This window comes from Xanthomonas sp. NCPPB 3442, assembly GCF_056725145.1.
Map to the genome: position 1 here is coordinate 2,233,277 of NZ_CM161514.1, position 57,671 is coordinate 2,290,947.

Here is a 57,671-nt window from a genome sequence, read left to right on the forward strand (position 1 = left end):
GCATGCGCAGGCCACGCTGGATGCCGACCGCAAGGCGTTCGTCGCCTTCATGCAGCACCTGAAGAAGGTGGACCCGCAGCACACCGTGATCATGATCCAGCCGGAGAACGAGGCGGGCACCTACGGCAGCGTGCGCGACTTCTCGCCGATGGCGCAGAAGCTGTTCGACGGCGCAGTGCCGGACGAGTTGATCAAGCGCATGAACAAGCAGCCGGGCACCTGGGCGCAGGTGTTCGGTGCCGATGCCGACGAAATCTTCCACGCATGGTCGATCGGCCGTTACATCGACCAGGTAGCCGAAGCGGGCAAGGCCGAGTATCCGTTGCCGATGTACGTCAATGCCGCGCTGCGCGGCCCGTTCAATCCAGGCCAGCCCGGCCAGTACGCCAGCGGTGGCCCCACCGACAACGTGCTGGATGTCTGGAAGGCGGCCGGCGCGCATATCGACCTGCTGGCGCCGGACATCTACATGCCCGAATACCGCATGTACACCACGGTGCTGGAACGTTACGCACGCCCGGACAATGCGTTGTTCGTGGCCGAAACCGGCAACCGCCCGGAATACGCGCGCTATCTGTACCCCACGCTGGGCCATGACGGCATCGGCTGGTCGGCCTTCGGCATCGACTACACCCGCTATTCCAACTATCCGCTCGGTGCCAAGCACGTCAACGAAGAGACGCTGGCGCCGTTCGCGCTCGGGTTTCAGGCGGTCAGCATGGGCATGCGACCGTTCGCCAAGGCCGCTTCCGAAGGCAAGCTGCATGGCACTGCCGAAGAACCCGGCCAGGCCGTGCAGGAGCTCAAGCTCAACGACCGTTGGAGCGCCACCATCACCTATGGCGTGCCGCAATTCTGGTTCAAGGGTGACCCGCCGGGTAACCCCGAACCGATCGGCGCCGCGTTGATCGCCGAGCTGAGCCCGGACGAATTCCTGGTCACCGGTTACCACGCGCGCGTGACCCTGCATCCGGCCAGCGACGCCACCGCCAACATGATCTACGACCGTGTCGAGGAAGGTGTGTACGAAGGCAACGATTGGAAATTCCAGCGCAACTGGAATGGCGACCAGACCGATTACGGCGTCAACTTTTCCAGCGTGCCGCAGCTGCTCAAGATCAAGCTGGCAACCTACAAATAAGCGCGCCTGCCACAACGCCGCGATGCCGCGACGGCATCGCCTCGCCTTACCCATGCGCTGCCGCCCCCGCGGCACCGTTTCGTCATTCAAAGGGAGTGATCATGCAAACCACCATCCGTTCCGCCGGCGCCGTGCCTGCCAACCGACGTACGCCACTGGCCCAGTGCCTGGCCTTGTCGCTGGCCCTGTTGGCCAACGCCGCGCATGCGCAGGAAGTACGCAAGGCCGCCGATGGCGTCACCGTGGTGCCGAGCGCCAAGGGCGCCGCGCCGGTGCGCCTGCAAGTGGTCGACAGCGGCATCATCCGCGTCAGCGCAGATCCGGACGGCGACTTCGCGCGCAGCCCCAGCCTGATGCGCGTGCCGGTGCAGGGCGACACCGCGTTCCAGATGGCCGAGCAGGGCGACAGCGTGCAGCTGAAGACCGGCAAGGTCACTGCCAGCATCTCCACCGTCGATGGCCATGTCAGCTTTGCCGATGCCAACGGCAAGCCGGTGCTGTCGGAAGTGGCCGGCGGGCGCAGCTTTGCGCCGTTGAAGGCCGAGGGCAAGCAGTACCTGAGCGTGCGCCAGCGCTTCCAGTCGCCCGCTGACGAAGCGCTGTACGGCTTCGGCCAGCATCAGCAGGGCTGGATGAACCAGAAGGGGCGCAACGTCGAGTTGCAGCAGAACAACATCGACATGGCGGTGCCGTACCTGGTGTCCAGCCGCAACTACGGCCTGCTGTGGGACAACAACTCGATCACCCGCCTGGGCGACCCGCGCGGCCTGCAGCCGCTGCCGAAGACGCTGAAGTTGTACGACGCCAAGGGCAAGGCCGGCGCGCTGACCGCGCGCTATGCGATCAACGGCAAGCAAATCCTCGAACGTCGCGAGAGCGAGGTGAACTACCAATACCTCAGCGATCTGCCCAAGTACCCGAAGAAGGCGATCACCAAGGACAAGAACAGCCGCATGCAAGTGACCTGGGAGGGCGAGATCGAAGCGCTCACCGGTGGCGAACACACCTTCTCGCTGTATTCGAGCGAATACGCCAAGTTATATGTGGACGGCAAGCTGGTGATCGATCGCTGGCGCCAGAACTGGAACCCGTGGAACCACGAATTCAAGCTCGATCTCGAGCCGGGCCAGCGCCACACCGTCAAGATCGAATGGGACCTGATCGACCCCAGCTACATCGCGCTGCTGCATCGCGACCCGCTGCCGGCCGCCGAAGCGAAGGATCTGTCGTTGTGGTCCGAAGCCGGCCAGATGATCGACTACTACTTCGTCTCCGCCGATTCGTACGACCAGGCAGTGGCCGGCTACCGCGAACTCACCGGCAAGTCGACGATGCTGCCCAAATGGGCCTACGGCTTCTGGCAGAGCCGTGAGCGCTACAAGAGCCAGGACGAGCTGGTGGGCGCGGTGGCCGAATACCGCAAGCGCAAACTGTCGTTGGACAACATCGTGCTCGACTGGTCGTACTGGCCGGAAGACGCCTGGGGCTCGCACGATTTCGACAAGCAGCACTTCCCGGACCCGGACGGCATGGTCAAGGCCGTGCACGACATGCATGCGCAGATCATGATTTCGATCTGGCCCAAGTTCTATCCCACCACCGCCAACTACAAGGAGCTGGACGCCGCCGGTTTCATGTTCAGGCGCAACGTGGAAGTGGGCGAACTGGACTGGATCGGCAAGGGCTACAAGAACTCGTTCTACGACCCGTATTCGGAAAAGGCGCAGGCGATCTATTGGCGCCAGATCAACGAAAAGCTCAACAGCAAGGGCTTCGATGCCTGGTGGATGGACGCCGACGAGCCGGACGTGCATTCCAACCTGGACATCGCCGAGCGCAAGGCCCGCACCACGCCCAACGCGCTGGGCTCGTCCACCGAATACTTCAACTCCTACCCGTTGCCACACACGCATGGCGTGTACGTGGGCGACCGTGCGGCCGACGACAAGCGCGTGTTCATCCTCTCGCGCAAGGGCTATGCCGGCACCCAGCGCAATGCGGTGGCAGTGTGGAGCGGCGACATCGTGTCGCGCTGGGACGACATGCGCGACCAGATCTCCGGTGGCGTGAACATGGCCCTGTCGGGCCTGCCCAACTGGACCTTCGACATCGGCGGCTTTGCGGTGGAGAAGCGTTATGAAGACCAGGATCCGGCCCACCTGCCGGAATGGCGCGAGCTCAACACGCGCTGGTTCCAGTTCGGTGCGTTCGTGCCGATCTTCCGGTCGCACGGCCAGTTCCCGTACCGCGAAATCTGGAACATCGCACCGGAAGGTACGCCGTTCTACGAGAGCATGGCCTACTACAACCGTTTGCGTTATGCGTTGCTGCCGTACATCTACAGCCTGGCCGGCGACACCTACCAGCGCGATGGCGTGATCATGCGCGGCATGATGATGGACTTCCCGAGCGACCCCAAGGTGCGCGACATCAACGACCAGTACCTGTTCGGGCCGGCGTTCCTGGTCGCACCGGTAACCCGCTTCGGCGCCACCTCGCGGCAGGTGTATCTGCCGGCCGGCAGCAGCTGGCTGGATTTCGCTACCGGCAAGCGTTACGAGGGTGGCCAGAGCATCGAAGCTGCCGCACCGATCGAGCGCATGCCGTTGTTCGTGCGTGCCGGTTCCATCGTGCCCACCGGCCCGGTGCAGGAATACGTCGACCAGGTGCCGGATGCACCGCTCACCGTGGTGGTCTACACCGGCGCCGATGGCCAGTTCTCGCTGTATGAAGACGATGGCAAAGGCTACGGTTACGAGAAGGGCGAGTTCAGCCGCATCCCGCTGGTCTGGAATCAGGCCAAGGGCGAGTTGAGCATCGGCAAGCGCGAAGGCAGCTGGACCGGCATGCAGGCCAAACGCACCATCAACGTGCGCTTCGTCGACGGCCCGCGCGAGGATGCCGGCGCGCTCGCGCCCAAGACCGACGCCAGCATTCAGTACGACGGCAAGCCGGTCAGCGTGTTGCAGCGCAAGATTGCGTCGGGCAAAGCGCGTCGTCGATGATCGCAGGCTGTCTTCAGTCGATGAGCACCCAGATGCCGGAACGCCGCAAGGCAGGCGCGCGCGGTTCCGGTCAGTCAGCACGGCGGTTGCCGTGCTGAGCCGTCGTGAGCTGTGCAAGGCAACCGGGGCCGCCATTGCGGTCCTTGGCGCCGTGCCGGCGGCTGCACAGGCCGCGCAGGCTTCGAAAAAAACCGCGCTCCCGCCCGTCGCGGCAGCGCAGGCCCTGCAGCTGTGGTATCGCGAGCCGGCCAATCAATGGGTGGAAGCCTTGCCGGTCGGCAACGGGCGATTGGGCGCGATGGTGTGGGGCGGTATCGCCCACGAGCGCCTGCAGCTCAATGAAGACACGCTGTATGCAGGCGGGCCCTACGATTCCACCAGCCCTGACGCACTGGCCGCGTTGCCGCAGGTGCGTGCGCTGATCTTCGCCGGGCGCTACGCAGAGGCCGAACAACTGGCCGATGCCAAACTGCTCTCGCGCCCGCTCAAGCAGATGCCGTACCAACCGTTGGGCGATCTGCTGCTGGATTTCGATCGCGCCGACGGCATCAGCGACTATCGCCGTCAGCTCGATCTGGACACGGCGGTGGCCACCACCACGTTCCGCTCCGGCGGCGCGGTGCATCGGCGCGAGGTGTTCGTCTCTGCGCAGGCGCAATGCATCGTGGTGCGGCTGTCGTGCGACCGCCCCGGCGGTATTTCGGTGCGTGTGGGCATCGATAGCCCGCAAACCGGCGAGGTCACCGCCGAGCAGGGCGGTTTGCTGTTCAGTGGTCGCAACGGCAGCTTTGCCGGCATCGAGGGCAAGCTGCGATTTGCATTGCGGGTGCTGCCGCAGGTGCGCGGCGGCAAACTCAGCCAAGTGCGCGACCGTCTACGCATCGACGCGGCCGACGAAGTGGTGTTGCTACTCAGCGCCGCGACCAGTTACCAACGTTTCGATGCGGTCGATGGCGATCCGCTCGCATCGACCGCCGCATGCCTGCGCAAGGCTGCCAAGCTGGATTTTCCCGCGTTGTTGCGCGCGCACCTGGCCGATCATCAACGCCTGTTCCGGCGCGTGGCGATCGACCTCGGCAGCAGCGCGGCCACGCAGCTGCCTACCGACGAACGCGTGCAGCGGTTCGCCGAAGGCAATGATCCGGCACTGGCTGCGCTGTATCACCAATACGGACGTTACCTGCTGATCTGCAGCTCGCGGCCCGGCACCCAGCCAGCCAACCTGCAGGGCATCTGGAACGACCTGATGCAGCCGCCGTGGGAAAGCAAGTACACCATCAACATCAACACCGAGATGAACTACTGGCCCAGCGAGGCCAACGCATTGCACGAATGCGTTGAGCCGCTGGAAGCCATGCTGTTCGATCTGGCCCAGACCGGCGCGCGCACCGCCAGGGCGATCTACGACGCGCCGGGTTGGGTGGTCCACAACAATACCGATCTGTGGCGCCAGGCCGGCCCGATCGACGGCGCGCAATGGAGCCTGTGGCCGCTGGGCGGCGTATGGCTGCTGCAGCAACTGTGGGACCGCTGGGATTACGGCCGCGACCGCGCGTACCTGAGCAAGGTCTACCCGTTATTCAAGGGCGCCGCCGAATTCTTCGTTGCCACGTTGATGCGCGATCCGCAGACCGGTGCGATGGTGACCAATCCGTCGATGTCGCCGGAAAACCAGCATCCCTTCGGTGCGGCCGTGTGCGCCGGTCCCAGCATGGACGCGCAGCTGCTGCGCGATTTGTTCGCGCAATGCATCGCCATGAGCAAGTTGCTCGGCATCGATGCGGAATTGGCCCAGCAATTGGCCGCCTTGCGCGAGCAGTTGCCGCCCAACCGCATCGGCAAGGCAGGGCAGTTGCAGGAATGGCAGCAGGACTGGGACATGCAGGCGCCGGAGATCCACCACCGCCACGTCTCGCATCTGTACGCCCTGCATCCTTCCAGTCAGATCAATCTGCGCGATACCCCGGACCTGGCTGCGGCCGCACGCCGCTCGCTGGAAATTCGCGGCGACAACGCCACCGGCTGGGGTATCGGCTGGCGGCTGAACCTGTGGGCGCGGCTGGCCGACGGTGAGCATGCCTACCGCATCCTGCAACTGCTGATCTCGCCCGAACGCACCTATCCGAACCTGTTCGACGCGCATCCGCCGTTCCAGATCGATGGCAACTTCGGCGGCACCGCCGGCATCACCGAGATGCTGCTGCAAAGCTGGGGCGGGAGCGTGTTCCTGCTGCCGGCCTTGCCCAAGGCCTGGCCGCGCGGCAGCGTGCGCGGTCTGCGCGTGCGTGGCGGCGCCAGCGTGGATCTGGAATGGGAGGGCGGCCGCTTGCAGCAGGCACGCTTGCACAGCGATCGTGGCGGGCGCTATCAACTGTCCTACGCAGGGCAGACCCTGGACCTGGAACTGGGCGCAGGCCGCACCCAGCAGGTGGGACTCAACAACAACCGATTGGTGACGCAATGAGCTTGTATGTAGGACTGGATGTGGGCACGCAGAGCGTCAAGCTGGTGGCCTACGATCCGCAGGATCGCGCCGTGGTCGCCATCATCGCCGCGCCCATGGAGCTGATCAGCCGCGACGACGGCACCCGCGAACAACAGGCGCAGTGGTGGATCGACGGCATCGTGCATTGCTTTGCGCAGCTCGATGGCGAACAGCGTGCACGCGTGCGCGGCATTTCCGTCTCCGGCCAGCAGCATGGCTTCGTGCCGGTGGCCGCCGACGGCAGCGTCACCGCGCCGGTCAAGCTTTGGTGCGATACCAGCACTGCGCTGGAATGCGATGAAATCATGGACGCCGTCGGCGGCGCCGCAGGCAGCGTGGCCGCAGCAGGCAACCCCATCATGGCCGGCTATACCGCCTCCAAATTGCCGTGGACGCGCAAGCATCGCCCCGAGGCGTATGCCGCGATGACCACGGTGATGCTGCCGCACGACTACATCAACTTCTGGCTCACCGGCGAGCGCTTTGCCGAAGTGGGCGATGCCTCCGGTACCGGCTGGCTGGACGTGCGTACGCGGCAGTGGTCCGAGCGCATGCTGAGCGCAGTGGATGCCCAACGCGACCTGCGCGATGCGTTGCCGCCGCTGGTGGACACGGGCGCGGTCTACGCGTTGTCCGATGCCGCCGCCCAGGCATTGAATCTGCCCGCTGGCGTACGCGTCACCACCGGCGGCGGCGACAACATGATGGCCGCCATCGGCACCGGCAACGTGGTGCCCGGACGTCTGACCATGAGCCTGGGCACCTCCGGCACCTTGTTCGCCTATGCCGATCACCCGGTAGTGGACGATGAGGCGCGCTGGGCCGCGTTCTGCTCCTCCAGTGGCGGCTGGCTGCCCTTGATCTGCACGATGAACTGCACCGTCGCCACCGAGGCGGTGATGCGCATGTTCTCCATCACCCGCGACCAGACCGAAGCGATGATCGCCGACACCGCGCCGGGCGCCGACGGTCTGGTGTTGCTGCCGTTCTTCAACGGTGAGCGCACCCCGGATCTGCCGGCCGCGCGCGGCTGCCTGTTCGGAATGGATCTGCACAACACCACCGCCGCGCATTTCTATCGCGCCGCGATGGAAGGTGCGACCTACAGCCTGCGCAACGGCTTCGATGCCTTCGTTGCTGCGGGGTTGCAGTTCGATACCATCCTGCTCACCGGCGGCGGCAGCAAGAGCGCGCAGTGGCGGCAGATGGTGGCCGACATCTTCAACCTGCAGGTCGTCGTGCCGACCCAGCCCGAAGGCGCTGCGTTCGGTGCCGCGCTACAGGCATTGTGGGCCTGCGAGCGCGCCGATGGCGGCGATGCCGCGTTGGCCGACGTGGTGCTGGAGCACCTGCAGGTGGACGATGGGCTTGCCGCACAGCCCAACCCGCAGCGCGTGGCCCAGTATCAGCAGCACTACCAGACCTTCCTCAAGCACCTGCATGTCGTCAGTCCGCTCTATGCCGGTTGATCGATAGTTTTCTACAACTCCCCCAGCAGCAAGGACTTCACACCCCATGAGCAACACCGTGTACATCGGCGCGAAAGAATATTTCCCCGGCATCGGCAAGATCGGTTTCGAAGGCCGCGATTCGGACAACCCGCTCGCGTTCAAGGTCTACGACGCCAACAAAACCATCGGCGACAAGACCATGGCCGAGCATCTGCGCTTTGCCGTGGCCTACTGGCACAGCTTCTGCGGCAATGGCGCCGATCCGTTCGGCCCGGGCACGCGGGCGTATCCGTGGGATGCGGGCACTACCGCGCTGAACCGTGCCGAGGCCAAGGCCGATGCGGCGTTCGAGTTCTTCACCAAGCTCGGCGTGCCGTACTACTGCTTCCACGATATCGACCTGGCACCGGATGCCGACGACATCGGCGAGTACGAAAAGAATCTCAAGCACATGGTGGGCATCGCCAAGCAGCGCCAGGCCGACACCGGCATCAAGCTGTTGTGGGGCACGGCCAACCTGTTCTCGCATCCGCGCTACATGAATGGCGCCTCGACCAACCCGGACTTCAATGTCGTGGCGCGTGCGGCGGTGCAGGTCAAGGCCGCGATCGATGCGACCGTTGAACTCGGTGGCGAGAACTACGTGTTCTGGGGCGGCCGCGAAGGCTATGCCTGCCTGCACAACACGCAGATGAAGCGCGAGCAGGACAACATGGCGCGCTTCCTCACCCTGGCGCGCGACTACGGCCGCGCGATCGGCTTCAAGGGCAATTTCCTGATCGAGCCCAAGCCCATGGAGCCGATGAAGCACCAGTACGATTTCGATAGCGCCACGGTGATCGGCTTCCTGCGCCAGCATGGCCTGGATCAGGACTTCAAGCTCAATATCGAAGCCAATCACGCCACGCTGTCGGGCCATAGCTTCGAGCATGACCTGCAGGTGGCATCCGATGCCGGCCTGCTCGGCAGCATCGATGCCAACCGCGGCAACCCGCAGAACGGCTGGGACACCGACCAGTTCCCGACCGATCTGTACGACACCGTCGGCGCGATGCTGGTGGTGCTGCGGCAGGGCGGGCTGGCACCGGGCGGCTTGAACTTCGATGCCAAGGTGCGTCGCGAATCGTCCGACCCGCAGGACCTGTTCCTGGCCCACATCGGCGGCATGGATGCGTTCGCACGCGGGCTGGAAGTGGCCAACGCGCTGCTGACCGCCTCGCCGCTGGAACAATGGCGTGCCGAGCGTTACGCCAGCTTCGACAGCGGCGCCGGCGCGGACTTTGCCGCAGGCAAGACCACGCTGGCCGATCTGGCCAAGCACGCGGCCAGCAATGCGCCCCAGCAACTCAGCGGCCGCCAGGAAGCGTATGAAAACCTGATCAATCAGTATCTGACGCGTTGATGTCCCGTGGCCGGCGGCGCATTGCGTCGCCGGCCGATGGCGGCCACCCCCGTGGACGCTCCCTTGCACGTTCCCAGGTGAACCCATGTCCAGTGTTTCCATTGACGGCGCCCCCGATGCCGGCGAGAACACCCGTTTCATCATCCTGATTAGTTGCGTGGCCACGATCGGTGGCTTCCTGTTCGGCTTCGACAGCGGCGTGATCAATGGCACCGTCGACGGCCTGAAACAGACCTTCCAATCCACCGCCGCCGAGACCGGCTTCGAGGTCGCCTCGATGCTGCTGGGCTGCGCCATCGGCGCCTTCTTTGCCGGCCGCCTGGCCGACCGCTGGGGCCGCCGCGCGGTCCTGATCATTTCCGCTGCGCTGTTCCTGCTCTCGGCCATCGGCGCCGGTGCTTCGCACAGTTCCGGCTTCTTCATCTTCGCCCGCGTGATGGGCGGCTTCGCGGTGGGGGCGGCCAGCGTCATTTCGCCGGCCTACATCGCCGAGGTCGCCTCCGCGCGCTATCGCGGCCGGCTGGCCACGATGCAGCAGATCGCCATCATCAGCGGGCTGTTCTGCGCGTTTCTGAGCAACTACCTGCTGGCCAACGCCGCCGGCGCTTCCACCGAGCCGCTCTGGGCCGGGCAGGCCGCCTGGCGTTGGATGTTCTGGATGCAGGCGGTTCCCTCCATCCTGTTCCTGTTGCTGCTGCTAGTCATCCCGGAAAGCCCGCGCTACCTGGTGGTCAAGGGGCGCCGCGAGCAGGCGCTGGTGGTGCTCAAGCGCCTGTACGGCAACGCCGCCGCGCAGACCAAGCTGGGCGAGATTTCCGCCTCGATGGCGGCCGACCAGCACAAGCCCAAGTTCTCCGACCTGATCAACAAGGCCACCGGCAAGATCCGCCCCATCGTCTGGATCGGTATTGGCCTGGCGGTGTTCCAGCAACTGGTGGGCATCAACGTCGTGTTCTACTACGGCGCGGTGTTGTGGCAGGCAGTGGGCTTTTCCGAGCAGGATGCGCTGTTGATCAACGTGCTTTCCGGCGGCCTCAGCATCGGCGCCTGCCTGGTCACGGTGATGCTGGTGGACAAGATCGGCCGCAAGCCGCTGCTGTGGATCGGCTCGGCCGGCATGGCCGTCTCGCTGGCCTTGGTGACCTACGCGTTTGCCACTGCCTCGCTGGATCCCAACGGCAAGCTTGCGATGTCCGATGCCATGGGCATGCTCGCCCTGGTGGCCGCCAACGTCTACGTGGTGTTCTTCAATGCCTCGTGGGGCCCGGTGATGTGGGTGATGCTGGGTGAAATGTTTCCCAACCAGATCCGCGGCTCGGGCCTGGCCATTGCCGGTGCCGCGCAGTGGACGTCCAACTGCGCCATCACCGTCAGCTTCCCGATCCTGCTCGGCAGTATCGGTCTGGCCGGTGCGTACGGCATCTACACCGTCGCCGCCTTCATCTCGGTGTTCTTCGTGCTCAAGTACGTCTACGAGACCAAGGGCAAGGAGTTGGAGCAGATGGAGGGCTGAATCAGTTGCGTGTGCGACAGCTATGCGTGCTGCGATAAAGGCCGCCAAGGGCGGCCTTTATCGCGTCTGTGCATGTCCGTTGGTTGAGCATGAATCTGGCCCGAAACGATTAATAACTCGGCAAGGCCTCGTCTCCCGGCAGTCGCGGGGCGCTTGTGGTAGCTGCTGAACGCCGTGGCCTTGCCGCCACTGATTCGTCAAGGTTGATGATGCTAAACGTGTCACTGCACCAGCGAAGTGCATGATGTCGTTACGCAGTGGTGACGAGCCGGTAGGCTGTCTGGCTTTTTCCGCAATGTGTGCGCCACCGCTATACTCCGGCGGTCGATTCCCTCCAGACTAGGGCGCATCGTGAAACCAAGGAGTGGTGGTATGGCGGCAACAAGAGAGCTTGTCAGGGGTGCGCTGATCAGCGTGTGCTACTGCTTGGCCTTCCTGTCACTCTGGTATTGCTCCATCGATCAGTGGTATTTGCCGGTTGGCCTGCGCGTCGTCGCTCTCCTATTCAGGCCTTATCGCGAGTGGCCTTTTCTGCTGGCAGGCGATGCGGCGGCGATGCTGTGGCTCCGCGTGCCGCTCTCGCACAACCAAGGTTACGACCCGGCCTGGGGTTATCTGAGTCCTTTTCTGCACGCACCCATGATTGCTTTGGGAATCTGGTCCGCTCGTCGCTACTGCGGGAAGCTGATCCAGCAGACTCCCTTCCTGATTCCGTTTTCCATCGCGATCGCGTTTTTCAATTCTTCGTGGAGCATCGTTCTTAATGCTTCACTCGACGGCCCTTCAACTGCCGATGCAGGTCAATTTCTCGTCCGCTACTGGTTGGGGAGTTATCAGGGAATACTGGCCTTCCTGCTTCCCGTTCTGCTTTGGTCCCCCCAGCGGCGAGGGCCAACCCGGGCGGACTTGCCGAGGGATTTGGCGCTATCGGTTGTTGTCATCCTGGTGCTGTTCTACATCCTTGGCTACACGCAAGGCATATGGACTCGAAAGGTCTTGATGGCGTTGCTGATCGGGCCTGCGATCTTCTTGACCCGCAACCATGGCTGGACAGGTACTGCGCTGGGTACGTTGCTAGCCAACTTCGCGTTGGCAATCACTTTGCCTAAGACGTACGAGATTGGCTACTACAATGCACAGTTGTTCGATGTTCAAATCTTTCACGTCATTGTCAGTGCCATTCTTTTCTCCGCAGGTGCGAAATTCGTCAAGCCCGTAAAGCGATTTGAGACGATCCGGCGAGTAAGGGTCGATGCGCAGCGTGCCATCCAGGAGAGCTATCTCTCCGCTGAAAGGACGCTGAGGAATCGAGTTGTCAAGTATTCCGACATCAATGTTCAGGTGAACAGGATGCGGAAGTCGGTTATCGCTGACCTGCGTGCTCGGGGACAGCACGCTGCGGCAATGGAGATCACACGTCTCGCCGTGCTTGAGTCTCAGCTCTTGCACGAGTATGTCGGAGCGCTATACCCGCTCGAGATCGAAACGCACGGACTGTTCCGATCGTTACGTTCGGCCGCCTTTGAGCGGCTGAATGCAACTGAAGTCACTTGTCTCCTGCAGGGGGATTGCCAGCTACTGTCACTTGGCTTGCAGCTGGCTGCTTATCGTTGTGTGCTCAACACCATGGAACTTCTTCCTGTTGCGGACAAGCATTTCATCCATGCGCGCGTTTGGCGCGGTAGAGGTGCGCAGGGCGTCGTAATGAGAGTGTTCGCCGACACCTCGGTAGTAGATTCGCTCCGCCGTGAGTCGCCTGATGCCGAGGCGGAACTTCGCGCTCGCCTCAAGGCGCATGGCGGTATGTTTCGCCGCCGCCATGCGCTGGTGGTTAGTTTTCTAGTTGCCGAAGTGCCTACAGTTACTGCGACGGAGACACCTTCCAGCGTTCCTCGTTGGCTTGCCGCTCGACTTGCACAGTGAAGTGGGTAGTCCGGTAAATCGTGCGTGCATTGGGGCCTGGCTCCGCAGCGGTTGCCGCTGACGTCGGATTGCCCCAAAGGGTGTTAGCGGAAGGTACGGAGACGCGGTCTGCATCCTTACCCATTGGAAGTACCCACATCGCGTTGTCAATGCGTGCAACGACCGCTCGGACCCCGCCGCTTGCGTCATTGATCTGCAGGTAGGTCACACCGTCGCGCTGGAACTCGTAAATCGGCCAGGCAGGATCCAGCGTAAGGTTCGCCGCTGCTGCGGGGCTACGCTCTCCAAGTCCGGTTGTGGCGCTGGCGCCTACGCCACCTGCGCAGCACCCGCCGCTCTGAGCGAGTGCAGGACCACTGAGCAGAACTCCGGCCACTACGCAAAGATACTTGAGCTGGTTTTTCTTCGTTCGCATGATGTTTTCGCCTCTCCCTGCTAGGGGCATTTCTGCCTGCGATTCAGGCCAGCCTACGGTACGTCTATTCGGTGTATCGATGTCGATGTTTTATCGAAAGTCCATTAGCTCAAGGGAACTGCTTTCCCAGATCCGTTGACAATGCTGTAGAGGTCAAAAGGGACCTTGAGCACAGGTTTGCAGGCCGCCATGAATGTCGGCATCGGGGAAGGGGGCTTCATGCTGGCGACACTACGGATCAGTCATCAGGAGTGGCGTGTATCTGGCGGATGGCCTGCGCTTCTTTTTGACGCGCAGTCCTTGGGACAGGCGATCAAACTTGGCCACCACGGCATGGAATATCGGAGCGCACGTCCACACCGCCAGCCACCGCCAGGCCAGGGCTTATGCCCTCCTAATTGGGCCGGTCACGACTTCGTCGTCCCTCCATGGGCAACCGCGCAAGCCGTCGAGCTAGCCCTGTAGTGCTTGCTGCCGCGCCTGCTCGAACCATGCAATGACCTTAGCGTGGTGCTGCGCTCCCCAGCGGCGCAGGAACTGCTTGGTGTGGTGGTCGTCCGGGTCCCGTAAGGCGGCCAGGCGCTGGGCGATGAAGGCGGCCGTCAGCGGCTGGGCGCAACCCAGTTCGATGCAGCGACGCCAGGCGTCATAACTGGCGGGGACCGGGCCGGTGGTCATGGGTGTCCTCGGGAAGATGAATGGCGACAAGCGCACGGAGCCGTTAACACTTGCGTCCTGTTCTACTTTGTTACTTTATAACAATCATCTTGATCGCTATTGATGCGTCGTGCCTTTCCGTCCTATCGCCTCTTGTGTCTTTCAGCGTCTCGCTTCTCCCGCAGGGCGGGCGCGCGGCCCCGCCATTGCCCGTCACCCTTGCAGGCCGACTGCATGAAGCGACGCGCGTTGTTGCAGGCCACCGGCGCGGCCATGGTGCTTGCGCCCGGCCTGGTCACGGCAGCAGGCCAGATCCGTCTGCAGGCGTGCTCGCTGCAGCGAGGCGATCAGGGGACGCAGTTGCGTCTGTCCCTGTCCGCGCCGACGCAGTACCACCTGTTCACTTTGACGGGCCCGCAGCGGCTGGTCATCGACCTGGGACACGTAGTACCTGCGCTGCCACCGATCGCATCGATTACCTATGGCGAGCCGGTGACCGGTCTCCGGGCGGGTGTGCATGGCGACGGCGTGCGCGTGGTGCTCGATCTGACCCGGCCGGTCGCCGCGCAGCCGCGCTGGCAGGGCAGTGAGCTGCTAATCGATCTGGGCGGCGAGGCGGCAGCGAAGACAGGTGAGGCGCCGGAGGTGATGGACAGCCATGTCGCCGATGCGCTCGCGCCGGCCGCGCTCGGTCATCGCCTGCATCCCTACGTGGTTGCCATCGATGCCGGCCACGGCGGCAAGGATCCGGGGGCGGTCAGTGCCGATGCGCGTTACGAAAAACATGTCGCCATGGCGGTCGCCGGGCGGTTGCATCGACGCCTGGCGTCCGATGCGCGCTACCGGCCGACCATGATCCGCAGCGATGACCGCTTCGTGCCGCTGCACGAGCGCGTGTTGATCGCCCATCGCCACAATGCGGACCTGTTCGTCTCCATCCATGCCGATGCCGCACCAACGCGCCAAGCGCAGGGCGCCTCGGTGTTTGCACTGTCGCAGACTGGCGCCAGCTCCGCACTGGCGCGCTGGATCGCCGATAGCGAAAACGCTGCCGACGACATGGGAGACACCGCGCGCCTGCTGCGGGTGCCGAGCAATCCGGTGTTGTCGCAGGTGCTGGCCGATCTGTCGCTGAGCGGCACCATCGCCAGCAGCCTAGCATTCGGCACGTTGATGTTGGAACGCCTGCAGCAGGTGACGCGCCTGCATCAGAACCAGGTGGGGCAGGCCGGTTTTGCGGTGTTGAAGTCGCCGGACATTCCGTCGCTGCTGGTGGAAACCGGCTTCATGAGCAATCGCGACGATTGCAGCCGCCTGTGCAGCGATACGCATCAGGACGAACTCGCGCAGACATTGCATGCGGGAATCGACGACTACTTCGCTGCGTTTCCTGGTCGCGCCTGAGGCGCGGTCGTCACCTTTATCTTCGACGAGATCCCGATGTCCGCTACGCTTCCCGATGTTGCTGTGACCGAACCATCAACGCTGAGCGCGCCCCTGCGATGGGTGGGCATGCAGGACATCGCCATTCCCGTGCAGTTGGAGGCCGGTGGCGGCCAGCTTGCCGCACGCGCCAGCGTGCAGGTCGATCTGCCGCGGGCAGAGCTGAAAGGCATCCACATGTCGCGGTTGTACCGCCTGCTGGATACGCACCTGCAGCAACCAGTGTCGCCGGCCATGCTCTCGGGGTTATTGCAGGCGCTGATCGACAGTCATGCCGATTGCGCGAGCCGCGCCGCTCGGCTGACGCTGAGCGTCGAACTGATGTTGCGCACGCCGGCATTGCGCAGTGAGGGGCTTAGTGGCTGGCGTGCCTATCCAGTGCACATCGCCGCGCAATGCAGTGCAGGGCGCACCACGATCCAGCTCCAGGTGGAGGTGTTGTACGCCTCTACTTGCCCCTGTTCGGCAGCGTTGTCGCGGCAGCTGCTGAGCGATGCATTCGTGCAGCAACATGCCGGGCGCGATGCGTTGGCGCTGGACGAGGTTGCGCAATGGCTGCAGGACCACGGTTCCTACGCCACGCCGCATAGCCAACGCAGCGTGGCGCAGGTACGCGTTGAGCTGCCCGCCGATGCGCAGCGCTTGGCCATCCGGCAACTGGTCGGTCTGTGCGAGCAGGCGTTGGCGACGCCGGTGCAGGCTGCAGTGCGGCGACCCGACGAACAGGCATTTGCGCGCTTGAATGGCGCAAACCTGATGTATGTCGAAGATGCGGCGCGACGCCTGCGCCAGCAGCTGGCAGAGCACTACGCGGCCTTCCATGTGGCGGTACGCCATCTGGAAAGCCTGCATGCCCACGATGCCGTCGCCGAAACCGACAGCGACGACGCGGTGCTTGGGCCGACGACCATGTGAGCAAACGCGATGCACTGCAAATTCCCAGGGCGGCCGGCACGCATGGTGCACGGGCGAAACACCTCCACTCACGTCACCGCGCAGCGAATGCGTACCGGCGAGCGCGCAGCGATGAGGCCCGTTCTCTGTGTGCTGATGTGGCTGATCTGAGCTGCGTCCCTGAGATCGACACATCGTCTGACACTTGCCATGCGATGCCGCGAATCTGCATGCGTGTTGGCTGGAGCGCGTTGAGGGCCTTGGCCGTATTGCATCCCGACAACGCACTGCCGCATTGCGGATTTGAGATGGAATCCGGCGCCGTGGATGCGGCAACCAACCTCGACCAATCCCGGGCCCCTGCGGTCCTGACCGGGCTAGATGCGAGGCGGAGATGGTCGCGGCCTGCGCGATGGCACGCAGGCCAATGCACATGCAAAGGGCCTGCGCCACAACGCAAAAGCCCCGCATTGCGGGGCTCTGGCGTCTAGCAGTCAGACCGATCGTGGTGCTCCCTAGGGGACTCGAACCCCTGTTTTAGCCTTGAGAGGGCCACGTCCTAACCATTAGACGAAGGGAGCGCTTTTGTCACGTCTTGTGCAGCGCGCTAGTATAGTGAGGTAATAGCCGTTGGGCAATCCTGCAACACAAGACGGAAGCGCCATCATCGAACCCTCAGTTACATCTCCGTTCACGCTGCGCGTCATTCCACGCGACCAGCACACCATCTCGCGCAAGGACATCAGCCCCAACGCGTTGCGCGTGTTGTACCGCCTGCGCGAATCGGGCTTTGGCGCCTATCTGGTCGGCGGTGCGGTGCGCGACCTGCTGGTCGGCGGCCACCCGAAGGATTTCGACGTGGCCACCGATGCGACGCCGGAAGAGGTCAAGGCGCTGTTCCGCAACTGTCGTCTGATCGGCCGCCGTTTTCGTCTGGCACATGTGGTGTTCGGTCGCGAAATCATCGAAGTGGCCACCTTCCGCGCCAACGTCGACGATGGCAGCGGCGACCGCGAACTCGATAACGGCCGGCTGGTGCGCGACAACGTATACGGCACCATCGAAGACGACGCGATCCGCCGCGACTTCACCTGCAATGCCCTGTATTACGCCATCGAGGATTTCTCGGTACGCGATTACTGCGGTGGCTTCGAAGACGTGCAGGCGCGCCTGATGAAGTTGATCGGCGACCCCGAGCTGCGCTACCAGGAAGATCCGGTGCGCATGCTGCGCGCGGTGCGCCTGGCGGCCAAGTTGAATTTCGACATCGAAGCCGGCACCGCCGAACCCATTCCGCGTCTGGCCGGGCTGCTGTCCGAAGCTGCGCCTGCGCGGTTGTTCGAAGAAATCCTCAAGCTGTTTCTGTCCGGGCACGGTGTGGCCAGCTTCGAAGGCCTGGAGCGCTATGGCTTGCTCGGCGTGCTGTTTCCCGAAAGCGCGGCGGCATTGAAGTCCAATCGCAGTGGTGCGTTGCGCGCCATGGTGCTGGAAGGCCTGCGCAATACCGATGCACGCGTGGCCAACGATGAGCCAGTGTCGCCGGCCTTCCTGTTTGCATTGCTGCTGTGGCCGGCGTTCTGCCGCACCCTGATGGCTCTGCAGGCGCAAGGCGTGCAACCGGAAGATGCGCAGCGCCGTGCGGCCGATCGCGTCACCTTGCATCAGCTGGAGCGCGTCGCGTTGCCGCGCCGTTTCTCGCTGCCGATGCAGGAAATCTGGTTGCTGCAGACGCGCTTCTCCTCGCGTCAGCGCAAGCGGGTGTTCCGCACCTTGTCGCATCCGCGCTTCCGCGCGGCGTTCGATTTCCTGGTGCTGCGTCAGTTCGCATCGCCCGATCACGCGGCCGATGTGGAGTTCTGGCGTGAGGCGCAGAAGTCGTCCGGCCAGGAGCTGGTGGATGCGATCGAATCGGCGCAGGCCGACCAAGACGGCGATGAGGGCGCACCGCGCAAGCGTCGCCGACGCCGCCGTCGGACCGGCGCGCCCGCAGGCGAGTAGGGCATGCAGACCGCCTTTGTCGGCCTGGGTGCCAACCTGGGCCAGGCCGAGGCCAGCGTGCGCGCGGCCATCGCCGCGCTGGGCGTCGTGCCGCAGACCACGCTGATCGCCGCTTCGCGTTTGTATCGCACGCCAGCCTGGGGCCGCGAAGACCAGCCCGATTTCATCAATGCCGTGGCCCAGCTGCGCACCGATCTTGCGCCGCTGCCGCTGCTGGAGGCCTTGCTCGGCATCGAACAGGCGTTCGGCCGCGAGCGTCTCGCCGGCGAGCGCTGGGGTCCGCGCACGCTGGACCTGGACCTGCTGCTGTACGCCGATCAGGTGATCGACCTGCCGCAGTTGCAGGTGCCGCATCCGCATCTGCACGCGCGCGCCTTCGCCCTGCTGCCGCTGTCGGAGCTGGCGCCGGAGGCGATCATCCCGGGGCATGGAACAGTGCGGCGCGCCCTGCACGCCATCGATACCTGCGGGCTGGAGCCGATTGGGTAGATAATGGCCGGCTTATCACCCCACGTAATGACTTCATGAGCAGCCACGCCGACAGCAAGCCCTGGACCGTGCCCGCCTTGGCGCAGGCCAAGCGCGAGGGTCGAAAACTGGTCATGTTGACCGCGTACGACGCCGGTTTCGCGCGCACCTTCGACGCCCATGGCGTGGACCTGATCCTGGTCGGCGATTCGCTCGGCATGGTGGTGCAGGGACACGATTCCACCTTGCCAGTGACCACCGCCGACATGGTCTACCACACCGCCGCGGTGGCCCGTGCGCTCGATCGCGCCTTGCTGGTGGCCGACCTGTCGTTCCAAGCCGATGCCACCCCTGAACGTGCATTGGATGCCGCCACCCAGCTGCTGCAGGCCGGCGCGGAAATGGTCAAGATCGAAGGCGCCGGGCACAAGCTGGAAGTCATCCGTTACCTGGTCGAGCGCGAGATCCCGGTCTGTTCGCACCTGGGCCTGACTCCGCAATCGGTGCTGCGGTTTGGCGGCTACAAGGTGCAGGGCCGCGGCGAAGCTGGCGAGCAGCTGCGTCGTGACGCACAGGCGGTGGTCGATGCCGGTGCGAGCTTGTTGGTGCTGGAATGCGTGCCGACACCGATCGCCACGCAGATCAGCGCCGACCTTAGCGTTCCCACCATCGGCATCGGTGCCGGCCCCGGTTGCGACGGCCAGGTGCTGGTGATGCACGACATGCTTGGGCTGGACAGTGGCCACCGCCGGCCCAAGTTCGTCAAGGATTTCCTGGCCGAAGGCGGCTCGGTCGCCGGCGCGGTGCGCGCCTATGCGCAGGCCGTGCGCGACGGCAGCTTTCCCGATGCAGAGCACGCGTACGCCGCATGATCCAGACCCTGACCGATCTTTCCGCATTGCGCGCCCTGGTCAATGGCTGGAAGCGCGAGGGCCTGCGCGTGGCGCTGGTGCCCACCATGGGCAACCTGCACGCCGGGCATTATTCGCTGGTGATGCTGGCGCGCCAATACGCCGACCGCGTGGTCTCCAGCGTGTTCGTCAACCCGACCCAGTTCGGCCCGAATGAAGATTTTGCCCGCTACCCGCGCACGCCCGAGGCCGACCTGCGCGGCCTGGAAGATGCCGGCTGCGATGCGCTGTGGCTGCCGGATGTGGACACCATGTACCCGCTCGGCACCGCGCTGGCCACGCCGATCCACGCGCCCGGTGTCAGCGATGTGCTGGAAGGCGAGTGCCGGCCAGGGCATTTCGATGGCGTGTGCACCGTCGTGGCGCGCTTGTTCAACCAGGTGCAGCCGGACGTGGCCGCCTTCGGCAAGAAGGATTACCAGCAGTTGGCGGTGATCCGGCAGATGGTGGCCGACCTGGCGTTTCCGATCGAAATTTTGGGCGGCAGCATCGTGCGCGAGGCCGATGGCCTGGCGATGAGTTCACGCAACCAGTATCTGTCGGCGGAAGATCGCCCGATCTCGGCCACGATCCGCAAGGTGCTGTTGCAGATGCGCGACAGCTACGCCGCCGGCACGCCGCGTGCGCAGGTGGAAGATGCCGCCAGCCAAGCGCTGGAACAGGCCGGTTTCCGGGTCGATTACGCGGTGGTGCGGCTGCCTGACCTCAGCGAGCCGGGCGACAGCTACACCGGCGCGCGCGTGGCCTTGATCGCGGCTCGCCTGGGCAACACGCGTCTGATCGACAACCTGGAATTCTGAGCAGGCCGACGCAGCGATGCGGCGTCTGAGCGGTCCGGAGCGCCAGCGAACGGGGGCGCGCGTTTGTTCGCGCTGCGCGGGCCTGAAGCCCTCACCACCGGCGGCCGCGCAATCCGGTGGGGGCGGGCGCTTTCCGCTAAAATGCCGGCTTTCCTTTTGTCGTTGCCTTCCGTCCATGCATCTGTCCCTGCTGAAAGCCAAGATCCACCGCGCCACCGTCACCCATTCCGAGCTCAACTACGAAGGCTCGATCGCCATCGACGGCCTGCTGCTGGAAGCGACCGGCATCCGCGAATTCGAACAGGTCCATATCTGGGACGTCACCAACGGTGCGCGTTTCAGCACCTATGCCATCCGCGCCGAAGAGGGCAGCGGCATCATGTCGCTCAACGGCGGCGCAGCGCGTCACGTGCAGGTGGGCGATCTGATCATCGTGGCGGCGTTCGCCAGCATGAGCGAAGACGAAGCCAAGACCTTCAAGCCCAATCTGGTATATGTGAACGCGCACAACGCGATCTCCCACACCAACCACAGCATCCCCACGCAGGCCGCATGACACAGACCAACGGATTCGACGCGCTTCACGCCCACGCCCAGCGCCTGCGCGGCGCTGCCATCCCCGCATTGCTTGCCGCCGAGCCGCAGCGGCCCACGCAGTACGCCAGGCAAGTCGGTCCGTTGTATTTCAACTTCGCGCGGCAGAAGTACGACCGCGCCGCGCTCGATGCCTTGTTCGCCATCGCGCGCGAGCGCGATCTGGCCGGCGCGTTCCAGCGCCTGTTCCGTGGCGAGCAGGTCAATGTCACCGAACAACGCGCGGCCTTGCATACCGCATTGCGCGGCGATTTGACCGACGCGCCCGTGGCATCGGAGGCCTACGCCACCGCTGCAGAAGTGCGCCAACGCATGGGTGCGTTGATCCAGCAGCTGGAAGCGACCGAGGTCACCGACATCGTCAGTGTCGGCATCGGTGGCTCGGACCTGGGTCCGCGGCTGGTGGCCGATGCACTGCGTCCGGTGAGTGGGGCGCGGTTCCGCGTGCACTTCGTCTCCAACGTCGACGGTGCGGCGATGCAGCGCACGCTGGCCACGCTGGATCCGGCACGCACCGCCGGCATCCTGATCTCCAAGACCTTCGGCACCCAGGAAACCCTGCTCAACGGCAGCATCCTGCATGCCTGGCTCGGTGGCAGCGAGCGGCTGTACGCAGTCAGCGCCAACCCCGAGCGCGCCGCCAAGGCCTTCGATATCGCACCGGGCCGCGTGCTGCCGATGTGGGATTGGGTGGGCGGGCGCTACTCGCTGTGGTCGGCAGTGGGTTTCCCGATTGCATTGGCCATTGGTTTCGAACGTTTCGAACAACTGCTGGAAGGCGCCGCGCAGTTCGATGCACATGTGCTCAACACGCCGCTGGAAGAAAACGTCGCGGTGTTGCACGGCCTGACCGCAGTGTGGAACCGCAACCTGCTCGGTAGCGCCACGCACGCGGTGATGACCTACGACCAGCGCCTGGCGCTGCTGCCGGCGTACCTGCAGCAGCTGGTGATGGAGAGCCTGGGCAAGCGCGTCAAGCTCGACGGCTCGGCGGTGGACAGCGATACCGTGTCGGTGTGGTGGGGCGGCGCGGGCACCGATGTACAGCACAGCTTCTTCCAGGCGCTGCATCAGGGCACCAGCGTGGTGCCGGCCGATTTCATCGGCACCGTGCACAACGACGACCCGTACGCGGAAAACCATGTCGCGCTGATGGCCAACGTGCTGGCGCAGACCGAGGCGCTGGCCAACGGCCAGGACAGCAGCGACCCGCACCGCAGCTACCCGGGCGGCCGCCCGAGCACGGTGATCCTGCTCGATGCGCTCACTCCGCAGGCACTGGGCGGGCTGATCTCGATGTACGAGCACAGCGTCTACGTGCAATCGGTGATGTGGGGCATCAATGCGTTCGACCAGTTCGGCGTGGAACTGGGCAAGCAGCTGGCCAGCCAGTTGCTGCCGGCGCTGAAGGGCGAAGCGGCCGATGTGGCCGACCCGGTGACACGCGAGCTGCTGAGCAAGTTGCGCGGCTGAGCAGTTGCGCATCGTACAGATAGAGAACGGGGCCTGCGGGCCCCGTCTTGTTTTGGACGACATGGCCGACTGCGCTGAGGTCAAAATGGACAAATTTCCTAAATTGGGAATTTGAGAGTAGGCTGATCGCCGTCACTCCGTCCGGACTGCCCCCATGTCGCGCTTCCAGGATCTGCCCGATCTCGAAAAATCCCCCGCTGCCGACATCAAGGTAAAAGGTTGGCCCAGCCTGATGCGCAAGGTGCGCTCGCATGGGGCGGTGGTGATCACCAACCACAATCATCCCGAAGCGGTGGTGGTGGATGCCGAGGCGTATCGGCGCCTGGTCAATCAGGCGAGTGCGGCGGCCGCAACCTCGGCGCGCGCGCAGTCGCTGCAGGCATTGCAGGCGAAGTTCGACGCGCATCTTGCCGCAGCGACCGAGGGTGCGGGCGTGGCCAGGGCGATCGCCACGCCGGCACGCCGCGGCCGCAAGGTCGCCTTGGGCCCGTCGCTGTAAGCGATGGGCAATCTTCTGGTGCTGGCTGGCGTCAATGGCGCAGGCAAGAGTTCGTTACTGGGTCGTTTTCTGCAAGAGGACGGCGCCACCTGGTTCAACCCGGACGCCTTCACCAGGGACTTGGTGGAGCAGGGCTGGGCGCCTGCGGAAGCGAACGCGCAGGCCTGGCAGGAAGGCGTACGGCGGCTGCGCCAGGCCATGGCCGATAACAGCGATTTCGCCTTCGAAACCACGCTGGGCGCGACGACCATTCCGCGCCTGCTGCGCGAAGCCTGCGCCCAGCACACGGTGGCGGTCTGGTTCTGCGGGTTGGCGACGGTGGAGCTGCACATCGAGCGCGTGGCGGCGCGCGTTGCGGCTGGCGGACATGCCATTCCCGAACACAAGATCCGCGAGCGTTACGATGCCTCGCGCGCCAACCTGATCGCGTTGCTGCCCGATCTGGCCGTGCTGCATGTCTACGACAACAGCGCACCGGCCGATGCCGCGGGTCAGGCATCGCCCATGCTGGTACTGGAACTGGACCGCAGCGGCCTGCAATACCCGCAGACGCCGGACGAATTGGCACAGGTACCCGATTGGGCCAAGCCCATTGTGATGACGGCGCTGGAGTTACGGCAGTCCTGAGCGGCGCACTCAGGCACGTGCGTCAGATCCGTCTCACCGACGTAGCCAGAGACCCATCGACCGTACTCGTAGGAGCGCACCGGCGCGCGACAGGCCACATCGGCAACGCTCCTCGTGCCCGTGCGCGCTCCTACCGGTCTGCGACAGCAGCGGGAATGCCCCGCTGCACGTGTCGGCTGTCGCGTCACTCAGGGCCGTAACTGGAAACGGCAGCGCTTACGCCTTGCTCAACTGCACGGCCACCGGGTCGCCGGTGAGATAACCCACCGCTCCACCGAAGCGGTCCTTGTAGTTGGCGCGGACCAACGGATCCAGCGTGGCCTTGACGGTGTCGTGCAGCGGGCTTTCCCAGTCGCCGGGATGCTGGAAGTTGCTCATCACGTAGGTCCAGCCGTGGATCTCGTCGACCGCGTGCAGGCCGGTCGATTCGGCGCCGGCCGGCACCGACAGCACGCGCGTCAACGTGCCGCTGTCCACGTTGTAGGCCCACAGGAAATTGTTGACATGCAGGCTGCTGTCTTCGCCGATGAACAAGGTGCGCAGCGATTCGGAGAACTTGAGGTTGTCCGGGTTGGCGATCCGTTCGGGGTCGGCCAGGTTACCTAGTGCGTCGGCCTTGACCAGGTTGTGGCCGGTGAGGGCAGCCGGGGCGGCCATGTCGATCGGCACCCAATCGCTGTGGATCGGGGCGCCCTGGCTGTCGCGCTGGCCGCCGCGCAGGTTCAAGGCGTACACCGCGCCAGCTTCCGGACCCTGCACTTTCACATCGCCCGAGCCGTTGAGCATGCTGGTGACGATGTAGGACATCGCCATGTAGGCGACCTTGTCGCGTGCGTTGACGGTGGTGCCTTCGAGCTTGGTGAAGCCCAGGCTGCCGCCGGCCAGCGCGGCATAGCGATGGGTTTCCAGATACGTGGCAGCCTTCTCCATGCCGGGTTTGATGCGGATCCAGTTGAAGGTGCCGTTGAACGGAATCTTGGTGAACGAGGCATCGCCCGGGTCGCTCAGGTGCACGTCGAGGATGTCGGCGGCGGTAAGGCGGTCGGCCATGGCCTGGATCTCGGCACTGGTGGCGTGGCCGAGCTTGATCCAGCGCAGCGTGGCCGCGCCCGGGCCGATGCCCGAGGTCTGGTGCCACTTGCCGACATACAACGTGCCGGCGGAGAGATCGGCCTTGCGGTCGGCGATGAACATGAAGAGCCCGCCGTTGGTCGCGTCGTCGCCCATCAGCACGGTGCGCTGGTCGGGCATCACCTGCACCAGCTCGTGCGAGATGCGGCCCAGGCAGTAGTGCTTGCGCACGCTGCCGGTGCCGTCCGGGTGCACGGTGATTTCCGGCAGATGGCCGTAGTGGTACGGGTTGGCTTTATTCGGGTCGCCGTACAGATGCGTGCTGTAGCTGCGGAACTGGGTGTTGCCGGCCAATGCCGTGGCATCGGGCTCGTATTCTTCGCTGGACAGGTGGGTATTCCACGGCGACAGGCTGGCGCCGCAGGTGGTCCACAGCCCATGGACCGGTGCGGTGTCGACGTTGTGGTACTTCACCAGCGACAGCTTGCCGGTGGCCGGGTCCTGATCCAGCGTCAACACGGCGATCGGCGCAGGCAGGTGACGGTTGGTGTCGTTGCCGGCCTGGTCGCGGGTGGTGTATTCGAACTGCACCACTGCGAACACGTGGTTGCCCTTGACGCCCGGCACCTTGGCATTGGGCAGGGTCAGTAGCGAGGAGCCGTCCGGGCAATCGGAAAAGAACGGACGTTCGGCACCGGGTTTGGAGCGGTCGATGATCGGGCGATGCTGGATGTCGTAGTACCCGCCAGCCAGCACGGTGCCGCCGTTGCCGTCCGGCACCTGATCGCCGGTGATGAAGAAGGGGTGGTAGGCCAGTGCGTAGCGCTGCGTGCTGCCGTCGCTGCGGGTCACGCTGAGTGCCGAACCGACCGTGGTGGTGGCCATTGCCGCCGGGTCGGCCAGGCTCGGCGCCGGCATGCCGTGGAAGGTGGCCGAGACCAGGCGGGTCGGGTTCTCCGATGGCCGCAACGGGCGCGCGGCCCACGCCGCACCGCCAAGCTGTTGCAGGGCGGCAGCGCTGGCGTTGCCGAGCGGCAACAGGGGAACTGCCGCCAGCAATTGCATCAGGCGACGACGGGAGGGGTCGGGGGAGGGGGACATCGAAACTCCAGGCAAAGGCGACGATCGACGATGGCAATGGCGCATCGGCAAGCCGGTCACGCTAGGCCGCTGGTATGACACTTGTTTGACAGCAGGCTCACCCGTTGGCCTGGGTTCGAACGTGTCGTGGCAAGCGAGCGCTGCCAGGTTCCCTTGACACGCCGATGCTGCGCATTGGTCAGACCGGCGGGTGGTGCGATGCAGCAAAGTGCATCTGCTCGCGCTGTCAGACGCGGCAGCGGATTGGGTGGTTTTGCGCGGTTTCACAGGTGCTGCCGGTATTCCAATGCTATAGCCGCGGCCAATAAGTTGCCCGGTATTCGGCATACGGGCAGCTGTGGTTGACAGGGTAGGGGAATCACGCAAGCGTACGCCGCCTAATGGCCTGCGGCGCAACGCGTCGCCGTGGGAGAACCACCCTGGAGAAACGAATCTTGGACAAGCTGCTCCGTCGTACCGCCGCGCCCGTCGCGCGTCGCGCCCTCTGCCTGGCCACCGCTGCGGCGGTGCTGATGCTGGCCGCCTGCCAAGGCAAGGACACTGCTGCCGAAGCGAGCAAGACCGCCCCGGCTGCCGCACCTGCCGAGGCGTCGACCGCCATCCATCCGGACCAGTGGCCGTCGCCGAAGTGGCCGTTCCCGCAGGACGCGGCGCTGGAGCAGCGCATCACCGATGTGATGGCCAAGATGAGCGTGGAAGAGAAGGTCGCCCAGACCATCCAGGGCGATATCGCCAGCATGACCCCGGATGACGTGCGCAAGTACCGCATCGGCTCGGTGCTGGCCGGCGGCAATTCCGATCCGGGCGGCAAGTACAACGCCAGCCCGGCCGAATGGTTGAAGCTGGCCGACGCGTTCTATGAGGCGTCGATGGACACTTCCAAGGGTGGCAACGCGATTCCGATCATCTTCGGCATCGATGCGGTGCACGGCCAGAGCAACATCGTCGGCGCTACGCTGTTCCCGCACAACATCGGCCTGGGCGCCACGCGCAACCCGGACCTGATCAAGAAGATCGGCGAAGTCACCGCTGCCGAAACCCGCGTCACCGGCATGGAGTGGACCTTCGCGCCCACCGTGGCCGTGCCGCAGGACGATCGCTGGGGCCGCACCTACGAAGGCTATTCCGAGTCGCCGGACGTGGTGGCCAGCTTTGCCGGCAAGATGGTCGAAGGCGTGCAGGGCGTGCCGGGCACGCCGCAGTTCCTGGACGGCAGCCACGTGATTTCCTCGGTGAAGCATTTCGTCGGCGATGGCGGCACCACCGACGGCAAGGACCAGGGCGACACCAAGGTGTCCGAAGCCACCATGCGCGATATCCACGCTGCCGGTTATCCGCCTGCGATTGCCGCTGGCGCACAGAGCGTGATGGCCTCGTTCAACAGCTTCAACGGCGAAAAGATGCACGGCAACAAGGTCATGCTGACCGACGTGCTCAAGGGCCGGATGAATTTCGGCGGTTTCGTGGTCGGCGACTGGAATGGCCACGGCCAGGTCAAGGGCTGCACCAACCAGAACTGCCCGGCCTCGTTCATTGCCGGTGTCGACATGGCGATGGCCGCCGACAGCTGGAAGGGTATCTACGAAACCGAACTGGCGGCGGTGAAGTCCGGCCAGATTTCGGCCGAGCGTCTGGACGATGCCGTGCGCCGCATCCTGCGTGTGAAGATGCGCCTGGGCCTGTTCGAGGCCGGCAAGCCGTCCAAGCGCCCACTCGGTGGCAAGTACGAATTGCTCGGCGCACCCGAACACCGTGCGATCGCCCGCCAGGCGGTACGTGAGTCGCTGGTGCTGCTGAAGAACCAGGCCGGCATCCTGCCGCTGAATCCGACCAAGCGCGTGCTGGTGGTGGGCGATGGCGCCAACGACATGGGCAAGCAGTCCGGCGGCTGGACCCTGAACTGGCAGGGCACCGGCACCAAGCGCAGCGACTACCCCAACGGCACCACCATCTGGGAAGGCCTGGACAAGCAGATCAAGGCCGCCGGCGGCAGCGCCGAGTTGGCCGTGGACGGCGCCTACAAGACCAAGCCGGACGTGGCCGTGGTGGTGTTCGGCGAAAACCCGTACGCCGAATTCCAGGGCGATATCGCTACCTTGCTGTACAAGCCGGGCGATGAAAGCGAACTGGCCCTGATCAAGAAGCTCAAGGCCGACGGCATCCCGGTGGTGGCGGTGTTCCTGAGCGGGCGTCCGCTGTGGATGAACCAGTACATCAACGCCTCCGACGCGTTCGTCGCTGCCTGGTTGCCGGGTTCCGAAGGCGAGGGCATTGCCGACGTGCTGCTGCGCAAGGCCGATGGCTCGGTGCAGAACGACTTCAAGGGCAAGCTCAGCTTCTCCTGGCCCAAGACCGCGGTGCAGTTCGCCAACAACGTCGGCCAGAAGGACTACGACCCGCAGTTCAAGTTCGGCTTTGGCCTGACCTATGCCGACAAGGGCGACCTGGCGGCGTTGCCGGAAGAGTCGGGCGTGTCCGGCGAGCAGTCGGTAGGCGGGATGTACTTCGTGCGCGGCAAGCCGGCACTGGGTATCGCGATGCAGCTGTCCAACGCCGGCCAGGCCAACATGCCGGCAACCACGCTGCCGGTGGGCCTGTCCGATGGCAGCCTGAAGATGAGCGCAGTCGATCACAAGGCGCAGGAAGATGCGCGCCGTCTGGTGTGGTCCGGCAGCACCGCCTCCAGCGTGTTGCTGGTGTCCGCCAAGCCGGTGGACGTCTCGCGTGAGAGCAACGGCGATGTGCAGTTGCAGCTGACCCTGCGCCGCGACAGCGCCGTGACCGCGCCGGTGTGGCTGGGCGTGGGCTGTGGCGACAAGTGCGGTGGTCGCGTGGATGTGCGCAAGACCCTGGCCGCGCTGCCGCAAGGCCAGTGGAAAGTCGTCGGCGTGCCGCTCAAGTGCTTTGCAGTGGCCGGTGCCGACGTGAGCAAGCTGACCCAGGTCGCCAGCATCGAAAGCGCCGCCGCGCTGGACCTGTCGGTGTCCAAGGTGGCGCTGGGTGCGCTCAACGAAGCCGAAGTCACCGTCGACTGCCCGGTCAAGTAAGCAGCATTCCCGCAGGCGTAGTCGCGCCTGCGGGAGATCGGATGAAACAGGCGCGTCGCCAGTGCTGGCGGCGCGGTATAGCGGCCACCCTGATCGGTGGTGTCATCAGCCGCCGCGGGACGCGCGCGTCGATCGGCCGGGATGGCCTGCAGCTGCGGTTCGCCGCGCTGCCGTGGCGCACGCCGTGCGTTGCGGCGGCATTCTGCAGGCCTGTCTGGCGTTCGATGCACATCCCAGAGCCAGACAGGAGAGTGCAGTGGGTTTGGCGACGTTGGATATCGTGATCGTGCTGGTCTACCTGACCGGCATCTTCGTGCTTGCGCAGTGGGTCTCGCGCGAGAAGGCAGGCCACAGCAAGAGCGCCGAGGATTACTTCCTGGCCAGCAAGTCGCTGCCGTGGTGGGCGATCGGCGCCTCGCTGATTGCGGCGAACATTTCGGCCGAACAGATCATCGGCATGGCCGGTTCCGGCTATGCGATCGGCCTGGCGATCGCCTCCTACGAATGGATGGCGGCGCTGACGCTGCTGATCGTCGGCAAGTTCTTCCTGCCGATCTTCCTGCGCAATGGCATCTACACCATGCCGCAGTTTCTGGAGCAGCGTTACGGCAAGTGGATCCGCACGCTGATGGCGGTGTTCTGGCTGCTGCTGTACGTGTTCGTCAATCTCACCTCGATCCTGTGGCTGGGATCGATCGCGGTCAGCCAGGTCACCGGCATGGACCAGACCCTGGCGCTGGCACTGATCGGCGTGTTTGCGCTGGTCTACCAGCTCTACGGCGGGCTGAAGGCGGTGGCGCTGACCGACATCGTGCAGGTCACCCTGCTGGTGCTGGGCGGGCTGCTGGTGGCCGGGTTGACCCTGGCGCGGATCGGCGACGGTGCCGGCGTGCTGGCCGGCTTCCAGCACCTGTGGAGCGCGCACCCGGAGCACTTCCACATGATCCTGACCAAGGACAACCCGTTCTACAAGGATCTGCCGGGCCTGAGCGTGCTGCTTGGCGGGCTGTGGGTGATGAACATCAGTTACTGGGGTTTCAACCAGTACATCATCCAGCGCGCGCTGGCGGCCAAGAACATCGGCGAGGCGCAGAAGGGCATGGTGTTTGCCGCGTTTCTGAAGCTGCTGATGCCGTTGGTGATCGTGGTGCCGGGCATTGCCGCGGTGGTGCTGGCGCCGGATCTGGCCAAGCCCGATCAGGCCTACCCGACCATGATGCAGCTGTTGCCGACCGGCATCCTGGGCCTGGTGTTTGCCGCGTTGGTTGCGGCGATCGTGGCCTCGCTGGCCTCGAAGATCAATTCGGTGGCGACGATCTTCACCCTGGATTTCTACGCCAAGTTCCGCCCGCAGACCGGGCAGAAACAGCTGGTGCGCGTAGGCCGTATCGTGGCCGCGCTGTCGGTGCTGATCGGCATCCTCACCGCGCGGCCGTTGCTGGGCAACTTCGATCAGGGCTTCCAGTTCATCCAGGAATTCACCGGCTTCTTCACTCCCGGCGTGGTGGTGATCTTCATGCTCGGCCTGTTCTGGAAGCGCGCCAACGAAGCCGGCGCACTCACCGCGGCGGTCGGCTCGGTGGTGTTGTCGTTCGCGCTCAAGTTCGCCTGGCCCGAACTGCCGTTCATGGACCGCATCGGCGTGGTGTTCGTGGCCGCGCTGGTATTGGCGGTAGTGGTGTCGCTGCTGACGCCGGCCACCCAGGCACGCGATCTGATCCGTACCAACGACGTTGCCTACGGCACCACGCCCGGCTTCAAGATCGGCGCGGCGGGCGTGATCGCAATTCTGATCGTGCTGTACACCGTGTTCTGGTAAGCAGTGATGTCTTGAAACGCGGCGCGGCACCTCGGTGTCGCGCCGCGCTGCGTTGACAGCCTGCCGTTTCGGCGGCGCGAGCCCTCGTCAAGCGCGTTTGGATGGCACGCGGCAGTCACTGCGCATGCGTGGCAGATGCCACTCAAGTACCGCCTGCGCCGCCGAGTGGTGGACGCGGTTGGTGTGCTGGCTGCGCTTAGACGCGTGCCGCGGCCAAGCTGGCGGCAAGCAGGTTGACCGGCGCGGCATGTTGCTCGTGCCACGGCGTTTCCAGCCAGGTTTCCAGCGCGGCGGCCGGCATCGGTTTGGCGATCCAGTAGCCCTGGCCTTCGTCGCAGCCCCAGGCGCGCAATTGCGCGTACGCTTCCGCCGATTCGATGCCTTCGGCCACCACGCGCTGGCCCAGACTGTGGCCAAGCTGGATCATCGCCGGCACCAGGGTGCGGTCGGTGCGGCTGTCCGGCAGCGAACGGATGAAGGATTGATCGATCTTCAACGAACTGGCCGGCAGCTGCTTGAGATAGCTGAAATTGCTGTAGCCGGTGCCGAAGTCGTCGATGGCGATATGCACGCCCAGCGCTGCAATGGTGGCCAGTTGTTCGGCCAGGTGGTCGGGGTGGCGAATCATCGCGCTTTCGGTGAATTCGATTTCCAGCCGGCGCGGGTCCAGCTTGTGACGATCCAGGCCGCGCCGCAGCAGGCCGGCAAAGCCGGGGCGATCCAGATCAGCGGCCGACACGTTCAGGGCCAGGTTGAAGTCCAGGCCTTGCTGCTGCCAGCGCGCTGCCTGCGCGATGCCGTTGTCGATGACCCAGGCGGTAATGCGGTTGATCAGCGCGGTTTTCTCGGCCATCGGAATGAAATCCGACGGCACCACCGGGCCGATCATCGGGTGCTGCCAGCGCAGCAAGGCTTCCACGCCGACGCAGCGGTGGTCGTGCAGATCCACGCGCGGTTGAAAGTGCAGGCGCAGCTGGCTGGCGCTGTCCAGGGCCGCGGGCAGGGCGGCGAGCAGGCGGAAGGTATTGCGCTGGGCAACATCGTGCTTGCGCTCGTACAGGCTCCACGGCAGGCAGCGCTCGCGCGCAATATCCACCGAGGTGGTCAGCGAGCGGATGGTATCGGCGGCGCCGTAGCTGGACTGCAGCGAGACCGCGCCGATCGAAGCCACCGCGGTGTGCGGAATGCCCTGATGTTCCAAGGGCTCGGTGAACGCCTTGGCGACCTTGGTGCATAGCGTGGCCAGACGCTGGCCTTCCGCCTGCGCCAGGAAGCCGAAGGTCGTCGGGTCCAACCGATACAACAGGGTGCCGCCGGGCAGATAGGCGGCAAGGCGACGCTGTGCCAGGGCGACGTAGCCGTCTGCGTATTCCCAGCCCAGCGCCTTGACCATATCGCGGAAATAATCGCTGCCGCAGACATCGATGGCCACCGCCGTGGTGGCCGGTGCAGTGTCGCGTTGCGACAGCCAGGTATCCAGGTCTTCGCTAAAGCGCGCGCGGTTGGGCAGCCCGGTCGGACCATCGCGGTAGGTGGTACTGCGCAGGTTTTCCACGCGCAGCACGGCCAGGTCGCGCAGGCCTTCCAGCTGCGTGATCGCTGCTGCATCTAGTCCCTCGCGCGGGCTGGTGCCGATCACGCACAAGGTGCCGATGCTATGGCCATCGCGCAGCTTCAGCGGTGCGCCGGCATAGAAGCGAATGAACGGCGGCCCCATCACCAGCGGGTTGTCGCAAAAGCGCGGATCCAGCCGCGCATCCGGCACCACCATCACTTCGTCCGAGCGGATCGCATGCGCGCAGAACGCCTGACTCCGCGGCGTTTCGCGCGCTTCCAGGCCAATGCGTGCCTTGAACCACTGGCGGTGCTCGTCCACCAGCGATACCAACGCAATTTCCGCGTCCAGGCTGCGCGCGGCCATGGCGGCCACGGTGTCGAACACCGGGTCTGGCGGCGAATCCAGCAGGCACAGGCCGCGCAGCACCTCGAGCCGGGTGGACTCGTCGAGCGTGGGCGGAAGAAGAGACGCGACAGAGGCAGGCAGGGAAGGCATGCGCTCGTATCGGCCTGAAGCGTGATCCCTTGATTGGCGATGATTGGCGCCGTTCAGTTGCAGCACGCGGCCCAGGCCGCATTGGGACGCATGAACAGTGCCGTGTCCGCGCCAGACGTGCGGCGCACGCGATTCCAAGGTCATCTGCGCGGCGCTGTCGCAGGCCGTGCGCCGTCTGCCGGGGCTGGAATGCGTGCCAACACCCACGCGCAAGGCGCATGTGTGGTCCGGTGGCAGCGCCTAAATATCCCGCGCGCGCTGCCGATCACCTTTTGACCGCAGCGGTGCCGACGCAACGCAACCATCTGCATCGCGCATGCGACCAATGCTCTTTCGCCGATGTTTGCTTTTGTGATGTGCATTCGCCTTATGTGTGTCACGAATTGACACAGTCTTCACTCGCGCTGTGAGTTTCGCCATCGCGGCTCTTGTCATTTCTATTTTGGAATCATCGTGAATTCATTGCTGTCTTTTGCACAACGCACGCTCCTCGTCGTCGCCGGTCTGGCGCTGTCGTCTGCCGCCCATGCAGGGCTCACGGTGTCCGGTACGCAGTTGCGCGAGTCCAATGGCAACGCATTGGTGCTGCGCGGCGTCAACCTTCCGCATGCCTGGTATGCGGGCCGCACCGATGCGGCATTGGCAGCCATCGCGGCCACCGGCGCCAACAGCGTGCGCGTCGTGCTCAGTTCCGGCTACCGTTGGACGCGCACACCGGAGGCCGATGTGGTCCGCATCATCGCGCGCTGCAAAAGCCTGGGCTTGATCGCCGTGCTGGAGGTCCACGACACCACCGGCTACGGCGAAGACACCGCCGCTGCGAATCTGGTCAATGCGACCAATTACTGGGTCGGCATCCGCAAGGCGCTGATCGGCAACGAAGACCATGTGGTCATCAATATCGCCAACGAACCGTTCGGCAACAGCCTGACTGCCAGCGAATGGGTCAACGGCCATGCCACCGCCATCGCCACCTTGCGCAAGAATGGATTGACCCACGCCTTGATGGTGGATGCGCCCAACTGGGGACAGGACTGGCAGTTCTACATGCGCGACAACGCCGCTGTGCTGCTGGCCCGCGACAGCCGCCGCAACCTGATGTTCAGCGTGCACATGTACGAAGTGTTCGGCAGCGATGCCACGATCAACAATTACTTGCGCGCCTTCAACGATAAAAAGCTGGCGCTGGTGATCGGCGAATTCGGTGGCGACCATCGCGGTGCGCATGTGGACGAAGCGGCGATCATGCGCCGCGCGCGCGACTACAACATTGGCTACATGGGCTGGTCATGGTCGGGCAACGACAGCAGCACGAAGTCGCTGGATATCGCAATCGGCTGGAATGCGGCACAACTGAGCACCTGGGGGCGCAACTTGATCCTGGGCGCCGACGGCATCACAGCAACCTCGCGTCGGGCAAGCGTGTTCGGCCCGTTGTGAGATGAAGTCCTGCAGTCGGCCGCGGTAGTTTTTCGGCACGCACAAGGGCACTGCAACGCGGTCGATCTGCGCGCCGCTACAGGGCCGGCGCACGGGCGCGGAACGCGCTTGCAGGTGCGTCCTTGTCAGCCCCCCACCCAGCGTCCGTGCCGCGTGGGGTTCGGCGACAGGGCGGGACGGCTAGCGTAACGGCCCCGGGCTCGGGCGCTTGGTCAGCTTGCGCTGCAGCGATCGGCGATGCATGCCGAGCAGGCGCGCGGCCGCCGACACGTTGCCGCCGGTTTCGTGCAGCGCCTGCTGGATGTGCTCCCACTGCAAGCGGCTGAGCGGCGTCATCATTTCCTGCGCGCTTTCTTCTTCGTCCGGCTCTGGCAACTCGTCATCCTCTTCGCCCAGCGCGCGCATGATGGTGGGAATATTGGCCGGCTTGGGCAGGTAGTCATCGGCGCCGAGTTTGATCGCCTCCACCGCCGTGGCGATGCTGGCGTACCCTGTGACCAGCAGGATGCGCATGTCGGTGCGGATCTCGCGCAGCGGCTGGATCAGGCTCAAGCCGGAATCGTGGCCGAGCTTGAGATCGATCAATGCAAAATCCGGCATCGCGCTGCGTGCCGTGGACAACGCACTGGCCGCATCGGTGGCGGTGAGCGTTTCTACGCCGCGGCGTGCAAGGCTGCGTTGCAGCGTGCGCAGGTACAAGGTGTCGTCGTCGACCAGCAGACCGGTACGGATCGGGGGACTTGTCATGCGAGTGCCTCGTGGTCGGAGAGGGGCAGACGGAAACCGACGCGCGCGCCGCTGCCTTCGGCGGGCAGCATCCACAACTCGCCCTGCAGGCGTTCGACAGTGGCATGCGAGAGCGCCAGTCCCACGCCCATGCCGTCGTGCTTGCCGCTATTGAACAGCGTCCCAGGCAGCATCGCTTGCGCGGTGTCGAAGCCGGGTCCGTAGTCGCGTACTTCGCCGCTGAGATGGTCGTGTTCCACCCGCAGCGTCAGATCGATCTGCGGGCGCCCGACACGTTCGCCCGCATCGGCGGCGTTGTTGAGCAACACCATCAGCAGGTGGCTGACGCCGGGCTGCAGCATCAGGCGCATGGGCGCGTCCTCGTTGCGGCGCAGTTCGATGGTGGGGCGCACCAGGCGCCATTGTTCCAGCACTTCTTTCACGGCCACCTCGCGGCTCAGATGGCCGTTGTCGGCAGGTGCCGCCAAGGCCAGGACGCGTTCGTGGCACTGCACCAGCAGTTCGCGCAAGGTGTCCAGGTCTTCGCGCAATTCGCCTTGCTCGCACTGGTCGGCGATGTCGTCCACCAGCAGGGTCATGGTGGCCAGCGGCGTGTTCAATTCGTGCGCCACCGACGCCGCGTGCGTGGCCAGCGCCACGATGCCTTCGTTGCGCGCAAAGCGCTCACGCAAAGTGGAGATCTCGCGTTCGCGCTCGCGCATCGAAAAAGCCAGCCGTGTCGCGAACGCCAGCACCACCACGGTGGACAGCAGGAAGTTGGCCGCCATGCCCCACATGTGCAGGCTGAGCGGGTCGAAGCCACCGTAGGGCAGCGGCAGCCCGAACGCTGCGCTGATCACATAGCCGGCCACGCACGATGCCGCCACCGCCATCGCCCAGCTCAGCGGCAGCGCCAACGCGGCCAGCGCAATCAGCACCAGGAACAACGAACCGAACGGGTTGGCGATGCCGCCGCTCCAGCCCACCATCCAGGTCAGGACCGTCACGTCGACCAGGATGTGGCCGAACTCGGTGGCCGGGCTCACCGCGCCGCGGTGCGCCACCCGCAGCTGCGCATACAGGTTGAAGACCGCCAACGCGGCTACGCCGGCCCACAGGGGTTGCTGCGGCAGGTTCAGGCCCATCAGCCCGGTTGCGACCAGAATGGTGGCGGCCTGGCCGGCGGTGGCCAGCCAGCGCAGGCTGCAGAGGGTCCGCAGGAAGGAAGCGTCGGAGCTGTTCATCACGGCAATGCTATGCGCTTGGGAAGATGGTGGCCTGCGACAAACCGTCGCATCGGCCTGGAGCGTGTGATGCACGTTGAGATGAGATGCGTTGGCCGCCCGCTGCGTGCCGCTGGCGGCCAAGCCTCCGGGAAGCGTCCTGTGGCGCGCCGATACCGCGTTGCGCGCCTTGCCCAGGCGGCCATCCTGGACCGCAGCGCCTGCCTTGTCTCGACCCGCCACTGGACGCTTCGCACTCACCTCAAGGTACATCACACGCTCTAGAGATCGGTGCGCCTCTCGCTTCAGCTGTGAGCGCACGGCGGACAGGCTAAAATAGCGCGATGCATGACGCCGTGACCCGCCCAACCCCTCCCGCCGACGCCACCGCCTGGCCGCGTCGCATCACCCAGGCCGTCAAGATCGGCAGCGTGACCGTGGGCGGGGGCCATCCGGTCGTCGTCCAGTCGATGACCAACACCGACACCGCCGACATCGCCGGCAGCGTCAAGCAGGTCGCCGATCTGTGGCGCGCCGGCTCGGAAATGGTGCGCCTGACCGTCAACAATGCCGAGTCCGCTGCCGCCATTCCGCGCATCGTCGACAAGCTGCGCATGATGGGCATCGAAGTGCCCTTGATCGGCGACTTCCATTACAACGGCCATCAACTGCTCGCTGCCGAGCCGGCCTGTGCCGAGGCGCTGGCCAAGTACCGCATCAATCCGGGCAATGTCGGGTTCGGCAAGAAGAAGGATCTGCAGTTCGGTCAGTTGATCGAGTTCGCCATCAAGTACGGCAAGCCGGTGCGCATTGGCGCCAACTGGGGCTCGCTGGACCAGTCGCTGGCAGCGCAGCTGATGGACGAAAATTCGCAACGCGACGCCCCGTGGGATGCCGGCCGGGTGCTGCGCGAGGCGCTGATCCGCTCGGCGGTGGATTCGGCCGAGCGTGCGGTGGAGCTGGGCCTGCCGCGCGAGCGCATCATCCTGTCGGCCAAGGTGTCCGGCGTACAGGAGCTGATCGCGGTGTACCGCGACATGGCCAGCCGCTGCGATTTCGCGCTGCATCTTGGCCTGACCGAGGCCGGTATCGGCAGCAAGGGCATCGTGGCCTCGGCGGCGGCACTGAGCGTGTTGCTGCAGGAAGGCATCGGCGACACCATCCGCATCTCGCTGACGCCCGAGCCTGGGCAGTCGCGCACCCAGGAAGTGGTGGTGGCGCAGGAACTGCTGCAGACCACCGGCCAGCGTGCGTTTACCCCGATGGTCACCGCCTGCCCGGGGTGCGGCCGCACCACCTCCGAGTTCTTCCAGGAGCTGGCCGGCGTGGTGCAGAACCATGTGCGCGCCAAGATGCCGGAATGGAAGATCACCAACCCCGGCGCGGAAAACATGACCCTGGCGGTGATGGGCTGCGTGGTCAACGGGCCGGGCGAATCGCGCCACGCCAATATCGGGATTTCGCTGCCGGGCACGGGCGAGGCACCGTCGGCACCGGTGTTCATCGATGGCGAAAAGAGCGTCACCTTGCGCGGCGAAAACATCGCCTACGAATTCATCGAATTGATCGATCAATACGTCGAACGTACCTATGTCCGCCGCGCCGGCTGAATCGCCGGCCGGGTTCAAGGGATGGTTGCGTAGCAATGCGTGGCGCATGGCGTTGCTGTTTGCCGGGGTGCTGCTGCCGCTCGGGCTGTTCGTGGACCTGGCCGATGAGGTCCACGCGCTGGAAAATGTCTACTTCGACGAGCCGCTGCTGTGGAGCATGCGCAGCATCGCCACGCCCGGCCTGGATGCGTTCTTTGGTGCGATCTCCAAGGCGGGCTACCAGTACGGCGTGATTCCGGCCGATATCGCCATCGTGCTGGTGTTGCTGGTCTTGCAGCGCCGGCGCGAGGGCACGTTTGCCGCGCTGGGATTCGGCGGCTCGGCGCTGTTGAACATGGGCGCCAAGCAGTTTTTCCAGCGCGACCGCCCCAGCTTGTGGGAATCGATCGCGCCGGAGAGCACGTTCAGTTTTCCCAGCGGCCACGCGATGGGCTCGATGACATTGGCAGCGGTGGTCATCGCGCTGGCCTGGAACACGCGCTGGCGCTGGCCGGTGACCATTGTCGCCAGCGTGTTCGCGCTGCTGGTGGGCATCTCGCGCATCTACCTGGGCGTGCATTACCCGTCCGACATCCTGGGCGGCTGGTCGGCCGCGCTGGTATGGGTGGTCGGGCTGTATCTGGTGATGTTCCGCGGCGCGCGGCGGCCGCATTGGCGCACGCCGGCTGGAGCGGTGGCGGAGCAGCCCGGGCGCGTGCCGTTTGCCGATTAACCGCGGCCGATCCGCTCCCGTTGCGATAACCGGGCGCCAACCATGGCGCCGATGGAAGCCAGCAAGATGACGTAGTACGCCGGCCCCATCGGGTGCTGCTTGAGCAGCATCACCACCAGCAGCGGAGTCAGGCCGCCGAATACGGCATAGCCCAGGTTGTAGGCGAACGACACGCCGGACAGCCGAACCACCGGTGGAAACGCCTCGACCATCACGCGCGGAATCGCACCCAGCACGCCCAGCGCAGCGCCGAGCAGGGCATAGAGCGGAAACAGCAGGCGCGGGTCGCCCGCAAAGCGGTAGAACAGCCATGCGCTGATACCCAGAAGCACGCTGCCGGCCAGCAGCACACGCCCGTTGCCCCAACGGTCCGAGAGTGCCCCGGCCACTACCGAGCCGATCGCCTGCAGCAGCACTGCCAGAAGATTGGCCTGCAATGCCACCGGTGCCGGATAGCCGTACGCACTCTGCAGCAGCGTGGGCGTCATCAGCGACACCACCAGCACTGCGGCGGCGATCACCCAGGTCAGCCAGAGCGACATTGCCAGACTGCGCGGGTGATCGCGCAGCACCACCTTCAGTGGCGTCTCGCGCGCCAACGCGCGCATGGCGACCAGTTCGGCGAACACCGGCGTTTCATGCAGCCAGCGCCGCAGGTACACCGACAGCAGGCCGAAGATGCCGCCGGCCAAAAACGGCAGCCGCCAGGCGTACTCGGCGATTTCCTCCGGAGAAAACGCACGATTCAGTGCGCCGGCACTCAGCGAACCAAGCAGCACACCGGCAGCCAGGCCAGCGGTCAAGGTGCCGCAGGCCAGCCCTGTGCGCCGCGCGGGGACGTGTTCTGCCACGAACACCCACGCACTGGGCACTTCGCCACCGATGGCTGCGCCCTGCAGCAGGCGCATCGTCAACAGCAGCAGCGGCGCGGCCAGGCCGATCTGCGCGTAGGTCGGCAGCACGCCGATGGCCAGTGTGGGCAGCGCCATCAATCCGATGCTCAGCGCGAACATGCGCTTGCGACCAAGCAGATCGCCAAAATGCGCCATCACAATGCCGCCCAACGGCCGGATCAGGTAGCCGGCCGCAAAGATGCCGAATGTCTGCAGTTGCCGCGTCCACTCCGGAATACCGGGCGGAAAGAACAGCTCGCCCAGCACCTTCGCGAAAAAAATGAAGATGATGAAATCGTAGAACTCCAGCGCGCCGCCCAGCGCGGACAAGCCCAGGGTTTTGTAATCGCTGCGGGTGAGCTGCGTCGGTGGGGCATGGGTGGTCATGCAGTCGCATCCTGTCGCGGGTGGCGCGCATTGCCATTGAAGCCTGCTGATGCGCCGAGCAGGCAATGCTAGCTGCCGGGCGGGGCCGTCGCTACGCCGTTTCGCCAATCAATTGCCGATGGCACCCATCAGGCCTGGCGCAAACACGCCTGCGGGCTTCGGTTACCGCGCGCGTTCGGGCGTTCGCTGCGCATCAGCCGGATACGCTCACCAGCGCCGCTGCCTCGGCGTGCAGTGCGGTGGTGTCGAACAACGGCAACTGCGCATCGGTGCTGTCCACCAGCAGCGAAATCTCGGTGCAGCCCAGGATGATCGCTTGCGCACCGTGCTGGCCGAGCTCCCCCATGACCTTGCAGAAGTATTCGCGCGATTCGGGCTTGATCACGCCCTGGCAGAGTTCGTCGTAGATCACGCGATGCAGTTGTGCGCGTGCCTCCGCCGGCGGCACCAGCACGTCCAGGCCGCGTGCCTGGACGTGCTGGCGATAGAACGGCTGCTCCATGGTGAAGCGCGTGCCCAGCAATCCGACCCGGCTGATGCCCGCTGCGACCAGCGCGTCGGCGGTGGCATCGGCGATATGCAGCAGCAGTGGCGTCGCGGCGGTAATCGCGTCGGCAACGCAGTGCATGGTGTTGGTGCACAGCACGATGAAGTCGGCGCCTGCTGCCTGCAACGCACGCGCGGCTGCTGCCATCGCCTGGCCAGCGCCATCCCAATCGCCGGTGTGCTGCAGCCGCTCGATCTCGTGGAAATTGACGCTATACAGCAGCAGCTTCGCCGAATGCAGGCCGCCGCATGCATGGCGGACGCGCTGATTGATGATGCGGTAGTAGGGCAGCGTGGATTCCCAGCTCATTCCACCGATCAAACCGATTGTCTTGCTTGGAACCGGCATGCGAACTCCATGATACGACAGCGGATGAGGTTGCCAGAGCTACGCCACGCAGCGTGCGCTGCGCTTGGGACTGGAGTGTATGTCGGCGTCCGGACCAGATGTATTCGCGATCATGCCCAGGCAGGTCGGGATGCCGGGTTCACTCGCCCGGCTTGGCGCCTTCCACTGGTGCATGCGTAGCGGCGCGACGCGCCAGCACCGTTTCGCGATGGGCGATATAGACATTGGCGCCGATGATGATGGCCGCACCGATCACGGTGTGGCGTTCGATCGCCTCGCCGAACAGCCACCAACCCAGCAACGCCACCAACGGCAGCTGCATGAAACTGATCGGCTGCAACGCAGAGACTTCGCCCAGCTTGAGTGCGCGCGTCCAGAACAACTGCCCGGCGGTGCCGAAGATGCCGGTGGCCACCAGCCATACCCAGCCGATGCCCTGCGGCCAGTTCCATTGGAACAGCGCCGGAATCAGCGACATCGGCACCCAGAACACGTAGGTGTAGAAGACCACCGTGTCGGAGTCGTCGCTGCGCGAGAGCTGTTTGATCTGGATCGCGACGATGGCGCTGATGACCGCAGCCAACAGCGCAATCAGCAAGCCGGGCGTGAACGTGGACGAGCCGGGTCGCAGGATCACCAGGACGCCGATAAAACCCGCCGCCACCGCCAGCCAGCGCCGCAGCCGGACCTGCTCATGCAGCCACACCACGGCCAGCACGGTGACGAATAAGGGCGTGGAGTAGGAGAGCGAGATGGCCTGCGACAGGGGCAGATGGCCGATCGCCCAAAACCCGCACAGCATCGAGGCCAGGCCGATCAAGGTGCGGGCGAAATACTGCGGCAATTGTCGCGTGCGCGGCAGCGGCTTGCCCGGCCGCACGATCAACGGCAACAACGCCAGCAACCCGAACGCATTGCGAAAAAATGCGATCTCGGTCGTCGCAATCGTGCTCGAGGCCAGGCGGATGGTGATTGCCATCAACCCGAAGGCGAAGGTACTGGTGAGCATCCACAGCGCGGCTCGCCGCGATACCTGTGCTGGGGTCACCAATGCGCCCCGATGATGCGCGGTTCCGGTTCCAGGATCACCGAATAGCGCTCGCGCACCGACTCGGCAATGCGCCGCGCGAAATCCAGCAACTGCGCGCCCGTGGCGGTGCCGTAATTGACCAGCACCAGCGCATGCTCGGGCGACACGCCGGCATCGCCTTCCCGCTTGCCTTTCCAGCCGCATTGCTCGATCAGCCAGGCGGCGGACAATTTGCCCTGGCCGGCCTGCTCGCCCGGATACACCGGCATGTCGGCAAAGCTGGCCTGCAAGGCGGCAATCTGTTCGCTCGGCAGCAATGGGTTCTTGAAGAAGCTGCCCGCATTGCCCAGCACATCCGGGTCCGGCAACTTGCGGCGCCGGATGTTGATCACCGCCTGCGCCACATCGGCCGCGCCCGCCAGTTCGGCGCCCATGCGCGCCAGTTCCTCGCGAATGCCTGCGTAGTCCAGTCGCAGTTCGTGCAGCAGCGGTAGATTGAATTCCACCGCCACGATCAGATAACGCTCGGGCTGCTGCTTGAACACGCTGTCGCGGTAGCCGAACGCGCAATCGGCCGCATCCAGCCGCACGAACTGCTGGCTATGCCGGTCGAAGGCTTCCACCACGTGGATGAAGTCGCCCACCTGCGCGCCGTACGCGCCGATGTTCTGGATCGGGCAGGCGCCCACGGTGCCCGGAATCAGTGCCAGATTTTCCAGCCCCGACAAGCCCTGCTGCAGCGAGTACAGCACCAGCGCATGCCAGTTCACGCCGGCGCCGGCCCGCACGATGGCGTGGTCGGCACGGTGCGCGATGATGGACGTCTGGCGGTTGTCGAAGCACAGCACGCAGCCGGGCGGATCGCCGGCCAGCAAGACATTGCTGCCGCTGCCCAGCACCAGCAACGGTTGTCCGGCGATCTCGGGCGCGGCCAATGCCTGCGGCAATGCCTCGGGCGCGTGGACGTTGAGCAACCAGCGCGCGGTGGCCTCCACATGGAAGGTGTTGAGCGCGCGCAGCGGCGCCTGTTCGCTCAGCTGCCAGCCTGTGTGCACTGCATCGCTCATAACGGCGACACCGCACCGCCGCTGGGTGCTTCGCGACGGCGTCGGATGGCGTTGACGCATTCGCCGATGAGCTGCGGGCCGCGGTACACCAACCCGCTGTAGCACTGCACCAGGCTCGCACCGGCTGCCATCTTGGCCACCGCATCGGCGCCGGAGTTGATGCCGCCCACGCCAATCAACGGAATCGATTCGGGCAGGCGCGCGCGCAGGCGCCGCAGCACCAACGTGGATTGCCCCAGCAGCGGCGCGCCGGACAGACCGCCGGCTTCGGCAGCCAGCGGGTGATTGGCCACCAGTGTGCGTGTCACCGTGGTGTTGGTTGCGATCACGCCATCCACTGCCAGGTCGGCCAGCACGCGTGCGGCGGCATCGATGTCGCGGTCGTTGAGGTCCGGCGCCACCTTGACCAGCATCGGCACCCGTTTGCCGTGTTGCGCGCTCAGCGCTTCCTGGGTTTCGCGCAAGTCGGAAATCAGACGGCGCAACGATTGTTCTTCCTGCAACTCGCGCAAGCCTGCAGTATTGGGCGAGGAGATGTTGACCGTGATGTAGTCGGCCAGCGGATACACGCGCTCCATGCAGTAACGGTAGTCACTGGTGGCCTCCTCGTTGGGCGTGTCCTTGTTCTTGCCGATGTTGATGCCGAGCAGGCCTCCCGTGCGGCGTGCGCGCTGCACGTTGGCCACCAGCGCATCCACGCCCAGATTGTTGAAGCCCATGCGGTTGATCACCGCCTGGTATTCCGGCAATCGGAACATGCGTGGCTTCGGGTTGCCCTCCTGCGCGCGCGGCGTCACCGTGCCGATCTCGACAAAGCCGAAGCCCAGCGCAAACAACGCATCGATGTGCTCGCCGTTCTTGTCCAGCCCGGCACCCAGCCCGACCGGGTTGGGGAACATCAGGCCGAAGGCCGGAGTAGGCAGCGGCACCGGGCGCCTGGCCAGCAATGCCGTGGTGCCGGTGCGGTAGGCGGTGTCGATGGAGCGCAACGCCAGCGCGTGGGCGCGCTCGGCATCCAGGGAAAACAGGAAGGGGCGGGCAAGCGAATACATGCGGGTCAGTTCAATCTCCCGGCGAACACGCGGGTTTGGTATTGGAAGTCGATCAGCCCATCGTGGGCATACGCATCGAACAACGTGCGGAGTGCGGCGAGCATCGGGGCATGCCGTGGGTCGTGCGCAAGCGGGGCGTACGAGGACGACAGCAGGCGGCCGCGCAAGCTCTCGAAGTCCAGCCGCTGCACATTCGGAAAGCGCGCCATCGCGCAGAAGCCATCGCCGAACCACGCTTGCATGGTGGCATCGTCCTGATACCGCTCGGCCACTGCGGAATAGTCGGTGCCGTAATCCAGCAGCAACTGCTCGTAGCCGCGCAGGAACGCGGTGCTGTCCAGTTCGCGCGAATTCCAGTACACCACCGCCAGCCCGCCGGGCTGCAGGGTGCGCGCCCATTCGGCGTGCACGGCCTGCATGTCGAACCAGTGGAAGGCCTGCGCCGCAGACACCAGGCCCACGCTGGCATCGGCCAGCCCGGTGGCTTCGGCGGTGCCGTCGATCGCCTGAAACTTGGGAAATTCCGCCAACCACTGCAGCGCCGCGTCACGCATGGCCTGGTTGGGCTCCACCGCCGTCACCGCATGCCCGGCTTCCAGAAACAGGCGGCTGGAAATGCCGGTGCCGGCGCCGATGTCGGCCACTGCCGTTGCGGGCGTCACGCCCAGTTCGTCATGCAGCCAACGCAGCAGCTGCGGCGGGTAACTGGGCCGGTAGCGCACATAGGCGGCCACGCGGTCGTTGAAGCGCTGGGCGGAGGAGGGCGTGGCCATGCTCAACTGTTGGCGGCCGCAAGCCAGGCCATGCCGCCGAAGAACAGCAGGAAAAACGCGATTCCCACCACCCAGAGCGCCACCGCCAGCCAGCCCATGATGAGGCCGCCGATGGCCAGGCCGTCGCCGTCCAGACCCTGGGGATTGCGGCGGATTTCCGCGCGGGCCAGATGCCCGGTAATGATGGCGCAGATGCTGCCCAGGAACGGGATCAGCGTCCAGCCGAGAATGCCCGCAACCAGGCTGACGATCGCCATGGCGCTGGTCTGTCGAACGACAACGTTCATCATGAACTCCTTGAAAGGCGGGCAGCCGAAGGCTGGCGTCGCATGATTATCCCAGAGCCGCCGGGCAAAAGGCGTGCCGTTTGCGGCCAAACGTCGTTGCGGGGCTGGTTTTGCGGGCGGGAGCGGCTGAAATGGCTGCTCGTGCGGGTAGGGCGTGGTCATGCCCGTCGAGACGCGTCCTGCCGGACGCTGGCTGTCGGTGGTGCCGAACGGGCGCCATGTGGCCCGGCGGGTTCAAGCCGGGCCGGTGCCACGGGGCGCCTGCGTTGTATCGCCGGCGGACGCTGCGCCCCGTGCAGAGGTGGCGTACGTTGCACAGAGCCGGATCGGCGAACGTCGCCTGCCGCCGCCGGCGCTTCCTGGCTGCCACTGCCGCTGCGATGGCGAGAACCACCGGGTTGTGTGCGTCGGCTACGCAGCGCGGGCCGCTGCAACAGGCTCGTTGCGACCATGCGGCGCGCCGAGCATATGCCCGGCGCGCCATGCAATCTCGATCAAAGATCGAACTTGATGCCCTGCGCCAGGGGCAGCGAATCGGAGTAGTTGATGGTGTTGGTCTGACGACGCATATACACCTTCCACGCATCCGAGCCAGACTCGCGCCCGCCGCCGGTTTCCTTCTCGCCGCCGAACGCGCCACCGATCTCCGCACCCGAGGTGCCGATGTTGACGTTGGCGATACCGCAGTCGCTGCCTGCCGCCGACAGGAACTTCTCGGCGGCCTTGAGGTTCTGGGTGAAGATCGACGACGACAGGCCCTGCGGCACGCCGTTCTGCAGCTCGATCGCCTCATCCAGCGTGCTGTACTTCATCACGTACAGGATCGGCGCGAAGGTCTCGTGCTGCACCACTGCGTCGCTGTTCTGCAGCCCCGTGACAATGGCCGGCAGCACGAAGTTGCCCGGGCGATCGATCGCCGTGCCGCCCACTTCGACGGTGCCGCCGGCCGCCTTGGCCTTGGCGATCGAGTCCAGGAACTGCGCAACGGCGCCCTGGCTGTTGAGCGGGCCCATCAGGTTTGCCGGGTCGGTGGGGTCGCCGATCTTGCTGTCGAGCTGCTTGTACGCCTTGACCAGCGTCGCCAGCACGGTGTCATAGATGGAGGCGTGCACGATCAGGCGGCGCGTGGTGGTGCAGCGCTGCCCGGCAGTGCCGACGGCACCGAACACGATGCCCGGGATGGCCAGCTTCAGATCGGCGGTTTCGTCCAGGATGATGGCGTTGTTGCCGCCCAATTCCAGCAGGCAGCGGCCCAGGCGACGGGCGACTTTCTCTGCCACCACGCGGCCAATCTGGGTCGAACCGGTGAAGCTGATCAGCGGCACGCGGGTGTCTTCGACCAGCTTTTCCGACAGCGCCGTGCCGGCATCGTTGATCAGGAAGAAGATGTCCGGGAAGCCGGCGTCCTTCAGTGCCGCGTTGCAGATCTTCATCGTCGCGATCGCGGTCAGCGGCGTCTTGTTGGACGGCTTCCAGATGCAGATATCGCCGCAAATCGCCGCCAAAAACGCATTCCAGGCCCACACCGCCACCGGGAAGTTGAACGCGCTGATGATGCCCACCAGCCCCAGCGGCTGGTACTGCTCGTACATGCGGTGGCCGGGGCGCTCCGAATGCATGGTGTAGCCGTAGAGCATGCGGCTCTGGCCCACGGCAAAGTCAGCGATGTCGATCATCTCCTGCACTTCGCCGTCGCCTTCTGGCTTGCTCTTGCCCATTTCCAGCGCCACCAGCGAACCGAGCGCATCCTTGTGCGCACGCAACGCCTCGCCGCACAGGCGCACGGCCTCACCGCGACGCGGCGCCGGCGTGGTACGCCACACCTTGAAGGCTGCCTGCGCGCGCTGGACGATCAGCTCGTAGTCTTCCGGCGTGGTGGCCTGCACCTCGGCGATCACCGCATTGGTGGTCGGATTGAGCGGCTGCAGCACCCCGGCGCCGGCGGCCTGCGACCAGGTCGCCTCGCCAAGATAGGTGCCGGAATTGGACGCAGCGAGGTCGAGCGCCTTGAGCAGGTCAGCGGACATGGGATCTCCTGGAAACAGTGGCGGTCACGGTGGCCGAGCCATCCGCAACACGGTAGCCGGCGATTTTAGCAGGCTCCGCCGGCCACCTACCGGCTTGGCAATCGCAACGATCGTGCGACAATGCCGCCCTTGGCCCCGTAGCTCAGCTGGATAGAGCGTCCCCCTCCTAAGGAAGAGGGGAAATTGAGGGGTCACCGCTATCTTGTCTAACCTACTGTTTCATAAGGCCTACGGCTGGCCACTCAAGGGGCGCGACGCAGGTCTAGACAACCTAAAGCAGCTTCTAACAGCGCTTGTTCGCCACAGCATTGCCACGGCTTCCAAGGTCTCCTAGGCTGCGCTATAAGACAGTTGTAATGAGTCTAGGGATGGCCCATCGCACATGTCTGCAAGCGCGCTTCAAACGCTTCGAGAGTTGTATCCGCAGCGATATGCACTTCGGCCCGAAGAGGTCGCACATGTGCTTCGTGGCCAAAGCACGAGGGGGGTCGTGCAACGCGTGCGCGAAGGCATGCAGTCGGGGCGCTATCCGGGCGCCCGCAAGATCGACGGATTGATCCAGATGCCCCTTGAAGCGTTGGCCGAGATATTGGATCCAGCGCCCGCACCTCAGCCGGTTGCCCCCATCATCACTCCTTCATCCTCGCGACGACGATCCGCCATTGGGCCGCGTCTGGGTTTCGTGCGGGCGGCAAGCTTCTGGGAGCAAGTGATGGGGGCCATTGGAGAGCAGGAATTGGCCGATGAGCTGGGGGAGGTCTCGGCTAATGTGCTGAATGAGCTTCGCTATGAAGAAGCGAAGGCAAAGGCGGACTCAGTCAAGCGCGCACTAATCAAAGATCAGGGCAGGCCGGTCAGGAGCAACGGGAACCCATCAGGCTGAAATGCACGTTGGCCTTGGCGCAATAATCTAGGTTCTCTCGGCAGTTGCTAACACGCTTAAACGCCGTAGATGCAGAACGATCACAGCAAAGGAACTCTCAACCGCATGCCAATTACCGATGCCGCTTTCGTTCGCTCATTCTTCGATCTGCCGGACGATAAGGTTGAAAGTATGGAAGCTGCCGAATTCCTGGCCAATTTTCCAAGCGGGGCCAAGATCGATTGGGCGACTCTGTTGGAATCCGATCGGGTGTTGATCGTGTCCGAAGCCGGAATGGGCAAGACGTTTGAGTGCAAGAGAACGGCAGAGTCTCTGTGGAACGAGGGACGCGCTGCCTTCTTTGTGGAGTTGTCCGCGCTTGCTTCGCGTTCAATCGAAGACGGCTTCTGCCCAGAAGAGCAAGCTCGCTTCGATAGTTGGAAGTCGGCCCAGACAGAGCACGCGATCTTCTTTCTTGACTCGATTGATGAGTTGAAGCTGACGCTTTCAAGCTTTGACCGCGCAATCAAGTCCGTCGCTAGATCACTTGCAGGACATCTGGGACGAGTCACGATCGTGGTTACCACCCGGCCTATTCCGGTGGATCGCGAGGTCATTGCCAAGCATCTCCCGGTCCCGGTGGTTGAAGCACAGATGGATCCAGAGATCGCCTTCGCGAGTGTTGCGATGCGCGAGAAGAAGCCAGAAAACCAAGAAGGTAAGGCCCCGACGTGGAGAAATGTCGCTCTCGCGCCGCTCCGTGAGAAGCAAATGCGGGAAATGGCGAAGACCGCTGGTGTCACGGATCTAGATAGGTTATTTGATGCGATCAGTTCGCAAAACGCACACGACTTCGCGCGCAGGCCGCTGGACTTCCTTGAGTTGTGTGGTGACTGGAAAGAGAACGGCTACATCCGCTCGCACCGCGAACAGGTGGATACGGCAATTGAGATCAGGTTGCGCCCGAACAAAGACCGCGATGAGCGTGTCTCACTGGAGCCCATCAAGGCACGCGAAGGCGCTGCAAGGCTTGCGTTCGCTGCTCTCTTAGGTCGCAAGTTCAACATCTGGCATGGCCAGGGGGGAGACCGCGCCTCGGGAGACGGCGCGCTTAGTCCCGCCGAAGTGCTCCCCGACTGGACGGGCGATCAGCTTGATACCCTGCTCGAACGTGGGCTTTTCGGGTTCGCCAATTACGGCCGTGTGCGCTTCTACCACCGATCTGCCATCGAATTCTTGGCCGCCGAGCGACTTCGCCAACTTAGAGAAAAGGGGCTTCCAAATCGCGAAGTTGCGCGGCTGCTCTTCGCAGACACGCAGGAGGGTGAGCGCATCGTAAAGCCAGCAATGCGCCCCGTGGTGGCGTGGCTGGCTCCTCATGACGCATTCATACGTGGAGAGATCATCAAGCACGAACCTGAACTGCTTCTCCACGCAGGCGACCCTGAGTCGCTCGATGTTCCCCTTCGCCGCGCCGCACTGGAAGGCTATGTTGGCCGCTTCGGAAAGGGCGGGTGGCGTGGCCAGGCAGTGCCAAGTCTCCAAGTTGAGCGCTTCGCGTCGAAAGATCTTATGGCAGACGTTGCGCGTCTCTGGGCAAGCGGTATCGAGAATCCAGAGGTTCGCGAAACCTTGCTAGGGCTGATCGGCTGTGGCCAGATGAAGGGAAATGCGGATCTGGCCCATGAAGTTGCGGTGGATGCGCTAGCCGAGATTGGAAGCCGTATAAGCGCCCTCGACGCCCCCCCGATTTTGAGTAGCACCTCAGTTTGGAGTCCAATTCCCTAACTCGAGGAGATTGGACGTGAAGAAGCGTTTTTCTGAAGAACAGATCATCGGCTTCCTGCGCGAAGCTGATGCCGGTGTGGCGATCAAGGACCTGTGCCGGCGGCATGGCTTCAGCGAGGCTTCCTATTATCTGTGGCGCAGCAAGTTCGGCGGGATGAGCGTGCCCGATGCCAAGCGGCTCAAGGACCTTGAGTCCGAGAACGCGCGGCTGAAGAAGTTGCTGGCCGAGCAGCTGTTCGAGAACGACCTGATCAAGGATGCACTGCGAAAAAAGTGGTGAGCGCACCGGCGCGTCGCATGCTGGTGCGCGAGTGGATCGGGCGTGGTGCCAGCGAGCGTCGTGCGTTGGCAGTGATCGGCATGAGCGCCAGTGCGCTGCGATATTGCCCGCGCGAAGATCGCAACGTCGCACTGCGCGAACGCATCTGTGCGTTGGCGCATCGCCATCGCCGTTATGGTGTGGGGATGATCTATCTCAAATTACGACAGGAAGGACGCATCGTGAACTACAAGCGTGTGGAGCGGTTGTACCGCGAGCAGCAGCTGCAGGTCCGGCGCCGCAAGCGCAAAAAGGTGCTGATAGGAGAGCGTCAGCCGCTGCTGCGGCCATCGCAGGCCAATCAGGTGTGGTCGATGGATTTCGTGTTCGACCGCAGCGCCGAAGGCCGAGTGATCAAGTGTCTGGTGATCGTGGACGATGCAACCCACGAAGCGATCGCCATCGAGGTGGAGCGCGCAATCTCGGGCCATGGCGTGACACGCGTGCTGGATCGGCTGGCGCACAGTCGCGGCTTGCCACAGGTGATCCGCACAGATAACGGCAAGGAGTTTTGCGGCAAAGCGATGGTGGCCTGGGCACATGCGCGTGGCGTGCAGTTACGGCTGATCCAGCCTGGCAAGCCAAACCAGAACGCCTACGTCGAATCGTTCAATGGCCGGCTGCGCGACGAATGCCTCAACGAGCACTGGTTCCCAACCCTGCTGCATGCGCGTACCGAGATCGAACGCTGGCGACGCGAATACAACGAGGAGCGACCCAAGAAGGCCATTGGCGGCATGACGCCATCTGCGTATGCCCAACAGCTGGCCAACACCGATATCATCAACCCCGGACTCTAAACCCGGCCGCTACTCAGAGCGGGGGGACGTCGCATCTCCAAAAGAGGGAAAGGGAAGGGTGCTAGAAATCCACCAGACCGGCAGGTTCGGGACGCTTGATTGGCCGACATGCTCAATGGCTGCACGCCTCCGCACACAGCCCAGGAATGACCGGTGTTGGTGCTTGGTAGTCGCAGTTGATTGGCGGGCGGAACCATGTTACTGATAAAGTAACAGACAAGGCAAGTCGGAGACCTCATGCTCATTCATCACATTGCATGCTTGTGGTCACATTTTGGATCTGGACGACGCTCGTCTCATCTTCGCCAACCGCCTCCGTCACGCGCGCCAGAAGGCCGAGCTGACCCAGGACGCTTTGGGGGTTGCCGCTGGACTGGCTCCTGAGGTGGCCAGGACGCGCATCAATCGCTACGAGAAGGGCGTGAACGAGTGCGATCTACGCACCGCCAAGCGCTTGGCCGACGCCCTCGGCATGCCACTGGCTGCCTTCTTCGCCGAGACCGATGAGGTCGCAGACGCCATCCAAGCGCTTGCCAAGCTCTCGGTCGAGGAGCAGCGAAAGGTCGTCGCCGAATTGCAGCTCAAAGCCCAGCGCAGCGGTGCGCCTAGCCCATAGTGCCAAGGTCCCGCTGATGTCTTGGCACGCTTCCCGTCAGACAATTCCTACACAGATGCCAATGCGCATCCGATCTAAGCGGGCTGTGTGATCCTGTAATCTTGCGAGCGGACGGTCGTTTTCAAACAAGCCAGGGATCAACGATGGAAGGCAGCACTTCATGACCGGCAAGATCAAGCTCAGTGTCGCCATCTCGCTCTTGCTCCTAGCCCTCATTGCAGGGGTCTACCTTTCCGGTCAGTTGATCTTGATGCTGTTGAAGTTGGCTGGGCCGCTCAGCGTCGGCACCTACTGGTCTTACGTGAAAGCGCTCGACCTCCCCCAGTTCGCCCCCTATGCGACCAAGATCAAGCTCGCTGGCGCCATCGGCTTCGGCGTGCCGCTTGTGGCCTGGATCGCGCTGCTGATCCCGCTGTTCAAGCCTAAGGCGGCCGCATTGCATGGCGACGCGCGCTTTGCCTCAGGCAGTGATCTGGCCAAGAAGGACATGCTCAAACCGTCGCCAACCGGCATCGTGGTTGGCAAGCATGGCGGCAAGTTGGTGCGCTTGCCCGGCCAGCAGTTTGTGATCCTGGCCGCACCCACGCGTTCCGGTAAGGGCGTGGGCATCGTCATTCCCAACCTGCTCGACTACCAAGGCTCGGTGGTGGTCCTGGACATCAAGCAAGAAAACTTCGATCTGACTTCCGGCTGGCGCAAGAGCCAAGGCCAAGAGGTCTTTTTGTTCAACCCCTTTGCCGAAGACGGGCGCACTCACCGCTGGAACCCCCTGAGCTACATCTCGCCCGATCCGGCGTTTCGCGTCTCGGACCTGATGAGTGTCGCGGCCATGCTCTACCCAGATGGGTCGGATGCCCAGAAGTTCTGGGTGAGCCAGGCCCGCAATGCTTTCATGGCGTTTACGCTCTATTTGTTCGATAGCTTGGACGATCAGATCAAGCGCAAGCACCCGAAAGACACCTGGATGTTCCCAACCCTTGGGATGCTCTATCGCGTGTCGTCTGGAGACGGGAGCGACTTGAAGGGCTATCTCAAAAAGCTCTCGCAGCGCGACTTCTTGGGTCGCGATGCCAAGATGGCCTTCGACAATTTGCTCTCGCAAGCCGAAGAGACCTTCGCCTCGATCATGGGCACGTTCAAAGAGCCGCTCAACCAGTTCATCAATCCGATCCTGGATGCGGCCACCAGCGGCAACGATTTCTTGCTGACCGATGTGCGCAAGAAGAAGATGAGCATCTACATCGGCATCCAGCCGAACAAGCTGGCGGAAAGCCGCTTGCTGATCAATCTGCTGTTTAGTCAGCTCATCAACCTCAACACGAAAGAGTTGCCGCAAAACAATCCGGCGCTCAAACACCAGTGCTTGCTGCTGATGGACGAATTCACGTCCATCGGCCGGGTCGACATCATTGCAAGCGCGGTGAGCTACATGGCCGGCTACAACATCCGCCTACTGCCCATCATCCAGAGCATGGCGCAGCTGGACGCAACATATGGCAAGGATGTCTCGCGCACCATCATCACCAACCATGCGTTGCAAATCGTCTACGCCCCCCGCGAGCAGCAAGACGCCAATGACTACTCCGACATGCTCGGCTACACCACAGTGCGCAGGAAGAACAAGTCGCACAGCAGTGGCAAGCAAAGCAGTGTGTCCTACTCCGAGACCGAGCAGCGCCGTGCATTGATGCTGCCGCAGGAGTTGAAAGCGATGGGCTTTGACAAGGAAGTCCTTCTCTATGAAGGCATTCCAAGTCCGGTGCTCTGCGAGAAGATCAAGTATTACGAAGATACCTACTTCACCAAGCGCTTATTGCCGAAAGTGAAGATTGAAGCCTTACAGATGGTCCCCGCATGAGTGATAGCACACCTTCCAATAAGCCTCAAAGTCGATTGAAGGCTGATGGCAGTCACAGTCAACAGCTGCTGCGTGATCTGGCATTGATCAATGCACGCACTGTACAGCAGTTGGGGCCACTGCAACCAGGCGTGTCCGTGGCAACGCCTAAGCGCAAGCCCAATCTTCCACGTCCAATGCAACGCCTCAATCAGGATGCTTTTATGACTCAGACCAACGATTCTTCCCCTGATTCCATCGGCGCACGACCACCAGTGCCACAAGGGTTGCGCGAAAGCTTCAAGGATTACCCCGATCACATTGCGCGGTTAGAAAACGCGCTTCAGGAGTCGGTCGATAAGCCATCGCCGATTACCCCTCCCTTGGAGTTTGCGATCTGGGCAATCGAGGGCTGTCTCGATACTTTCGTTGACGAATCACGCGAAAAGCTACGGATCGCGGAGCAAACGGGCGACCAAGAAGCAATCGCACTGGCGAAGTCGACGCATCTGCTTATGCTTCATAGCGCCTCTAAGGGCGCATGGAAGGAGCAGAACTTGATGGACTATTTTGGGTTCCCAAGTTCGAGTCATCGTCATGGCTGATGAAACCGATGTGCTACCAAAGGGGCTCCATGAGCAGATCCTACGCGAGCAAATACTAACCGCTCAAGATTTCATCAATTCAACAGCCCAGCAGCAGCCGAAAGCAATCATTTTGGGCGGTCAGCCTGGTGCTGGTAAGGGCGGTCTGGTAGCCCAGGCGAAGGCCGAGCTTGATCAAAATGCCGTCACAATCGATCCGGATGAGTTGCGCCGCCACCATCCGCGCGTTGCTGACTTTCGACGCGAAAATCCTTATGAATGGTCTGGTCGAACCCACAAGGACGCAAGCTCTTGGGCCGATGAGCTACGCGTAGCAGCGACTGCGGAGAAAAAGAACCTTATTTTCGACACCACATTGAGTGATGGAAAATGGGCGTCGGAGACGTTGATCAAAGGTCTGCAAGAGCAGGGCTATGAGGTCGAGGTGCGTGCTGTTGCCTCTCCTAAGTTGGAGAGTGAGCATGGTGTCGATGAGCGTTTTACGGCCAACACCGACAGGCAAGGCTACGGTCGCCATGTGCCTGAGGGCGCGCGTGATGCAATCTACGGAAAGCTGCCTGTCAGTTTGGATACCATCCATGCGAACAGCAACGTGCCGATCCGCATCTTCAATCGTGAGGGCATCGAGCTTTACGACAGTCGCGCTGATGCACGCATGCCTGGTCAAGCGTTGGAAGAAGCACGCAACGCACGGCTTAAAGATCCCGCTTTCACCGAGCATCTTCGGGAAGCCTGGCAAAAGCAAGTCGATTGGCACCGTGACTTGCCGGACCATGTCCAAGAGATCCCGAAATCTGATCCTGATGTCCAAGCAAAACTGCTTGAGGAGCATGCCAAGCTCCGGGTGAGCGATGTGGTTGCTAGTCGCATGGAAGGCATTGCCACCATCGACGAACTTGTGCGGCCAGGTGCTCCACCTGCACGCGTGCCTGTGCCGGAACCTGAAATCCCAGGCTTGCGTCGCGCCGGGATGACAGCAGGGCTTGCGGGTTTGGGTGTTGCCGCTACCGCCTACGATGCGTCGCAGGCCGGAGAGCGTGTGGGCACGCTGTTGGCACAAGACAACCTCACCGCTGCACGCTCAGAAGCGTTGCACTTTGCTGCCCGAGGCGCGGGCGGCTGGGCGGGAGGCGCCGCTGCCGCTGCCGTTGTTGGCACAACCGGTGCAGGCCCTGTCGCGTTGGTAGTTGCCGATGGTTATCTGTTCAGTGCCGCTGCCGACAAGGCCGCGACCTTGTGGGACAACCGCCAGATCTACACACAGACCGATAAGCAGGGCGTGAGCTGGGAGTTCAACGGCAGCCAGTGGCTTCGCCAAGAAAAAGCCGACTTGCAAGACGATGGCGTGGATGCGCCGCAGAAGCAGGCCATGTTCGCGCTGCCCGAAAAAGCGCGTGAGCTGAACTATCACGCCAGTGGCGAAGCGACCGAACAGGCACTGGGCAAGGTGCAGCCCAGTAATCCCTATGTGCAGCCATCCAGTGAGGCAGATGCTGCGCATCTTTACGCACGGGATTGGCGGCATGATTCGGCAAGTGGCCAGTGGTCTCGGATGGTCGCCGATGAAGTCGATCGGAACGATCGGCCCATCTGGACGGTGGATCCAGCAGGTCCTGAGCGCAGTGTCGCGTTGGACCAGCAGGCAGCCCAGGTGGTTGACGCCAACATCGCCCGAGGTCCGGCTGCAATTGCAGCAACCTATCAAGCTGCGTATCAGCGCAATGGTTGGGAGGACTTCGGCCCTGTGCCAGCGGCTGTGCAAACAGCCTTGAACCCGGACTCGTTGCAAGCCTCGGACGGCAAGCAGTATCAGCGCGATACGCAAGGCCAGTGGCGCCATGACGGCGTTGCTGCCGAAGGCAATGTCCCGTTGGAACTCAACGCAACGCGCGAACGCTTGCAACCGGCATTGGAGCAGCACGCGCAGGCATTGGCACAGATGCCCGCGCGGCAAACGCTAACGCCACAGCAGCAAGACCAGGCAAATACCGAAGCGACCTATGCCGCCTATGGCGTTGCGCCCAATGCCCAGACTGCAGGCGCGATCCAGCTGGCGGTGCAACGGACACGTGAGGCGAACGGAATCGATGCAGCGACCAGCTCTTTGGCATTGGAGCGTGATGCGACCGGCCAATATTCGGTGGACAGCCCCATCCAGCATCTTAGCCGTGACGCCGATGGTGCGGTGCGTGTTGCAGCAACGACCAGCACTGAGGAGATCCATCAGGCACTCAGCGAGGTGCAGTCACTCCGGCAGGAGCAGCCGCCTTCGGCCGGTGCACCAGACCTGCGCGTTGATGCGCAATCGCCACAAGAACGCGATGCTTACGAGCAAGCGTTGCGCGAGGCCAATCGGCAAGGTGTGTCCACGCAAGAAGCGCAACAGGTCGCAAGCTTTGCGGCGACAGCTGTTACCGCCCCGCATGTGGACGAAACCCGAGCGCCTCAGGCAGCCATTGATGCGCAGCGGAATAGAGATGTTGCACGCGCTGCTGAGCAGCCTGCTGTAGCAGAGGCCGGCACACCTGCTCCGGTCGTGATGCCTGTCCCCGTCAACGCCCAAACGCGGGAAGAGCCGTCCCAGGCTGCCAAGCCCGCCGAACCGAAGCCCGAACCTGTCCCGCAACGCGAACCCCAAGAAACCCAGGCACCTGAGGTTGCCGCACCCCCGACAGCCGGCGCAGTCCAGCCTAAGGCGGAGGCATGGGTTCCAACGACGGCAAGCGTGTCTGCGCCGGGCGTTGGATCGGCATCATCCGCTTCGACCTCTGCCGATCAAGCGGCTACTCAGGCCGCTGTGCCGACGCCGCCGGCATCAAGTGAGGTGGAAGGGCTGCGCCTAGGCGACCGGGGGCAAGAAGTCGAGTTTTTGCAATATCGCTTGCAGCAGGGTGATGCCCGGGGTCCAAACGGTCAGGCCGTGCCGCAAGATGGGCACTACGGTCCAGAGACCGAACATGCCGTAAGGCAGTTCCAGCAAGACCAAGGGTTGCCGGCAACGGGCGTTGCCGGCCAAGACCTGGATGAAGCGTTGTCCCAGGCACAACACACGCGCCGAGAAGCATTGAAGCCCATAGAGCCATCATCGGCCAATGCAGCGATGGAGCAGGGCAGCGAGCAGCAAGCCCGAGTAGGCATGCCACAGAACGATGCGCCATCGGCTGTTCCAGTGCAGGCAGAGCAGCAAGAGGCGATGCAGGCCTCGTCGCCGGCAATTCCAACGCAAAGCGAAGTGCCGGCACAGATCGTATTGCCGAAGCGCCAACCCGCTGCCTATGCGTCGTCGCCAGGTTTTGGTGGGACAACTGCCCGCTCTAACGCACACGAACACGATGAGGATCGGGTTGAGCAAGCAAGGCCCCTCCAAGATGCCGCTCAGCAGGCGTTTCCCTCTGATCATCGGGATTACGCGTTGTTCTCTGCCATCCAGGCGCAGCTCCCCAAGGGCACATCCGATGAGAAGACGGCCGAGGTATTGCATGCCGTCAAAGAGTCAGGGATCGAACATGCGGCTGAACTCCGCAAAGTGATCATCCAAGATGATGTCGCCTTTGTCTTTGGCAAAACGCCGGGCTTTCACTCGGAAACCTCGCTCAACACGCCATCGCCTGGCATCAATGAAACCTTGCAGAAGACAGAGGCAATGGATCAGGAACGGGCGCAGGAGATGGTGCAATTCCAGCGCGAGCGCGAAGAAATCGACAAGAACCCAACAGGCCCCGTCATGACGCTTGCTGGCCACTCTCAGCAGCAGGCGATGTCTGGCGGCGATGGGGGCAGTGGTGGTGATGGGGGCGGTGGCTGACGCATTGAGCGTAGGATTCATGCTTCGACCCAGCAATGTGTGGCTGCGCTTTGCGCAACGCACCTTCGCTTGACGCAAGCCTTGGTTGCTGAAAAAGCAATAGCGTGGGGCCTGCGAACTTAGGTTT

The 57,671-nt window shown here is 63.9% G+C and carries 42 protein-coding genes and 1 tRNA gene (1 of these 43 cut by a window edge); 29 read left to right on the forward strand and 14 right to left on the reverse strand.

Translation table 11 applies throughout. The features are described from left to right. The 7 genes from galD to AC1POX_RS09840 all read left to right on the forward strand — a co-directional run. Positions 1-1,141, forward strand: partial view of a GH35 family beta-galactosidase GalD gene (galD, locus tag AC1POX_RS09810; RefSeq protein ID WP_372357045.1) — the 3' portion only. Its footprint begins 605 nt before the window's first position; the window shows 1,141 of its 1,746 coding nt (coding positions 606-1,746); its start codon lies beyond the left edge, outside the window; the stop codon is at positions 1,139-1,141. 101 nt (positions 1,142-1,242) lie between these two features. Further along, positions 1,243-4,146, forward strand: a complete 2,904-nt coding sequence (locus tag AC1POX_RS09815; RefSeq protein WP_136733764.1) for a TIM-barrel domain-containing protein — start codon at positions 1,243-1,245, stop codon at positions 4,144-4,146. Between the two features lie 91 nt (positions 4,147-4,237). Then, on the forward strand, positions 4,238-6,610 hold the full coding sequence (locus AC1POX_RS09820; RefSeq protein WP_372357046.1) for a glycoside hydrolase family 95 protein: 2,373 nt from the start codon (positions 4,238-4,240) through the stop codon (positions 6,608-6,610). After that, a complete protein-coding gene (xylB, locus tag AC1POX_RS09825; RefSeq protein WP_372357047.1) occupies positions 6,607-8,100 on the forward strand; it encodes a xylulokinase in 1,494 nt (497 codons plus the stop codon). Before AC1POX_RS09820 ends, xylB begins: the two co-directional genes overlap by 4 nt. A gap of 46 nt (positions 8,101-8,146) precedes the next feature. Beyond that, a complete protein-coding gene (gene xylA, locus AC1POX_RS09830; RefSeq protein ID WP_011347136.1) occupies positions 8,147-9,484 on the forward strand; it encodes a xylose isomerase in 1,338 nt (445 codons plus the stop codon). A gap of 85 nt (positions 9,485-9,569) precedes the next feature. After that, positions 9,570-10,997: a sugar porter family MFS transporter gene (locus AC1POX_RS09835; protein ID WP_481108602.1), complete on the forward strand. Its 1,428-nt coding sequence runs from the start codon at positions 9,570-9,572 to the stop codon at positions 10,995-10,997. Positions 10,998-11,369: 372 nt separating this feature from the next. Continuing rightward, complete coding sequence (locus AC1POX_RS09840) at positions 11,370-12,920, forward strand: MASE1 domain-containing protein (RefSeq protein WP_209262034.1); 1,551 nt, start codon at positions 11,370-11,372, stop codon at positions 12,918-12,920. An 868-nt stretch (positions 12,921-13,788) separates the two neighbouring features. On the opposite strand, the gene AC1POX_RS09845 is transcribed toward AC1POX_RS09840, so the two are convergent. Beyond that, positions 13,789-14,013: a hypothetical protein gene (locus AC1POX_RS09845; RefSeq protein ID WP_209262035.1), complete on the reverse strand. Its 225-nt coding sequence runs from the start codon at positions 14,011-14,013 to the stop codon at positions 13,789-13,791. 213 nt (positions 14,014-14,226) lie between these two features. Between AC1POX_RS09845 and AC1POX_RS09850 the strand changes: the two genes are divergently transcribed. Both AC1POX_RS09850 and folE2 read left to right on the forward strand, forming a co-directional pair. Next, positions 14,227-15,396, forward strand: coding sequence for an N-acetylmuramoyl-L-alanine amidase (locus tag AC1POX_RS09850; protein WP_372357048.1), 1,170 nt, complete (start codon positions 14,227-14,229; stop codon positions 15,394-15,396). Positions 15,397-15,432: 36 nt separating this feature from the next. Next, a complete protein-coding gene (gene folE2, locus AC1POX_RS09855) occupies positions 15,433-16,350 on the forward strand; it encodes a GTP cyclohydrolase FolE2 (protein ID WP_372357049.1) in 918 nt (305 codons plus the stop codon). A 485-nt stretch (positions 16,351-16,835) separates the two neighbouring features. Here folE2 and AC1POX_RS09860 read toward each other — a convergent pair. Next, a tRNA-Glu gene (locus tag AC1POX_RS09860) sits at positions 16,836-16,910 on the reverse strand. 49 nt (positions 16,911-16,959) lie between these two features. On the opposite strand from AC1POX_RS09860, the gene pcnB reads away from it, so the two are divergent. The 8 genes from pcnB to AC1POX_RS09900 all read left to right on the forward strand — a co-directional run bounded on the left by pcnB (position 16,960) and on the right by AC1POX_RS09900 (position 23,699). Next, positions 16,960-18,327, forward strand: a complete 1,368-nt coding sequence (gene pcnB / locus AC1POX_RS09865) for a polynucleotide adenylyltransferase PcnB (RefSeq protein ID WP_008571264.1) — start codon at positions 16,960-16,962, stop codon at positions 18,325-18,327. Positions 18,328-18,330: 3 nt separating this feature from the next. Further along, complete coding sequence (folK, locus tag AC1POX_RS09870; protein ID WP_372357050.1) at positions 18,331-18,816, forward strand: 2-amino-4-hydroxy-6-hydroxymethyldihydropteridine diphosphokinase; 486 nt, start codon at positions 18,331-18,333, stop codon at positions 18,814-18,816. A 35-nt stretch (positions 18,817-18,851) separates the two neighbouring features. Next, positions 18,852-19,667, forward strand: a complete 816-nt coding sequence (gene panB / locus AC1POX_RS09875) for a 3-methyl-2-oxobutanoate hydroxymethyltransferase (RefSeq protein ID WP_008571262.1) — start codon at positions 18,852-18,854, stop codon at positions 19,665-19,667. After that, entirely contained in the window at positions 19,664-20,506 is an 843-nt protein-coding gene (gene panC / locus AC1POX_RS09880; protein ID WP_011347142.1) for a pantoate--beta-alanine ligase, read from the forward strand. The genes panB and panC overlap by 4 nt, the downstream gene beginning before the upstream one ends. Before the next feature lie 175 nt (positions 20,507-20,681). Continuing rightward, entirely contained in the window at positions 20,682-21,062 is a 381-nt protein-coding gene (panD, locus tag AC1POX_RS09885; RefSeq protein ID WP_008571260.1) for an aspartate 1-decarboxylase, read from the forward strand. Continuing rightward, on the forward strand, positions 21,059-22,573 hold the full coding sequence (pgi, locus tag AC1POX_RS09890; protein WP_031422349.1) for a glucose-6-phosphate isomerase: 1,515 nt from the start codon (positions 21,059-21,061) through the stop codon (positions 22,571-22,573). Before panD ends, pgi begins: the two co-directional genes overlap by 4 nt. 154 nt (positions 22,574-22,727) lie before the next feature. After that, positions 22,728-23,072, forward strand: coding sequence for a type II toxin-antitoxin system prevent-host-death family antitoxin (locus AC1POX_RS09895; RefSeq protein ID WP_008571258.1), 345 nt, complete (start codon positions 22,728-22,730; stop codon positions 23,070-23,072). A 3-nt stretch (positions 23,073-23,075) separates the two neighbouring features. Next, positions 23,076-23,699: an ATPase gene (locus AC1POX_RS09900; protein WP_029819240.1), complete on the forward strand. Its 624-nt coding sequence runs from the start codon at positions 23,076-23,078 to the stop codon at positions 23,697-23,699. A gap of 216 nt (positions 23,700-23,915) precedes the next feature. Here the strand turns inward: AC1POX_RS09900 and AC1POX_RS09905 are convergent, their stop codons facing one another. Next, complete coding sequence (locus AC1POX_RS09905; protein ID WP_218559769.1) at positions 23,916-25,871, reverse strand: PhoX family protein; 1,956 nt, start codon at positions 25,869-25,871, stop codon at positions 23,916-23,918. A gap of 434 nt (positions 25,872-26,305) precedes the next feature. Between AC1POX_RS09905 and AC1POX_RS09910 the strand changes: the two genes are divergently transcribed. Together AC1POX_RS09910 and AC1POX_RS09915 are read left to right on the forward strand one after the other, a co-directional pair. Next, a complete protein-coding gene (locus tag AC1POX_RS09910; protein WP_218489422.1) occupies positions 26,306-28,918 on the forward strand; it encodes a glycoside hydrolase family 3 protein in 2,613 nt (870 codons plus the stop codon). Positions 28,919-29,174: 256 nt separating this feature from the next. Next, on the forward strand, positions 29,175-30,737 hold the full coding sequence (locus AC1POX_RS09915) for a sodium/sugar symporter (protein WP_218559771.1): 1,563 nt from the start codon (positions 29,175-29,177) through the stop codon (positions 30,735-30,737). Between the two features lie 196 nt (positions 30,738-30,933). On the opposite strand, the gene AC1POX_RS09920 is transcribed toward AC1POX_RS09915, so the two are convergent. After that, positions 30,934-32,790 carry a putative bifunctional diguanylate cyclase/phosphodiesterase gene (locus AC1POX_RS09920; protein ID WP_372357051.1) on the reverse strand — a complete coding sequence of 619 codons (1,857 nt, stop codon included), beginning with the start codon at positions 32,788-32,790 and terminating at the stop codon, positions 30,934-30,936. A 453-nt stretch (positions 32,791-33,243) separates the two neighbouring features. On the opposite strand from AC1POX_RS09920, the gene AC1POX_RS09925 reads away from it, so the two are divergent. Next, on the forward strand, positions 33,244-34,230 hold the full coding sequence (locus AC1POX_RS09925) for a cellulase family glycosylhydrolase (RefSeq protein WP_372357052.1): 987 nt from the start codon (positions 33,244-33,246) through the stop codon (positions 34,228-34,230). Positions 34,231-34,410: 180 nt separating this feature from the next. On the opposite strand, the gene AC1POX_RS09930 is transcribed toward AC1POX_RS09925, so the two are convergent. Then, positions 34,411-34,977, reverse strand: coding sequence for a response regulator transcription factor (locus AC1POX_RS09930; RefSeq protein WP_011347151.1), 567 nt, complete (start codon positions 34,975-34,977; stop codon positions 34,411-34,413). Then, positions 34,974-36,200, reverse strand: coding sequence for an ATP-binding protein (locus tag AC1POX_RS09935; protein WP_008571249.1), 1,227 nt, complete (start codon positions 36,198-36,200; stop codon positions 34,974-34,976). The genes AC1POX_RS09930 and AC1POX_RS09935 overlap by 4 nt, the downstream gene beginning before the upstream one ends. Positions 36,201-36,523: 323 nt before the next feature. On the opposite strand from AC1POX_RS09935, the gene ispG reads away from it, so the two are divergent. Both ispG and AC1POX_RS09945 read left to right on the forward strand, forming a co-directional pair. Further along, complete coding sequence (ispG, locus tag AC1POX_RS09940; RefSeq protein ID WP_209262039.1) at positions 36,524-37,789, forward strand: flavodoxin-dependent (E)-4-hydroxy-3-methylbut-2-enyl-diphosphate synthase; 1,266 nt, start codon at positions 36,524-36,526, stop codon at positions 37,787-37,789. Next, entirely contained in the window at positions 37,770-38,501 is a 732-nt protein-coding gene (locus AC1POX_RS09945; RefSeq protein WP_209262040.1) for a phosphatase PAP2 family protein, read from the forward strand. Before ispG ends, AC1POX_RS09945 begins: the two co-directional genes overlap by 20 nt. On the opposite strand, the gene AC1POX_RS09950 is transcribed toward AC1POX_RS09945, so the two are convergent. The 8 genes from AC1POX_RS09950 to amaB form a co-directional block, all read right to left on the reverse strand. Continuing rightward, positions 38,498-39,781, reverse strand: coding sequence for an MFS transporter (locus tag AC1POX_RS09950; protein WP_014090024.1), 1,284 nt, complete (start codon positions 39,779-39,781; stop codon positions 38,498-38,500). The two genes, AC1POX_RS09945 and AC1POX_RS09950, sit on opposite strands and share 4 nt — an antisense overlap. Positions 39,782-39,974: 193 nt before the next feature. After that, positions 39,975-40,676, reverse strand: a complete 702-nt coding sequence (locus AC1POX_RS09955) for an aspartate/glutamate racemase family protein (protein WP_372357053.1) — start codon at positions 40,674-40,676, stop codon at positions 39,975-39,977. Between the two features lie 139 nt (positions 40,677-40,815). Then, positions 40,816-41,727: a DMT family transporter gene (locus tag AC1POX_RS09960; RefSeq protein WP_029819248.1), complete on the reverse strand. Its 912-nt coding sequence runs from the start codon at positions 41,725-41,727 to the stop codon at positions 40,816-40,818. Continuing rightward, positions 41,721-42,773: a UDP-N-acetylmuramate dehydrogenase gene (gene murB, locus AC1POX_RS09965; protein ID WP_218561283.1), complete on the reverse strand. Its 1,053-nt coding sequence runs from the start codon at positions 42,771-42,773 to the stop codon at positions 41,721-41,723. Before murB ends, AC1POX_RS09960 begins: the two co-directional genes overlap by 7 nt. Continuing rightward, positions 42,770-43,825: a quinone-dependent dihydroorotate dehydrogenase gene (locus tag AC1POX_RS09970; RefSeq protein WP_005923429.1), complete on the reverse strand. Its 1,056-nt coding sequence runs from the start codon at positions 43,823-43,825 to the stop codon at positions 42,770-42,772. The genes murB and AC1POX_RS09970 overlap by 4 nt, the downstream gene beginning before the upstream one ends. 5 nt (positions 43,826-43,830) lie before the next feature. After that, positions 43,831-44,598 carry a class I SAM-dependent methyltransferase gene (locus AC1POX_RS09975; protein ID WP_338334449.1) on the reverse strand — a complete coding sequence of 256 codons (768 nt, stop codon included), beginning with the start codon at positions 44,596-44,598 and terminating at the stop codon, positions 43,831-43,833. 2 nt (positions 44,599-44,600) lie between these two features. Then, positions 44,601-44,885, reverse strand: coding sequence for a DUF4190 domain-containing protein (locus AC1POX_RS09980; protein WP_011347158.1), 285 nt, complete (start codon positions 44,883-44,885; stop codon positions 44,601-44,603). A 494-nt stretch (positions 44,886-45,379) separates the two neighbouring features. Then, on the reverse strand, positions 45,380-46,912 hold the full coding sequence (gene amaB / locus AC1POX_RS09985; RefSeq protein WP_029819253.1) for an L-piperidine-6-carboxylate dehydrogenase: 1,533 nt from the start codon (positions 46,910-46,912) through the stop codon (positions 45,380-45,382). Positions 46,913-47,402: 490 nt separating this feature from the next. On the opposite strand from amaB, the gene AC1POX_RS09990 reads away from it, so the two are divergent. The 7 genes from AC1POX_RS09990 (at position 47,403) to AC1POX_RS10020 (ending at position 57,544) form a co-directional block, all read left to right on the forward strand. Further along, positions 47,403-47,795, forward strand: a complete 393-nt coding sequence (locus AC1POX_RS09990) for a hypothetical protein (protein ID WP_274507144.1) — start codon at positions 47,403-47,405, stop codon at positions 47,793-47,795. A gap of 69 nt (positions 47,796-47,864) precedes the next feature. Then, complete coding sequence (locus AC1POX_RS09995; protein WP_372357054.1) at positions 47,865-49,562, forward strand: NACHT domain-containing protein; 1,698 nt, start codon at positions 47,865-47,867, stop codon at positions 49,560-49,562. A 16-nt stretch (positions 49,563-49,578) separates the two neighbouring features. Further along, positions 49,579-50,681, forward strand: a protein-coding gene (locus AC1POX_RS10000; RefSeq protein ID WP_126952755.1) for an IS3 family transposase whose coding sequence is annotated in 2 segments (ribosomal slippage) — positions 49,579-49,837 and positions 49,837-50,681 — 1,104 coding nt in all. Because the reading frame shifts where the segments join, the coding sequence is not laid out codon by codon here. A 274-nt stretch (positions 50,682-50,955) separates the two neighbouring features. Continuing rightward, a complete protein-coding gene (locus tag AC1POX_RS10005; protein WP_372357055.1) occupies positions 50,956-51,297 on the forward strand; it encodes a helix-turn-helix domain-containing protein in 342 nt (113 codons plus the stop codon). Positions 51,298-51,457: 160 nt separating this feature from the next. Continuing rightward, positions 51,458-53,155: a type IV secretory system conjugative DNA transfer family protein gene (locus AC1POX_RS10010; protein ID WP_014089910.1), complete on the forward strand. Its 1,698-nt coding sequence runs from the start codon at positions 51,458-51,460 to the stop codon at positions 53,153-53,155. Between the two features lie 266 nt (positions 53,156-53,421). Next, on the forward strand, positions 53,422-53,739 hold the full coding sequence (locus AC1POX_RS10015) for a hypothetical protein (protein ID WP_016848996.1): 318 nt from the start codon (positions 53,422-53,424) through the stop codon (positions 53,737-53,739). Further along, positions 53,732-57,544, forward strand: coding sequence for a zeta toxin family protein (locus AC1POX_RS10020; protein ID WP_372357155.1), 3,813 nt, complete (start codon positions 53,732-53,734; stop codon positions 57,542-57,544). Before AC1POX_RS10015 ends, AC1POX_RS10020 begins: the two co-directional genes overlap by 8 nt. Positions 57,545-57,671: the final 127 nt, after the last annotated feature.

Bases quoted from the DNA above. Each gene is read 5' to 3' on its own strand.
- AC1POX_RS09815 (WP_136733764.1), top strand. From the start codon at position 1,243: ATGCAAACCACCATCCGTTCCGCCGGCGCCGTGCCTGCCAACCGACGT.
- xylB (WP_372357047.1), top strand. From the start codon at position 6,607: ATGAGCTTGTATGTAGGACTGGATGTGGGCACGCAGAGCGTCAAGCTG.
- xylA (WP_011347136.1), top strand. From the start codon at position 8,147: ATGAGCAACACCGTGTACATCGGCGCGAAAGAATATTTCCCCGGCATC.
- AC1POX_RS09835 (WP_481108602.1), top strand. From the start codon at position 9,570: ATGTCCAGTGTTTCCATTGACGGCGCCCCCGATGCCGGCGAGAACACC.
- AC1POX_RS09840 (WP_209262034.1), top strand. From the start codon at position 11,370: ATGGCGGCAACAAGAGAGCTTGTCAGGGGTGCGCTGATCAGCGTGTGC.
- AC1POX_RS09845 (WP_209262035.1), bottom strand. From the start codon at position 14,013: ATGACCACCGGCCCGGTCCCCGCCAGTTATGACGCCTGGCGTCGCTGC.
- AC1POX_RS09850 (WP_372357048.1), top strand. From the start codon at position 14,227: ATGAAGCGACGCGCGTTGTTGCAGGCCACCGGCGCGGCCATGGTGCTT.
- folE2 (WP_372357049.1), top strand. From the start codon at position 15,433: ATGTCCGCTACGCTTCCCGATGTTGCTGTGACCGAACCATCAACGCTG.
- folK (WP_372357050.1), top strand. From the start codon at position 18,331: ATGCAGACCGCCTTTGTCGGCCTGGGTGCCAACCTGGGCCAGGCCGAG.
- panB (WP_008571262.1), top strand. From the start codon at position 18,852: ATGAGCAGCCACGCCGACAGCAAGCCCTGGACCGTGCCCGCCTTGGCG.
- panC (WP_011347142.1), top strand. From the start codon at position 19,664: ATGATCCAGACCCTGACCGATCTTTCCGCATTGCGCGCCCTGGTCAAT.
- panD (WP_008571260.1), top strand. From the start codon at position 20,682: ATGCATCTGTCCCTGCTGAAAGCCAAGATCCACCGCGCCACCGTCACC.
- pgi (WP_031422349.1), top strand. From the start codon at position 21,059: ATGACACAGACCAACGGATTCGACGCGCTTCACGCCCACGCCCAGCGC.
- AC1POX_RS09895 (WP_008571258.1), top strand. From the start codon at position 22,728: ATGTCGCGCTTCCAGGATCTGCCCGATCTCGAAAAATCCCCCGCTGCC.
- AC1POX_RS09900 (WP_029819240.1), top strand. From the start codon at position 23,076: ATGGGCAATCTTCTGGTGCTGGCTGGCGTCAATGGCGCAGGCAAGAGT.
- AC1POX_RS09905 (WP_218559769.1), bottom strand. From the start codon at position 25,871: ATGTCCCCCTCCCCCGACCCCTCCCGTCGTCGCCTGATGCAATTGCTG.
- AC1POX_RS09920 (WP_372357051.1), bottom strand. From the start codon at position 32,790: ATGCCTTCCCTGCCTGCCTCTGTCGCGTCTCTTCTTCCGCCCACGCTC.
- AC1POX_RS09930 (WP_011347151.1), bottom strand. From the start codon at position 34,977: ATGACAAGTCCCCCGATCCGTACCGGTCTGCTGGTCGACGACGACACC.
- AC1POX_RS09935 (WP_008571249.1), bottom strand. From the start codon at position 36,200: ATGAACAGCTCCGACGCTTCCTTCCTGCGGACCCTCTGCAGCCTGCGC.
- ispG (WP_209262039.1), top strand. From the start codon at position 36,524: ATGCATGACGCCGTGACCCGCCCAACCCCTCCCGCCGACGCCACCGCC.
- AC1POX_RS09945 (WP_209262040.1), top strand. From the start codon at position 37,770: ATGTCCGCCGCGCCGGCTGAATCGCCGGCCGGGTTCAAGGGATGGTTG.
- AC1POX_RS09950 (WP_014090024.1), bottom strand. From the start codon at position 39,781: ATGACCACCCATGCCCCACCGACGCAGCTCACCCGCAGCGATTACAAA.
- AC1POX_RS09955 (WP_372357053.1), bottom strand. From the start codon at position 40,676: ATGCCGGTTCCAAGCAAGACAATCGGTTTGATCGGTGGAATGAGCTGG.
- murB (WP_218561283.1), bottom strand. From the start codon at position 42,773: ATGAGCGATGCAGTGCACACAGGCTGGCAGCTGAGCGAACAGGCGCCG.
- AC1POX_RS09970 (WP_005923429.1), bottom strand. From the start codon at position 43,825: ATGTATTCGCTTGCCCGCCCCTTCCTGTTTTCCCTGGATGCCGAGCGC.
- AC1POX_RS09975 (WP_338334449.1), bottom strand. From the start codon at position 44,598: ATGGCCACGCCCTCCTCCGCCCAGCGCTTCAACGACCGCGTGGCCGCC.
- AC1POX_RS09980 (WP_011347158.1), bottom strand. From the start codon at position 44,885: ATGAACGTTGTCGTTCGACAGACCAGCGCCATGGCGATCGTCAGCCTG.
- amaB (WP_029819253.1), bottom strand. From the start codon at position 46,912: ATGTCCGCTGACCTGCTCAAGGCGCTCGACCTCGCTGCGTCCAATTCC.
- AC1POX_RS09995 (WP_372357054.1), top strand. From the start codon at position 47,865: ATGCAGAACGATCACAGCAAAGGAACTCTCAACCGCATGCCAATTACC.
- AC1POX_RS10010 (WP_014089910.1), top strand. From the start codon at position 51,458: ATGACCGGCAAGATCAAGCTCAGTGTCGCCATCTCGCTCTTGCTCCTA.
- AC1POX_RS10020 (WP_372357155.1), top strand. From the start codon at position 53,732: ATGGCTGATGAAACCGATGTGCTACCAAAGGGGCTCCATGAGCAGATC.